The 41,031-nt window shown below is 59.0% G+C and carries 33 protein-coding genes and 1 tRNA gene; 8 read left to right on the top strand and 26 right to left on the bottom strand.

Going from position 1 to position 41,031, the window contains the following annotated elements:
• Positions 1 to 144 precede the first annotated feature (144 nt).
• The 13 genes from pqqB to rpsU all read right to left on the bottom strand — a co-directional run bounded on the left by pqqB (position 145) and on the right by rpsU (position 17,245).
• Positions 145 to 1,056 carry a pyrroloquinoline quinone biosynthesis protein PqqB gene (gene pqqB, locus IAI51_RS24695; protein WP_187680851.1) on the bottom strand — a complete coding sequence of 304 codons (912 nt, stop codon included), beginning with the start codon at positions 1,054 to 1,056 and terminating at the stop codon, positions 145 to 147.
• A gap of 81 nt (positions 1,057 to 1,137) precedes the next feature.
• Positions 1,138 to 1,212 (bottom strand): pyrroloquinoline quinone precursor peptide PqqA, encoded by a 75-nt coding sequence (pqqA, locus tag IAI51_RS24690; protein ID WP_003422658.1) that lies wholly within the window; start codon positions 1,210 to 1,212, stop codon positions 1,138 to 1,140.
• 155 nt (positions 1,213 to 1,367) lie between these two features.
• Positions 1,368 to 3,782, bottom strand: a complete 2,415-nt coding sequence (gene pqqF, locus IAI51_RS24685; protein WP_187680850.1) for a pyrroloquinoline quinone biosynthesis protein PqqF — start codon at positions 3,780 to 3,782, stop codon at positions 1,368 to 1,370.
• Positions 3,783 to 3,820: 38 nt separating this feature from the next.
• Positions 3,821 to 4,615 carry a carbon-nitrogen hydrolase family protein gene (locus tag IAI51_RS24680; RefSeq protein ID WP_187680849.1) on the bottom strand — a complete coding sequence of 265 codons (795 nt, stop codon included), beginning with the start codon at positions 4,613 to 4,615 and terminating at the stop codon, positions 3,821 to 3,823.
• Positions 4,616 to 4,627: 12 nt separating this feature from the next.
• On the bottom strand, positions 4,628 to 6,310 hold the full coding sequence (locus IAI51_RS24675; RefSeq protein ID WP_187680848.1) for a flavin monoamine oxidase family protein: 1,683 nt from the start codon (positions 6,308 to 6,310) through the stop codon (positions 4,628 to 4,630).
• A 206-nt stretch (positions 6,311 to 6,516) separates the two neighbouring features.
• On the bottom strand, positions 6,517 to 6,978 hold the full coding sequence (locus tag IAI51_RS24670) for an Lrp/AsnC family transcriptional regulator (RefSeq protein ID WP_187680847.1): 462 nt from the start codon (positions 6,976 to 6,978) through the stop codon (positions 6,517 to 6,519).
• Positions 6,979 to 7,305: 327 nt separating this feature from the next.
• Entirely contained in the window at positions 7,306 to 7,854 is a 549-nt protein-coding gene (locus tag IAI51_RS24665) for a PBECR2 nuclease fold domain-containing protein (protein ID WP_187680846.1), read from the bottom strand.
• A 192-nt stretch (positions 7,855 to 8,046) separates the two neighbouring features.
• Positions 8,047 to 8,343: a DUF3077 domain-containing protein gene (locus tag IAI51_RS24660; RefSeq protein ID WP_187680845.1), complete on the bottom strand. Its 297-nt coding sequence runs from the start codon at positions 8,341 to 8,343 to the stop codon at positions 8,047 to 8,049.
• A gap of 356 nt (positions 8,344 to 8,699) precedes the next feature.
• Positions 8,700 to 8,776, bottom strand: a tRNA-Ile gene (locus tag IAI51_RS24655).
• A gap of 15 nt (positions 8,777 to 8,791) precedes the next feature.
• Entirely contained in the window at positions 8,792 to 12,538 is a 3,747-nt protein-coding gene (locus IAI51_RS24650) for a bifunctional diguanylate cyclase/phosphodiesterase (RefSeq protein WP_187680844.1), read from the bottom strand.
• Positions 12,539 to 12,664: 126 nt separating this feature from the next.
• Positions 12,665 to 14,512, bottom strand: coding sequence for an RNA polymerase sigma factor RpoD (gene rpoD, locus IAI51_RS24645; protein ID WP_187680843.1), 1,848 nt, complete (start codon positions 14,510 to 14,512; stop codon positions 12,665 to 12,667).
• Positions 14,513 to 14,579: 67 nt separating this feature from the next.
• The gene (gene dnaG, locus IAI51_RS24640) at positions 14,580 to 16,544 is read right to left on the bottom strand and encodes a DNA primase (RefSeq protein ID WP_187680842.1); all 1,965 of its coding nucleotides are present in this window, start codon (positions 16,542 to 16,544) and stop codon (positions 14,580 to 14,582) included.
• Positions 16,545 to 17,029: 485 nt separating this feature from the next.
• Positions 17,030 to 17,245 (bottom strand): 30S ribosomal protein S21, encoded by a 216-nt coding sequence (rpsU, locus tag IAI51_RS24635; protein WP_002551877.1) that lies wholly within the window; start codon positions 17,243 to 17,245, stop codon positions 17,030 to 17,032.
• A gap of 199 nt (positions 17,246 to 17,444) precedes the next feature.
• On the opposite strand from rpsU, the gene tsaD reads away from it, so the two are divergent.
• Positions 17,445 to 18,470: a tRNA (adenosine(37)-N6)-threonylcarbamoyltransferase complex transferase subunit TsaD gene (gene tsaD / locus IAI51_RS24630; protein ID WP_187680841.1), complete on the top strand. Its 1,026-nt coding sequence runs from the start codon at positions 17,445 to 17,447 to the stop codon at positions 18,468 to 18,470.
• A gap of 23 nt (positions 18,471 to 18,493) precedes the next feature.
• Here the strand turns inward: tsaD and plsY are convergent, their stop codons facing one another.
• Entirely contained in the window at positions 18,494 to 19,063 is a 570-nt protein-coding gene (gene plsY / locus IAI51_RS24625; protein WP_187680840.1) for a glycerol-3-phosphate 1-O-acyltransferase PlsY, read from the bottom strand.
• Between the two features lie 74 nt (positions 19,064 to 19,137).
• Between plsY and folB the strand changes: the two genes are divergently transcribed.
• Both folB and folK read left to right on the top strand, forming a co-directional pair.
• Positions 19,138 to 19,494: a dihydroneopterin aldolase gene (folB, locus tag IAI51_RS24620; protein WP_126366941.1), complete on the top strand. Its 357-nt coding sequence runs from the start codon at positions 19,138 to 19,140 to the stop codon at positions 19,492 to 19,494.
• On the top strand, positions 19,485 to 20,000 hold the full coding sequence (folK, locus tag IAI51_RS24615; protein ID WP_187680839.1) for a 2-amino-4-hydroxy-6-hydroxymethyldihydropteridine diphosphokinase: 516 nt from the start codon (positions 19,485 to 19,487) through the stop codon (positions 19,998 to 20,000). Before folB ends, folK begins: the two co-directional genes overlap by 10 nt.
• 91 nt (positions 20,001 to 20,091) lie before the next feature.
• Here folK and IAI51_RS24610 read toward each other — a convergent pair whose 3' ends face one another.
• The 11 genes from IAI51_RS24610 to IAI51_RS24560 form a co-directional block, all read right to left on the bottom strand.
• Positions 20,092 to 21,315 (bottom strand): multifunctional CCA addition/repair protein, encoded by a 1,224-nt coding sequence (locus tag IAI51_RS24610; RefSeq protein WP_187680838.1) that lies wholly within the window; start codon positions 21,313 to 21,315, stop codon positions 20,092 to 20,094.
• 63 nt (positions 21,316 to 21,378) lie between these two features.
• Positions 21,379 to 22,941 carry a SpoVR family protein gene (locus IAI51_RS24605; RefSeq protein WP_187680837.1) on the bottom strand — a complete coding sequence of 521 codons (1,563 nt, stop codon included), beginning with the start codon at positions 22,939 to 22,941 and terminating at the stop codon, positions 21,379 to 21,381.
• Complete coding sequence (locus IAI51_RS24600) at positions 22,938 to 24,209, bottom strand: YeaH/YhbH family protein (protein ID WP_187680836.1); 1,272 nt, start codon at positions 24,207 to 24,209, stop codon at positions 22,938 to 22,940. The genes IAI51_RS24605 and IAI51_RS24600 overlap by 4 nt, the downstream gene beginning before the upstream one ends.
• A gap of 119 nt (positions 24,210 to 24,328) precedes the next feature.
• Positions 24,329 to 26,251: a PrkA family serine protein kinase gene (locus IAI51_RS24595; RefSeq protein ID WP_007910115.1), complete on the bottom strand. Its 1,923-nt coding sequence runs from the start codon at positions 26,249 to 26,251 to the stop codon at positions 24,329 to 24,331.
• 294 nt (positions 26,252 to 26,545) lie between these two features.
• Complete coding sequence (gene glpE / locus IAI51_RS24590) at positions 26,546 to 26,875, bottom strand: thiosulfate sulfurtransferase GlpE (protein WP_187680835.1); 330 nt, start codon at positions 26,873 to 26,875, stop codon at positions 26,546 to 26,548.
• A 33-nt stretch (positions 26,876 to 26,908) separates the two neighbouring features.
• Entirely contained in the window at positions 26,909 to 27,790 is an 882-nt protein-coding gene (locus IAI51_RS24585; protein WP_187680834.1) for a symmetrical bis(5'-nucleosyl)-tetraphosphatase, read from the bottom strand.
• The gene (gene apaG / locus IAI51_RS24580) at positions 27,790 to 28,170 is read right to left on the bottom strand and encodes a Co2+/Mg2+ efflux protein ApaG (protein ID WP_187680833.1); all 381 of its coding nucleotides are present in this window, start codon (positions 28,168 to 28,170) and stop codon (positions 27,790 to 27,792) included. The genes IAI51_RS24585 and apaG overlap by 1 nt, the downstream gene beginning before the upstream one ends.
• A gap of 113 nt (positions 28,171 to 28,283) precedes the next feature.
• A complete protein-coding gene (gene rsmA, locus IAI51_RS24575) occupies positions 28,284 to 29,102 on the bottom strand; it encodes a 16S rRNA (adenine(1518)-N(6)/adenine(1519)-N(6))-dimethyltransferase RsmA (RefSeq protein ID WP_187680832.1) in 819 nt (272 codons plus the stop codon).
• The gene (gene pdxA / locus IAI51_RS24570; protein ID WP_187680831.1) at positions 29,099 to 30,088 is read right to left on the bottom strand and encodes a 4-hydroxythreonine-4-phosphate dehydrogenase PdxA; all 990 of its coding nucleotides are present in this window, start codon (positions 30,086 to 30,088) and stop codon (positions 29,099 to 29,101) included. Before pdxA ends, rsmA begins: the two co-directional genes overlap by 4 nt.
• On the bottom strand, positions 30,085 to 31,401 hold the full coding sequence (surA, locus tag IAI51_RS24565; protein ID WP_410458020.1) for a peptidylprolyl isomerase SurA: 1,317 nt from the start codon (positions 31,399 to 31,401) through the stop codon (positions 30,085 to 30,087). Before surA ends, pdxA begins: the two co-directional genes overlap by 4 nt.
• Positions 31,382 to 34,195, bottom strand: coding sequence for an LPS-assembly protein LptD (locus IAI51_RS24560; protein WP_187680829.1), 2,814 nt, complete (start codon positions 34,193 to 34,195; stop codon positions 31,382 to 31,384). Before IAI51_RS24560 ends, surA begins: the two co-directional genes overlap by 20 nt.
• Positions 34,196 to 34,326: 131 nt before the next feature.
• Between IAI51_RS24560 and IAI51_RS24555 the strand changes: the two genes are divergently transcribed.
• From IAI51_RS24555 to IAI51_RS24545, 3 genes are read left to right on the top strand one after another with little or no spacing between them, the layout of a single operon-like run.
• The gene (locus IAI51_RS24555; RefSeq protein WP_187680828.1) at positions 34,327 to 35,346 is read left to right on the top strand and encodes an aminoglycoside phosphotransferase family protein; all 1,020 of its coding nucleotides are present in this window, start codon (positions 34,327 to 34,329) and stop codon (positions 35,344 to 35,346) included.
• Positions 35,343 to 36,014: an N-acetylmuramate alpha-1-phosphate uridylyltransferase MurU gene (gene murU, locus IAI51_RS24550; protein WP_187680827.1), complete on the top strand. Its 672-nt coding sequence runs from the start codon at positions 35,343 to 35,345 to the stop codon at positions 36,012 to 36,014. Before IAI51_RS24555 ends, murU begins: the two co-directional genes overlap by 4 nt.
• Position 36,015: 1 nt before the next feature.
• Positions 36,016 to 36,783 carry a TerB family tellurite resistance protein gene (locus tag IAI51_RS24545; protein ID WP_187680826.1) on the top strand — a complete coding sequence of 256 codons (768 nt, stop codon included), beginning with the start codon at positions 36,016 to 36,018 and terminating at the stop codon, positions 36,781 to 36,783.
• A gap of 66 nt (positions 36,784 to 36,849) precedes the next feature.
• Here IAI51_RS24545 and IAI51_RS24540 read toward each other — a convergent pair whose 3' ends face one another.
• On the bottom strand, positions 36,850 to 37,839 hold the full coding sequence (locus IAI51_RS24540; protein WP_187680825.1) for an alpha/beta hydrolase family protein: 990 nt from the start codon (positions 37,837 to 37,839) through the stop codon (positions 36,850 to 36,852).
• 73 nt (positions 37,840 to 37,912) lie between these two features.
• Between IAI51_RS24540 and IAI51_RS24535 the strand changes: the two genes are divergently transcribed.
• Together IAI51_RS24535 and IAI51_RS24530 are read left to right on the top strand one after the other, a co-directional pair.
• The gene (locus IAI51_RS24535; RefSeq protein ID WP_187680824.1) at positions 37,913 to 40,309 is read left to right on the top strand and encodes a PAS domain S-box protein; all 2,397 of its coding nucleotides are present in this window, start codon (positions 37,913 to 37,915) and stop codon (positions 40,307 to 40,309) included.
• 18 nt (positions 40,310 to 40,327) lie between these two features.
• Positions 40,328 to 40,957 carry a response regulator transcription factor gene (locus tag IAI51_RS24530; protein WP_008085218.1) on the top strand — a complete coding sequence of 210 codons (630 nt, stop codon included), beginning with the start codon at positions 40,328 to 40,330 and terminating at the stop codon, positions 40,955 to 40,957.
• Positions 40,958 to 41,031 lie beyond the last annotated feature (74 nt).

The raw sequence follows: 41,031 nt of genomic DNA, 5'->3' as shown, positions 1-41,031 counted from the left end.
TGTACATGCTTTTGGCGATGTGCGAGACGCTGGAGCAATACACGCCACAGGAGCTGGCGGGTTTCGCTAAAGAAGCCATCGGCTGGGTGGCCAGCCGAAGACTTTAGAGATGTGTAGATACCAATGCAGCGATGAGGCCATCAGCTACAGCACAATACTCATACCGTCATACGCCACTTCAACATCACGCCGCGCCAGTTCCGCGCGCTCCGGCGAATCCTCGTCGAGAATCGGGTTGGTGTTGTTGATGTGGATAAGCACCTTGCGTTGCTCGGGAAGCTGTTCCAGCACTTCGAGCATGCCGCCAGGGCCGTTCTGCGCCAGATGGCCCATCTCGCGACCGGTGCGGGTGCCGACGCCACGGCGCTGCATTTCATCGTCGTCCCACATTGTGCCGTCCACCAGCACGCAATCGCTGCCGGCCATGATTTCCAGCAGTGGCGCGTCAACCTTGCCCAGCCCCGGCGCATAGAACAGTTTGCCGCCGGTCTTCAGGTCTTCGACGATCAGGCCGATGTTGTCGCCCGGGTGCGGATCGAAGCGGTGCGGCGAATACGGCGGCGCGGCACTGCGCAATGGCAGGGGAGTGAAACGCAGGTTCGGGCACGCAGCGACGGTGAAGCTTTGATCGAGTTCGATACGGTTCCAGTCCAGCCCACCGTTCCAGTGTTTGAGCATGGTGAACAGCGGGAAACCCGTGCTCAGGTCTTCGTGAACCATGTCCGTGCACCAGACCTGATGCGGGCAGCCTTCGCGCAGGCTGAGCAGGCCGGTGGTGTGGTCGATCTGGCTGTCCATCAGGATGATCGCGCTGATACCGGTATCGCGCAGCGCACGGCCCGGTTGCATCGGAGCGAAGTTCTGCAGTTGCGCGCGGATGTCTGGCGAGGCGTTGCACAGCACCCAGTTCACGCCGTCATCGGAAATCGCGATGGACGATTGAGTGCGGGCCTTGGCATTCAGGCTGCCGTCGCGAAAACCGGCGCAATTGACGCAGTTGCAATTCCACTGCGGAAAACCGCCACCGGCGGCCGAACCCAGAATCTGGACGAACATGAACGCTCCATCATTTCAACGCTGAAAATAAAACGCCCCGGCGAGCCGAGGCGTTGCACTGCAAGTCTGCGTGGGCAGAACTCAGCGGCTGGCGAAGTACATGGTGACTTCGAAGCCGATACGCAGGTCGGTGTAAGCCGGTTTTGTCCAGGACATAGGGTGTCTCCTTCGGTGGGTGGGATAGCGCTGTCCATAGGTATAGTCCACGGCAGCGCAGGGATGTTCCAAATAGTTAGGCGGCTATGTTACTCAAAATTTCAACATGATTGCCTGTGAATCTTTGAGAAAGCTCCTTGCAGCCTGAGTAATGATCAGTTTGCCGCTTGCCATGGTTCGCCGGGCATAGCGTCGCTGGCAAGGCAGAGCCAGCCACCTTCGGCGTTGTTTAAGCGCTGTGCGGCTGCCAGCAATGCCGGACGATCCAGTTGGCCAATCGCGGCGAACAATTGCGGCAGATAATCCGACGAATGGCCCGCGAGTCTGGCCTGCCACAGCAGTTCGGCGGAGTCTTTGGTCGACAGATTTGTGTCATTGAACTGATCGATGAGCGATTGGTGTTGTTGGCTGAGACTGGCGTCATCCAGGGTTTCAATCAGCGCCGGAATGCCTTGGAGGAATTGCTGAATTTGCCCGAGCAATGCTTCCGGTGTGGCTGTTGGCGATTGCACGCCGAACAGCAACCCGGTCTGCCCGTGCATTTGCCGCACACCGCTGAACACCGCGTAACCCAACTGCAATTCGACGCGCAGGCGCTGATAGAACGGCGTCTGGCACAGCTGCGCCAGCAGGCGCCATGCAGCTTCGTCGGCGATTTCGCGGCTGGCGGTCGGGCAGAACAGCAGCAGCGAGTGTTCGCTGGACGCGGTGTCGATGTGGCTCCACAGGTGTTGGCCGTTGATGGTCGACGGAGCAGGCAATTGATTATCAGGGATGCCAGGAATACGGCTCAGGGCCAGCCCCATGGCAGATTGGGTTTGCGCGCTGAGGCCTAGCGCCAGGCCATCCCAGCGGGAAGTTGTCCACAGATGTTTGGCATCGGCGCAAGTTGGCGTTGAGGCCAAACAATGTACAGGCAGCGCCTTGAGCAACTGGCGGATCGGCATCAACGGCGTTTCTGGCTCGCCTCGCACAGCATCGGCGTCAATTCGCGTAAGACATTTCAGCGCATGCTCCAGGACGATGGGCATCGGCTCTTGCAGGCCGGTGAGTTTCAGCAGCCATTGGTTGCCGGTTGTGCCGAGCGACAATTCGACCCCGGCCTGACGTGCGTCGTCCTGAGTTTCCCGAAAGCTGCGATGCAGTTGCGCTTGCAGGTCAGCATTGGCTGCTGTCTCCAATTGCCAGCGCAGATAAATCGCGCCTTCATCACCGTTGTCCGGCAATGCCTGACTGAACTGCATGGGCGAGCGTTCGCGACGCCCGCGCGAACGATCCTGAGCGAACGTGCGCAACCCACGGTGGGCGCTGGTCTGGCCGCGGATCAATCCGGCGTTGGCCAGTGGTTCATTCGCACGCAAGAACGGATTGGCTTCAGGCAGGCGCCAGTGGCTGCTGAAGTTATCCACAGTGCCGATTTCACGAAGGATCTGTTGGAGGGCCGACACGCCGGCGTCGGTCAGGCCACTTTCGAGCCGTTCGATATCGATACGCGCCAGCTGCAACGCGCCGCTGACTTGCTGCTGACGCTGAAGCAGGGCTGCGTATTCCTTACGCAGCGGTGCCCAATCCTGCCGTGCAAAGAAACTCAGCCAATCGCAGACTTGTTCGCCAATCGCGCTCAACGATCCGGCAGGCGCGCTGAACTGCAGATGCAACAAGGCTTGCCGGGAGAAGTGATACAGCGGCGCTGCTTTCAAGCTGTCGGCCAGATTTCTGGCCTGTAAGTACGCGAGCAAACCACCCGGTTTGGCGCTGTTGAGCCAATGACAGAGAAACGCCATTGCCTCGGCAGAGGCGTCGGGCAGCGCGTCGAAGGCAAACAACAGATTGCAGTACTGCTCGCCGACCTGTTGATAACTTTTCAGCGCCAATGGCGAGGTGGCTGCCTGCGGTGTTTTATCCCCAACCGGCAGCATCGCAGCAAATTGCTCTGCCAAGCTGCGCAACTCGTCAACACGCTGCGGCCCCACCAGGCTCAGGGTCATTTGCGCGGTGCGATAGAAGCGCTGATGGAAATCTGTCAGCGCCAGCTGAAACGACGGTTGCTCGACTTGCAGCGTGTCGCGGTTCCCAGCATGAAAACCGCGCAACGGATGTTCCGCCGACAATCCCTCGTACAACGCAAACTGCCGCTGAGCCGTCGGATCCTGCGACCAGGCGACAAATTCCGCCTGCAACACTTCCCGTTCCCGCAACTGATCGTCCGGATTCATACGGGGGTTGGCGAGCATGTCCGACAGACGTTCAAGCCCTGCACCGAAAGACTGCGTCGGCAACTCAAAGAAAAAGTCAGTGGTGCGCTCCCGAGTGCTGGCATTCACCTGCCCGCCATGACGCTGCACGTAGGCCATCAGCCCTTCATTCGCAGGAAAACGCTCAGTACCGAGAAACAGCAAATGCTCGAGGAAGTGCGCCAGCCCCGGCCACACCAACGGCACGTCATGGCTGCCAGCGGCCACCCGTAAGGCGGCGGCGCTGCGCTTGAGCTCCGGTACATGACGCAGGGTCACGCGCAAGCCATTGGCCAGGGTTTCAGAGTGGGGACGAGGGTGGGTCGGCGCGGGCATGGGCACTTCCAGAACAGTGAAGTGCCAATGCTAGCGGATTAGCGCTTGTTCAGCGCGCCGTAAAGCTCGGGGCGACGGTCGCTGAGGTAGCGATTGGCTGCGCGGGAGGCGGTCATCAACTGCCGATCCAGCTCGCCGACAATCAAGGCCTCGTCCAGTCCGGCCTGGGCGATACGGCTGCCGTCCGGCGCAGCGATACTGCTTTGCCCGCAATAGTGGATGTCACCTTCATGGCCGCAGTAGTTGGCGTAGGCCACGTAGCATTGGTTTTCGAAGGCGCGGGAGCGGACGGTCACGTCTGCGACGAAATCGAACGGGATCATGTTCGCCGTCGGCACCAGAATCAGCTCGGCGCCTGCCAGGGCCAGACGTCGGGTGTTTTCCGGGAATTCCAGGTCGTAGCAGATCAGGAATCCGAGCTTCCAGCCATTGAGTTCAACCACGGGAAATGCGTCTTCGCCGGGGCTGAACATCGACCGATCCAGATCGCCGAACAGATGCGTCTTGCGGTAATTGCACAGGCGTTCGCCGTGGGCGTCGATCAACTGCACGGCGTTGTAGATCTGCCCGTCAGCAGTACGCTCGGGGTATCCGTAAACAATCGCCAGGCCGGCAGCCTTGGCGATCCGGCCGATCTGCTGTGCCCATTCACCGTTGTAAACCTCGGCCAAAGTGCTGATCGCCTCGGCGCCGATGTTGTAGCCGGTCATGAACATTTCCGGCAGCACCAGCAGGTCGGCGCCCTTGGCCTCCATCGCCAACTGATGCAGGCGTTGCAGGTTGGCGGCGGGGTCCAGTGGCAGCGGCGGACATTGGTAAAGGGCTACACGCATCAGGGATTCCTCTTACTCGGGCAGGGCGATAGGGCCGATGTCTTTGAACACATCACCCGGGCCCGGGTTCTCTTTATGTGTAGAACCGCCGAAATGTTTCATGATCCCCCACACCGCGTTGAGCGACGTCTGCACCGCGCCCTCAACCCACGCCGGCGTCCACGACACGTCGTCGCCGGCGATGAAAATCCCGCGTTGCTCAGCGGGCATGTCGTCCTGCATGAAGTGCGCGTACATCCGCTGGTTGTAGCGATAGTGGCCGGGCAAGGCGCCCTTGAACGCACCGAGGAAGTGCGGATCGGCTTCCCACGAGACGGTGATCGGATCGCCGATGATCCGCGCGGCGATGTCGACTTTCGGGTAGATCTTCTTCAACGCGTTCAACGCCAGTTCCACGCGTTTTTCCACCGGGTGCGGGAGCATCTTCAACGCATCGCTCATCCACGAGTACGACAGGCAGATCACCCCCGGCTTGTCGTCGCCGTTGTCGAACAGATAGGTGCCACGGGTCAGGCGATCGGTGAGGGTCATGCTCATCAGGTCGCGGCCGGTTTCCGGGTCCTTGTCCTTCCAGAACGGCCGGTCGACCATCACGAAAGTTTTCGACGATTGCATGTAGCGAGTACGGTCCAGCGCCATCCACATCTTTTGCGAGAACAGGGTTTCGTCGCATTCGATCTGCGTGGTCAGCAGCCAGCTCTGGCAAGTGGTCAGCACGGCGGCGTATTCGCGGGTGTCACCGTTGTTGTCGGTGACGGCGAAGCGGCCATCGGGGGCGTGGGCGATTTTCTTCACCCCGGAGCGCGGCGCGCCACGGTGCAGGGATTTCAGGCTGGTGCCTTCTGGCCAGTGCACGCAGCGTTCCGGCACATGACGCCAAATGCCTTGTGGCACTTGTTCCACGCCGCCGACCACCAGGTGCTGATGATCGTCGCAGTTGGTCATCACTACGCGGAAGATTTCCAGCATTGAGTTGGGGAAGTCAGAGTCCCAGCCGCCGGTGCCGAAACCCACCTGACCGAACACTTCGCGGTGATGGAACGACAGTTTGGCGAAGGCTTTGGAAGTGGCGACGAAATCGTAGAACGTGCGGTCGTCCCACAGCGGCACGAGGGTGTTCCACAGCTCTTTCAGGCGCGGTACATCGCGATCGCGGATGGCTTGCTGGATATCAGCGAACTGCGAGCCAGCTTCCAGTGCGTCTGCCCAGGCGTCAGCCACTTCCTGAAACAGTGCAGGAAGATCCGCCAGTTTCTGTGCGTAATGGGTTTTGCCTTCCAGATCGATCACGGTGCTGCCGGAGGCCGGCGTCAGCGGGTTGGGGAAGGGCTTGGTTTCGAGTCCGAGTTTGTCGACGTAGTGATAGAACGCGGTGGACGATACCGGGAAACGCATGCCGCCGAGTTCAGCGACGATACCGTCTGTGCCGTTGAATGCCTGGGAACGCAGACGACCACCGAGTTTGGAAGCCTCGTACACCACCGGTTTCAAGCCAAGCTTCATCAGTTCGTAGGCGGCGACAAGTCCGGCAATGCCTGCGCCGACAATCGCCACTTCGGCACCATGATTATGTTCAGGAATGCTGCCGAGACCGGCCGGGTGTTCTATCCAGTCGTCAAAGCCGAACGGGAAGTCCGGGCCAAAAATGGTGATTGGCTTCTTACCGTCTGCAGGATGGCGATTGTTCTTGTTCATGGCTGACCTTGCTGGCGACCCGACGCTGAATAGGCGTCTGAGTATAGGAAAAGATGCCAGCCATTCTAGGGAGCGTAGAACACGTTAATAAGACGCAAAGTGTCGTCGTTTTGCCATTATTTTGATCAAAGTGACGATTCAGGGCTTCATTTCGAACACTGTAGGAGCCAGCCTGCTGGCGATGAGGCCCTCTCCGTCACGTGTGATCAAACCGGCTGCCCCCGATCAATCTTGCTGCTCAGGATGATCGAAGTCGTCGTCTTCTCCACCCCATCCACACTCCCGATCTGATCCAGCAACTGATCCAGTTGCTCCGGCGAATCGGTGCGCAACCACGCCACATAGTCAAACTCGCCACTCACCGCACACAACTGCTGCACCTGCGCCATCGCACTCAAGCGGCGCAACACCTCTTTGCCAGAACGCGGCTGCACCTTGATCCCGACATACGCCTGCAACCCGCCATCAACCACGCGTTGCCCCAAACGCACGCCATAACCGGTGATCACTTTGGCCTTTTCCAGCCGCGCAAGCCGAGACGTCACGGTGGTGCGGGCGATGCCCAACTGCCGGGCGAGCATCGCTACGCTTTCGCGGGCGTTGATTTGCAGGGCGGCGATCAACTGGCGGTCGATTTCGTCAAGCGCGGGTGGGCGGATGTCTGGCAAGGGCGGCTCCATGGGGCGCGGGTCTCAGACTTGGCATGTTACAGGCTCAACCAGTGAATCGCTTGCGAGCGGATAATCGAATGGTTTTGTAACCCTCAAGAATTTTTTCGCCCGCTCCAAATGCCTTGAATACATGCAATCCAAAAATGGGTTGACTTGCCAGGTGTCTTTATCAAAAATACCGACAAGAGCGCGAAATCTGCTGCCTTGCAGGGCTTTAGCAGACGTAGGTACCTCAGCGATGCTGCAACATCGGTGTAAGGTGAGACCTCTTCATCCCATTTCCTGAGGATGCCAATATCAGGATTCAAATACTCAAGGGCAGCCTCATAGCTGCCCTTTTTCTTTGTCTTCAAGAACGTATCGCTTGTATAAAAGTTTGCCTTGGCGATGCTTGTTCATTGCTCTGGCCGGCGCATGCATGAAGTTCCAGAGAACATGTCCGTTTCTGACATCGACCACGACGAGCATGTCATTTTTTGCCTCGTAGGCGTTGATGAATGCCAACCGATATTCGCCGTTATCGTAAAGAATTCGCCAAACTTCGAAAGGTCCAGTTAGCGTATCGATAGCATGTCGGACATACCGCTCTCGAGAGTCTGGGCGTTTTTCGACAATATGAGCGAGCTTGTCTCTCCTGACCGCAATGTTTCCGATGGGTGTGAGGATGGTGATAGCCAGTAATGCCTCGTCGACGAAACCAAAGTAAGCCAAGAGAATTTTCAGGGCTCCGTCTGCGTCTTCAGCTCTTTTTATCTCATCGATTGCGGCTGAGCGAAGCTCCCTGGCCAGCGTTCGCAGATCGGGTAAAGCAAGGTCGATCCATGTCTGCTGGCCAGCCGCTTCCTTTATCAGTGGCGCTGCAGTCACAATCATGAAAGTAATCCCGGGCGAATAACGGCGTCCGGAGGTTACTTCTTCGGATTAAAAACCAACAAGGTAGAAAACTGAATGAAAACATAGCTTCGGAAAACTCCTACAGAACCCGGGGTTATCTTCCGAAAATATACCCACAGGGAGAGTGAATCGACGACGAGCAAACTCGAAAAAGCTACGCGGATACTCTGCTTATTTCGATGAAGTTTGTTTTGGATAGCTAATGACCTTCACCACATCATCAATTACCGCTTTGCTCATCGCCGTGAGGAAATAAGCGCCCCAGGCATGACGGTCGGTTTTTTTGTCGTAGGCGGCGTCTTCAGCGAAGGCTTTGACCAGAAACAGCAGGTCGGAGGCTTGGGATAAAGCATCGCCAATCGGGACGCCGGCGCTGACGTGGAAGAGGGGTTGGTTGGAGCAGTAGATGAAGGGGGTGAGGCCGATGGTTTTCAGGTCTGAAGGGTGGGGCAGTTTTGTGTCAGGCATGGTGATACTCCTTGGTTCGAGGAGCCGTCCTACACGTTTCCAAGCGAATAGGTGGCGGCTGTGCGCAGGTTGGAAAACCGGGAACCAAGGAACCGGCACGTCCGAAGACGTCCCACGCACAGCTGCCATAAAAGAGGGCTGTTGCGTTTTGATTCGACGGGTTTCCAATCCCGACCGCTGATCAGCAGCGATGTCCGGAGAGTATCCCGTCGAAGAAATGCCCAACAGGCACCAAGTCGCCATAAAACACAGCTTCAGAATTTGCCTACAGCCTTCGCGGAAGTCGTCCTGCGAAGTCGAACCGTATCAAACCATCACCCAAGAAAAAGCCGCGCATTAAGCGCGGCTTTCAAATTTGGTGGGCCCACACGGACTTGAACCGTGGACCAAAGGATTATGAGTCCTCTGCTCTAACCAACTGAGCTATAGGCCCTCAGTAGGCCGCGGATTATAGCGACGGTTTCTCGGCTGTGCTATCCGAAAAATCCGATACGGCAATACGCAGAAACGTTGCGGCAAATTCTTCCGGCGGAAGCGGCAGGCTGACGATGTAGCCCTGGATCTGTTCGCAGCCTTCGGCGGCAAGGAATTGTTGTTGCGCCTGGGTCTCCACGCCTTCGGCGATCACGGTGAATTGCATGCTCCGGCCCAGGGCGATGATGGCGCGGACAATCGCCGCGTCGTGGGGGTCGTCGGGCAGTCCGCGGACGAAAGACTGGTCGATTTTGAGGATGTCCAGCGGCAGGCGTTTGAGGTAACTGAGTGAGGAATAGCCGGTGCCGAAGTCGTCGATGGCCAGTTGCACACCGAGGTGTTTGAGCTGGTGCAACACCGCCAGGGCCTCTTCGGCCTGACTCATGATGAAATTCTCGGTAATTTCCAGTTGCAGTAAATCCGGCCTGAGGCGGTTTTCCTTGAGCAGTTGCTCGATGCGCCCGAGCAGATTCGGCTGGCGCAGTTGGGCGCCGGCGAGGTTGACCGACAGCGGCCCGAGGCTTTCGTAGATCTGGTTCCATTCGAACATCTGTCGGCAGGCGGTCTCCAGCACCCAATCGCCGATCTGCAAAATCATCCCGTTTTCTTCGGCCAGAGGGATGAAGTGCTCCGGCGGCACATCGCCAAATGTCGGATGACGCCAGCGGATCAGCGCTTCGGCGCCGACCAGGCTGTGGTCGTCGAGGCTTATTTTCGGTTGGTAGTAGAGGCGCAATTCGTCACGTTCGATGGCCCGGCGGAGCTCGTGCTCCAGTGCCACGCGTTCGCTGGCCTGGGCGGTGAGGTCGCGGGTGTAACTCTCGACGCGGTTGCGGCCCTTGGCTTTGGAGCGATACATCGCCGCATCGGCGTTTTTCACCAAGGTGGCCACGTCACAACCGTCGCGCGGGTACAGGCTGGTGCCGATGCTCGCGCTGATGAAAAACTCGTGCTCGCCAGCCTGGAACGGTGCGCCGAAACAGTTGAGCAGTTTTAGTGCGATGTTGTCGGCATCGCTGGCTTGCTGCAGGCCGGGCAGCAGAATAATGAATTCGTCGCCGCCCAGTCGGGCGACGGTGTCGATGTCACGCAACTGTTCTTTCAGGCGCACGGCGATGCCTTTGAGCAGCAGGTCGCCAACCGGATGGCCGAGGCTGTCGTTGATGTGCTTGAAGCGATCGAGGTCGAGAAACAGCACTGCGCCCTGACCGCCATTCTCCTGCTGACCGTTCAGTGCCATCAGCAAGCGGCTTTCGAACAGCGTGCGGTTCGGCAGGCCGGTGAGCGGGTCGTGGTGAGCCTGATAGTCGAGTTTGGCCTGCGCGTGTTTGAGGCTGGAGATGTCGGCGAACACCGCGACAAAGTGTGTGATGAATTTGTCGCGGTTGCGCACGGCACTGATGGTCAGCCAACTCGGGTACAGCTCGCCGTTCTTGCGCCGGTTGGAAATTTCGCCTTGCCAGTGGCCTTCGTCGGTCAGTTGGTGCCACATCGCGGCATAAAATGCGCTGTCGTGCAGCCCCGAGGCGAGCAGGCGCGGGGTGTGGCCGAGGGCTTCGCTTTCGCTGTAACCGGTGATTTCAGTGAAGGCCCGATTGACCGCGCTGATGTGCTGCTGGGTATCGGTGATCAACACGCCTTCGGCGGTGCTCTCGAATACGGTCGCGGCCTGTTGCAGCTTTTCCTGCATCAGGTGGCGTTCGGTGATGTCGCGGGCGATGGTCAGCATGCAGTCTTCTTCGCCGATCGGCAGCGGGCGGCTGGATACTTCGCAGAGCCGAATCTGCCCGTCGCTGCGGCGGATATGGCAGGTGAAATCGCGGACGAAACCATCGCGGTGCAACAGGTCGAGCATCTGTTTGCGTTCGTTGAGGTTGACCCAGATCCCCAGATCGAGCGTCGAACGATCCACCGACATGGCGCTATTGAACCCGGTGATGCGGCTGAAACCTTCGTTGACCTCCAGCAATAAGCCGTCGTTCTGGCGCGACAGCAGCAAGCCGTCCGGCGAGGCATGAAATGCCTTGGCGAATTTCTCTTCCGAGGTTTGCAGTTGCTGTTGGGTTTCTTTGAGCTGGGTGATGTCGCGCACGACTACGACCAACGCTGGCGTGGTGTCGAGGTCAAACGGTTCGGCGGAAATCAGGCCGGTGAACACTTGGCCATTATTGCGACGAAAGGGCATCTCCAGGTTGCGGATGCTGCCGGCCTGCAAACGCTGCAACAGCCCCGGACCCACGCCGGGTATGCCCCAGATATTCAGGTCGGTGGCGGTCTGGCCGATGACGTCTTCGGCTTTGAGGCCGATCTGTTCTTCAAAGGCTTTGTTGACCTCCAGCAGGCAGCCGTCGGACAAGCGCGCGATCACCAGGATGTCCGGACATTGCTGGAATACCGACGCGAACTTCTGCTCCGACAGTCGCAGCGCTTCTTCGGTGCGCTTGGTTTCGCTGATGTCGATCATCAACCCGCGCATCACCGGTTCATGACCGTGTTCGATCAGGCTGACGATGTCTCGCACCCACAGGCAGCGACCATCTGCGGTGATCACCCGGTAATCGAGGCTGTGATCGCGCCCGGCCAGTACTTCGTGATCGCAGAAGCTCTGGGCGCGGGTCAGGTCCGCCGGGTGAATGATGTTGCGCCAGAAGCCCGGAATCAGCCAATGCGACAGTGGATAACCGAGCAGGTCTTCTGCGTGCGGCGACACATAGCTGTAAGTGAAGTCACTCATCCGCGCTTCCCACGCGATGGCGGACAGGCTCTCCACGAGGCCCCGATAGTGGTACTCGCTGCTGCGCAGTTCCTGTTCGAGGTCGATGCGTCGCGCAATCTCTGAGCTCAGGCGCCGGTTGATGCGGATCACCACGGCCAGCACGATCATCAGTAACAGCAGGCCGGGCAGGCCATAAACAAGCAGATCATTCCAGAATGTCCGATAGTCGAGGACGTTGCCGACCCAGTGTTCTTGAATACTGCTGATTTCAGCAGGGGTCATGTCTGCCAGAATTTTGTCCAGAATGCCCACCAGCATCTTGTTATCGCGCGGTACGGCCATCGCCAGTTGATAGCGATACGGGGTTTCGCCGCTGACGTAGAGGCCGTCGAGCTTGAGTTGGCGAAGGCTCCAGACGCTAGAGGCGAGGTCGCCGACCACGGCGTCCACTTCGTCGGTCGCCAGTGCCTGCAAGGCTGAACTGACGTTGGGCATGGCGACCAGATTCAGGTCAGGGTGGTGGGTACGCAGGAGTTCATGGGGCGCGTAGTTTTCGACCACGGCGATCTTCAGGCCGTACAGATCGTCGAGTTTGCGCGGTTGCGCGCCACCGATGTGCGCGAGGATGACGATCGGGAAGTCGAGGTAGGGCCGGGTAAACGACAGATAGGTCTGGCGCTCGGGTGTGGACATGATCCCCGGCAGCAAGTCGATCTTGCCCTGTTTGACCTGCTCCAGTACCACCGTCCAGCTCACTGGCTCGATGGGCGTAAGTTTGATCGCCAGTCGCTGGCGTATCACGTCGATATAGTCAGCCGCCAGGCCCTGATAGCGTGCCTGGTCGTCGCGAAACTCGAAGGGCGGCCACGACGCATCTACACCCAGTTTCAAGTCCGGGTGAGCCGCCAGCCAGCTACGTTCTTCATCGGTCAGAGTCAGCGCGTCAGCCGTTGCGGTCCAGATCATCAGTGACAGCAAAAAAAGCACGGACGCCAGTCTGGGCATAACGCTCTCGTTATGGCACGGGGGTGATTGTTTCGAGTGTAGACGGGGTATGCGGGGGAGGGGTGGTGCGAGGAATTTAATCTGCCATATAAACAAAACCCCCGGCCTGGGCCGGGGGTTCTGGTATCACTCGTCGAGGAAGGAGCGCAGATGCTCGCTTCGCGTCGGATGGCGCAGCTTGCGCAGCGCCTTGGCTTCGATCTGACGGATCCGCTCACGCGTTACGTCAAACTGTTTGCCCACTTCTTCGAGCGTATGGTCGGTGTTCATGTCGATACCGAAACGCATGCGCAGTACCTTGGCTTCACGGGCAGTGAGGCCGGACAGGACTTCGCGAGTCGCTTCTTTCAGACTCTCGACAGTGGCGACATCGATTGGCGACTGCATGGTCGAGTCTTCGATGAAGTCACCCAGATGGGAGTCTTCGTCATCACCGATCGGGGTTTCCATGGAGATCGGCTCTTTAGCGATCTTCAATACTTTACGGATCTTGTCCTCAGGCATTTCCATGCGTTCGCCCAGCTCTTCCGGGGTCGGTTCGCGACCCATTTCCTGCAACATCTGCCGGGAAATGCGGTTGAGCTTGTTGATCGTCTCGATCATGTGCACCGGAATACGGATGGTGCGGGCCTGGTCGGCGATCGAGCGAGTGATCGCCTGACGGATCCACCAGGTGGCATAAGTCGAGAACTTGTAACCACGACGGTATTCGAACTTGTCCACCGCTTTCATCAGACCGATGTTGCCTTCCTGGATCAGATCGAGGAATTGCAGGCCGCGGTTGGTGTACTTCTTGGCGATCGAGATCACCAGACGCAAGTTCGCTTCAACCATCTCTTTCTTCGCGCGGCGGGCCTTGGCCTCACCGATCGACATGCGACGGTTGATGTCCTTGATCTCAGCGATGGTCAAACCGGTTTCGGTTTCCAGCGCCGTCAGCTTCTGCTGGCAACGGATGATATCCGGCTGAACACGGCCAATGGCTTCGGCGTACTTGCTCTTGCCTTTGGCCAGAGCGTCGGACCAGCTTTCGTCGACTTCGTTGCCCGGGAACTGACGCAGGAAATCGGCGCGTGGCATACGTGCATCACGTACACACAGCTGCATGATCGCGCGCTCTTGCTGACGCAGACGATCCAGGGCACTGCGAACACGCTCGACCAGGCCTTCGAATTGCTTCGGTACCAGTTTGATCGGCATGAACAGCTCGGCCAGTGCCAGCAACTCGGCAATCGCTGCCTTGTTGCTGCGGCCGTGCTTTTTCAGCGCCTTGCGGGTGATTTCCATCTGATCGGACACAGCGCCGAAACGCTGGGCAGCGATGACCGGATCCGGACCGCTTTCGGCTTCTTCTTCGTCATCGGAAGATTCGGCTTCGTCGTCGTCCTCGGCGTCGTCAGCCTTGACGGCTTTCGGATCGACCGGCGGCGGCACTTCCGCCGCAGGCGGCGCAATGCCGTCGTCCGGGTCGATATAACCGCTCAGGACGTCGGACAGGCGACCACCTTCGGTGGTGACGCGAGTGTACTCGGAGAGAATGTGGTCAACCGTGCCAGGGAAGTGCGCGATTGCGCTCATCACTTCACGGATGCCCTCTTCGATACGCTTGGCGATTTCGATTTCGCCTTCACGAGTCAGAAGCTCGACCGTACCCATTTCACGCATGTACATGCGCACAGGGTCAGTGGTGCGACCGATATCGGTCTCTACCGCTGCCAGCGCGGCTGCTGCTTCTTCCGCAGCGGCCTCGTCGGTATCGGCGTCGGCCAACATAAGGGCGTCCGCATCCGGAGCACTCTCGTGTACGGGGATCCCCATGTCGTTAATCATGCGGATGATGTCTTCCACCTGCTCAGGATCTGAAATATCCTCGGGCAGGTGGTCGTTGACCTCGGCGTAAGTCAGATACTTCTGCTCACGACCCAGTTTGATCAACTCAATAATACGAGACTGCTGTTGCGCTTTTCCGGACATAACACCCTATCCACTGAAGGTCTTGGCGGGCAAAAAACAAGCCGAGGATTATACCTGAGCTATGACCTCACGCGCCAGTTGAGGTCGGGTTTGATGCGGAAACATTGCGACTTAGAAGGTCGCGCAGTTGATTTTTCTCTTCAATACTCAGTTCGCTTTGACGCGCTTTCCTGAGCAACTGTTCCAGATTTCGCTCGCGTTGGCGGGCTGACAAGCTAGTAATGGTGTCGAAAAACTGTTGTTCAAGGTTATCTCCATCAATCAGCCATTCCTTTTCTGCCAGCGCCTTGAGCAATCGGCCCTGTTCAGTGCCGTGCCATCGCGCGATCAGTTGAAATGAGTTTAGCTTGGGATTCTTCTGTACGGCTTCGAGCAGCGCTACCAGCAGCTGCGCGTTGGTCTGATTTTCGTCCGCTATGTGCCCGGCGTCTTCGACGCGCTCGGCCAATTGCGGGTGATGAAGCAGTGTGCGCAGTGCCGTCAGGGTTGGTGACTCGACACCAATCGGCGTCCGTGGACGCTGCTGATCGCGATCGCCGCCACGCTTGCCGTTCTTGTCCCAAGGCTTCTTGTCCCATTTCTTGCCGCCGGCGCCGGGTTTCTTCGGCGTCCATTCCTGCTGCGGCACGTACAAATCCTGTGCCTGCGGCTGATGGTAGTCGCTGTAGTCCGGCATTGCGTCGTAATCGATGCTCGGATCATAGGCGGGCGGTGCTTCCTGCGGCGCGCTTTGAGCGAGCTGGCTGACGGTTTCACTACTCAGGCCGGTGATTTCGGTCAGGCGCTGACGCATCAGGATGCGCAGATTGGCCCCTGGCACTTTGTCGATCAACGGTGCGGCAAGGGTGGCCATGTGGGCCTTGCCTTCGAGCGAGCGCGGGTCGGCTTCTTCGGTCAGTTGCTGGAAGAAATAATCTGCCAGCGGCTGCGCATGCTGATTGATTCGGGCCTTGAACGCATCGGTGCCTTCGGCGCGAACCAGGGTGTCCGGGTCTTCGCCTTCAGGCAGAAACAGGAATCGCGCACGGCGCCCGTCTTGCAGGCATGGAAGTGTTGCCTCCAGCGCGCGCCATGCGGCGTTGCGGCCAGCCTGGTCGCCGTCGAAGCAGAACAATACGTTCGGAACGACGCGGAAAAGACGTTTCAAATGTTCTTCGCTGGTCGCGGTACCCAGCGTCGCGACGGCATTGCGCAAGCCCTGTTGGGCGAGGGCGATGACGTCCATGTAACCCTCGACGACGATGATTTCGTCGAGGTTTCGGTTGTTCTTGCGCGCTTCATAGAGGCCGTAAAGTTCCTGGCCTTTATGGAAAACCGGAGTTTCCGGCGAGTTCAGGTACTTCGGCTTGTCATCGCCCAGCACGCGGCCACCGAAAGCGATGATGCGCCCGCGCGTGTCGCGGATCGGGAACATCACGCGATCGCGGAAGCGGTCATAGCGTTTGCCGGTTTCGGCGTTCTCGATCAGCAAGCCGGCGTCGACCATGGCCTTCTGTTGCAAAGTGTCGCTGCTTAAGTGTTTGAACAGGTTGTCCCAGCCGGGTGGCGCAAAGCCGAGGCCGAAATCCCGAGCGATCTCGCCAGTCAGGCCGCGGCCCTTGAGGTAATCCACCGCAGCTTTGCGCGATGGGTGGCTCTTGAGTGCCTGCCGATAAAAGTCGGCGGCTGCAGTGAGCAAAGGGTATAGCGGCGAATCGGTCGGTTGTCGCGGTTTGTGCGCGCGGCCGCTTTCTTCGCGGGGGATTTCCATGCCGGCGGCTTTCGCCAGATCTTCGACTGCCTGGGGGAAGTCCAGGTTGTCGTGGTCCATGAGGAAGCCGAGGGCATTACCGCCAGCGCCGCAACCGAAGCAGTAATAGAACTGCTTGTCGGGGCTGACGCTGAAAGACGGGGTTTTCTCTTTGTGAAACGGGCAGCAGGCGGTGTAGTTTTTGCCTGCTTTTTTTAGCTGCACACGCGAGCTGACCACGTCGACGATGTCGGTGCGGTTCAGGAGGTCGTCAATAAAGCTCTGGGGAATCAGCCCGGCCATCGCGTTCTCGTCGTCTGCGCTGTAATGAGTCCGATGCGAAGGGCGGCCGGACGCGGGTCGTTGTTTGAAGCACGCAAAATGTGCGGCTCGACCGGTGTCGTCTGCGTAATCGCTGTCGGGAAGTGTATCTGCCGAAAATCCACTGACGTTAGTACCAATCAGCCTTCGACTATTTGAAAGTGTTGCGCTGAATCCGCTGACGGCCGGTTAATGGCCTCGGATAGCTCAATAAAGCGGGCACGCATGCAGGTGCCTTGGGCTGATCGTCGTGAGAGGAATCAGTGGGTGTGCTCGTCAGTAGCCTTTAAAGGCTCGTCAGAAAAGACGTGCACCGCTGGCAAAAGAGCCAGGTCTGACGCGTGAAGCAGATTTGTCTTGGTCGCATGTGCGGCTTTGACGGTGAAGCATCAAGCGTTTTACGCAAATGCCATTAGCCCGGCTGAGAGCCGGGCTTAGGCAAGAAGCTTGCTACGAACGTCTGTGTATTAGTACAGACGAACGGCGCGGCGCTGTTCGCGCTGAACTTTCTTGGCGTGACGCTTAACAGCGGCTGCTGCTTTACGCTTACGCTCAGAAGTTGGCTTCTCGTAAAATTCGCGGCTACGAACTTCAGCCAGTACACCGGCTTTTTCGCAGGAGCGCTTGAAACGACGCAGAGCTACGTCGAAGGGTTCGTTCTCTTTAACTTTGACGGCTGGCATCCAGAGCTACCTTCATTCATTACCGGGGTCAACATCCTCGCGGCAAAAGAGCACTTGAAGACGTCGGTTTTTAAGGGTTGCGGATGTTAACCCCTCATCGCTCGGAATGCAAAGCCTCTGATCGAAAACCGCTGGCCGGGGCATCACGCGGCGACTATTATGCGCGCCTTCGAAGTCAGCCTAAACAAGGCGAAAACCCATGCTAGTACTGGGATTAGAAACCTCCTGCGACGAAACCGGCGTCGCATTATATGACAGTGAACGCGGGCTGCTGGCCGACGCACTGTTCAGTCAGATCGACCTGCATCGCGTGTATGGCGGTGTGGTGCCTGAGCTGGCCTCGCGTGATCACGTCAAGCGCATGCTGCCCTTGATTCGTCAGGTGTTGGCCGAGGCTGACCGTGTGCCGACCGAGATCGATGCGATCGCTTATACCGCGGGTCCTGGCCTGGTTGGCGCTCTGCTGGTTGGTGCTTCCTGTGCTCAAGCGCTGGCGTTTGCCTGGGGCATTCCGGCACTCGGCGTGCATCATATGGAAGGTCATTTGTTGGCACCTATGCTGGAGCCAAAACCACCGGAATTTCCGTTCGTCGCTTTGTTGGTCTCCGGCGGTCATACGCAGCTTGTTCAGGTCGATGGCATCGGCCAATACACCTTGCTTGGCGAGACGCTCGACGATGCTGCCGGTGAAGCGTTCGACAAAACCGCGAAGATGATGGGCCTCAATTACCCAGGCGGACCGGAAATTGCCAAGCTGGCGGAGAAGGGCGCTGCAGGACGTTTTACTTTTCCGCGTCCGATGTGTGATCGCCCGGGGCTGGATTTCAGCTTCAGCGGTCTGAAAACCTTCGCCCTCAATACTTGGCAGCAATGCGTCAGCGCCGGTGACGACAGCGAGCAAGCCCGTTGCGACATCGCGCTGGCGTTCCAGCAGGCCGTGGTGGAGACTTTGACTATCAAGTGCAAGCGTGCCCTGAAACAGGCGGGCATGAAGCGTCTGGTCATCGCGGGTGGCGTCAGCGCAAACAAGGCTTTGCGTGTTTCGCTGGAGAAAATGCTCGGCGACATGAAGGGCGATGTGTTTTACGCCCGTCCCGAGTTCTGCACCGACAATGGCGCGATGATCGCGTTTGCCGGTTGCCAGCGTTTGCAGGCCGGTCAGCAGGAAAGTCTGGCGATCAGCGTGCAGGCGCGCTGGCCGATGGAGCAGTTGTCGGCGTTGTAATGGGCAGTGCGGGAGGCCGGCATTTAAAAATGCCGTTCGCGCCCGGCAAACAGGTCGCGTAGATTGCCGCGGTGGCGCCAGACGATCAGTAGCGTCAAGGCGCTCATCGGCAGCAAAGCCTTTGGCTCTTGCCAGGCGAGCAGCGGCAGGGTCAGTGGCGTGGCGATCAGCGCCGCCAGTGAGCTGGTACGGGTCAGGTAAAACGTTAGCAGCCATGCGCACACCGCTAACAGCGCAGCCGGCGGATACAGGCCCAGCAGCATGCCGGCGGCAGTGGCGACGCCTTTGCCGCCGCGAAAGCGGAAGTACAGCGGGAACAGGTGACCGATCACGGCGCATACGCCTATCCAGGCCTGATCCTGCAGCGAGAGGCCGACAGCCGATGCGATCAGCACCGGCAGCAAGCCTTTGCACAGATCACCCAGCAGGGTCAGGATCGCGAGTTTGCGGCCGGCCAAGCGCAGCATGTTGGTGGCGCCGGCATTGCCCGAGCCACTCATTCGCGGATCCGGGTTTCCGGTCAGGCGGCTGAGCAAAATGGCGAAGGACAGCGAGCCGAGCAGGTAGGCGAGAGTCGCCAGTAACCAAAACATGCTAACTATTCCGGGCGAGGACGCCCTGATTCTAACGGCGCATTGCGCCCTTGTCGTGCAGCGGAGAAAAGTGCTTGGACAGAGTGTTTATCGAGGGCCTGGAAGTTGACACCGTTATCGGTGCCTACGACTGGGAGCGCGGCATCCGACAGTGCTTGCGTCTTGATCTGAGCTTCGCCTGGGACAATCGCCCGGCCGCCGCCGGTGACGACCTGACCCTTGCGCTCGATTACGCCAGCGTTTCCACGCGCATCCAGGCCTTTGCCGAGCAGGCACAGTTCCAGTTGGTCGAGACTTTCGCCGAGCGCCTGGTCGAAGTGCTGATGACTGAATTCAACATCACCTGGGTGCGTTTGAAGCTGACCAAGCCCGGCGCCGTGCCGGCTGCCAAGGGTGGAGTGGGCGTGGAGATCGAGCGCGGATGTCGCTGACTCAGGTGTATCTCGGGCTTGGTAGCAATATCGAGCGTGAAACCCATTTGTGCGCCGGTCTTGATGCGCTGGCGACGTTTCTGGTGGATATCCGCTGTTCGGCGGTGTTCGAAAGCCAGCCGGTGGGGATCAAGAGTGGGCCGTTCTTCAACTTTGTGGTGTCGGCGTATACCGACCTGCCGTTGATGGAGCTGGATCGGCGCTTGAAATTTATCGAGGCGGATAACGGTCGCTATGCGCCGGATCGCAAGGGGTTGCCGCTGGACATCGACGTGCTGCTGTACGGCGATCTTGTGGGAAACTTCGACGGATTGGTCCTGCCGCGAGCCGAAATTCTGAAAAATGCTTTTGTGTTGTGGCCGCTGTCGCTGATTGCGCCGGATCGGGTGCATCCCGGTGTGGGAAAAAGCTTCGCCACGCTGTGGGCGGAGGCGCAGATTGATCAGGTGTTGGCGCCGGTGGGGTTTGAGTGGCGGGGCGAGCAGCTCACACCTCTGAATCTTTAAAAGCAAAAGATCGCAGCCTTCGGCAGCTCCTACACAGGGATTCCCGTTTACATGTAGGTGCTGCCAAAGGCTGCGATTTTTAGATCTTGCTTCAAGCGTTTTCTTTGTAAGCCTTCAACGCCTTGAGCCGTTCACGTTTGAGTGCTTCGCCCAGATCCGGGCCTTTGAATCCCTTCTCCAGCAATGGCTGCACCGGTACGCCGCGCGCAGCATTCGCCGCGCCGCGCAAATAATCCGCCTGTGGATAACTTCTCTGCTCCAGACCTTTGCGCCCGCGTGCATCCATCTCGCACGCGGCAATAAATTCCTCAAAGCGCTGGGGCCGACGATACACATCAAAGCTCTGCAACAATTCCAGCAGCGTTGAAGCCTTCAACTCCAGGGCGCGGTGGCCATGGGTATGATATTGGCAAACCAGTAGCGCCAATTCCTGACAGTCCTTCGGCGCCTTGAAACGCTCGTTGACCGCTTTGATCAGCTTCAGTCCCTTATGCTCATGGGCAATGTGTCGCGGCCATTCCTCTTCTGGCGTCAGCCCCTTGCCGAGATCATGCAGCAGGCACGCCCAGCGAACGGTCAGCGGTTGTTTGTACAGCGCTGATTGCTCCAGCACGCTGAGGGTGTGGATGCCGCTGTCGATTTCTGGATGATGGATTTCCGGTTGAGGCACGCCGAACAGAGCGTCGACTTCCGGCATCAGTACTTTCAGCGCGCCGCAATCACGCAGTACCTGAATGAACACCTGAGGCTGATCTTCCATCAGTGCACGGGAGATTTCTTTCCAGCTGCGCTCAGCCGTCAAAGCTTCCAGTTCGCCGGACTCACTGAGTTGGCGCATCAGTTCCAGTGTCTCTGGTGCGACGGTAAAACCGAGCCCTGCATAGCGAGCGGCAAAGCGGGCAACACGCAATACTCGGAGGGGATCTTCGGCGAATGCCGGGGACACGTGACGCAGAACCCGATCCTCAAGATCGCGCTGGCCATGATAAGGATCGGTCAGATTGTGCTGATCGTCCTCGGCCATGGCGTTGATGGTCAGGTCGCGGCGGATCAGGTCTTCTTCAAGCGTAACCTCGGGGCTGGCGTGAAACGTGAAACCGCCGTAGCCGCGACCGCTTTTGCGCTCGGTGCGGGCGAGGGCGTATTCCTCGCCACTTTTCGGATGAAGAAATACCGGGAAGTCCGCACCCACCGGACGAAACCCCTTGGCAAGCATCTCGTCAGCAGTAGCGCCTACTACCACCCAGTCGATATCAGTGACCGGTTTGCCCAGCAAGCGATCACGCACCGCGCCGCCGACCTTATAAATCTGCATAAAAAACCTCCGTTGGCCCGACAGGATAACCCTTGCGTCGGACTTTCGGAGGCCAGAACCGGATCAAAGATGAATGACGGCCAGATCGAGCCGACCGTAATCCCCTTCGCTGTGTTCACTGCGTGGCGGTACGTGATGGGTTTTCATGATCTGGTCGCCTTGCAGGGTTTCCAGATGAATGTCGAAGCCCCACAAGCGATGCAAGTGTTTCAGGACTTCTTCGGTGGAGTCGCCCAATGGTTTGCGATCGTGTTGCTGGTGACGCAGGGTCAGTGAGCGGTCGCCGCGACGATCGATGCTGTAGATCTGCACGTTGGGTTCGCGATTGCCGAGGTTGTACTGCGCTGCCAGGGTTTCGCGGATGATTCGGTAGCCGGTTTCGTCATGGATCGCCGGTACCAGCAGATCATCCTTTTGATCGTCATCGAGGATGCTGAACAGTTTCAGGTCGCGGATCACCTTTGGTGACAGGTACTGCAGGATGAAGCTCTCGTCCTTGAAGCTGCTCATGGCGAACTTGATGCTCGACAGCCAGTCAGTCCCGGCGATTTCCGGGAACCAGTGACGGTCTTCCTCGGTGGGCTCTTCGCACATGCGCCGGATGTCGCGGTACATGGCAAAGCCGAGCGCGTAGGGGTTGATGCCGCTGTAGTAGGGGCTGTCGAAACCAGGCTGGAACACCACGCTGGTATGGGATGTCAGGAATTCCATCATGAAACCGTCGGTGACCAGGCCTTCGTCGTACAGGTCGTTCATCAGCGTGTAGTGCCAGAACGTCGCCCAGCCTTCGTTCATCACCTGGGTCTGGCGCTGTGGATAAAAATACTGGGCGATCTTGCGCACAATCCGCACGATTTCCCGCTGCCACGGCTCGAGCAATGGCGCGTGCTTCTCGATGAAGTACAGGATGTTTTCCTGCGGCTCGGCCGGGAAGCGCGCATTGTCCTTGTCGCTGTATTTGTCTGCGCCTTTTGGAATGGTGCGCCACAGGTCGTTGATCTGCTTCTGCAGATGTTCTTCGCGATCTTTCTGCCGCCGCCGTTCCTCCTCGGCGGAAATCGGGTAGGGGCGTTTATAGCGGTCGACACCGTAGTTCATCAACGCATGGCAGGAGTCGAGCAAATCCTCGACTGCATCGATGCCGTGGCGCTCCTCGCATTGCATGATGTACTGCTTGGCGAACACCAGATAATCGATGATCGAACTGGCGTCGGTCCAGGTGCGAAACAGGTAATTGCCCTTGAAGAAGCTGTTGTGACCGTAGCACGCGTGGGCCACCACCAGCGCCTGCATGCAGATGGTGTTCTCTTCCATCAGATAGGCGATGCAGGGGTCCGAGTTGATCACGATCTCGTACGCCAGCCCCATTTGTCCGCGGCTGTAGGATTTCTCGGTGCTGAGGAAGTGTTTGCCGTAGGACCAGTGGTGGTAGCCCAGCGGCATGCCCACCGAGGCGTAAGCGTCCATCATTTGCTCGGCGGTGATGACTTCAATCTGGTTGGGGTAGGTATCCAGCGCATAGCCGGCCGCGATACGGGCGATTTCGCGGTCGTAAGTCTGGATCAGCTCGAACGTCCATTCGGAGCCGGTGGAAATGGGTTGGCGTTTCTGCTCTTTGGCGGTCATGTCACTAACCTGCGCTGGAAGAGTTCACGGAAGACCGGATAGATATCCCCGGCCGAGACCAGTTGCTGCTGGGCAAACGTGTCGGAAAAGGCTTCGGCGATGCGTTCGTATTCGTACCAGAGGGCTTGGTGTTCGCGCGGGGTGATCTCCACGTAAGTGTAGTACTGCACAAACGGCATGATCTGGTTGATGAGGATGTCGCGGCAGATTGGCGAGTCGTCGTTCCAGTTGTCGCCGTCGGAAGCCTGAGCCGCATAGATGTTCCACTCGTTGCTGGGATAACGCTCGGCCATGATCTCCTGCATCAGTTTCAGGGCGCTGGAAACGATGGTCCCGCCGGTTTCCCGTGAATAGAAAAACTCCTCTTCGTCCACTTCCCGGGCGCTGGTGTGGTGACGGATGAACACCACGTCGATCTTGTCGTAGTTCCGCTTCAGGAACAGGTACAGCAGGATGAAAAAGCGCTTGGCAATGTCCTTGGTCGCCTGGGTCATGGAGCCTGAGACGTCCATCAGGCAGAACATCACTGCTTTGGAACTGGGATTGGGCTGCTTGATCAGGAGGTTATATTTCAAGTCGAAGGTATCGAGGAACGGTACGCGATGAATGCGCGCGCTGAGTTTTTCGATCTCTGCCTCGAGTTCCTGAATATCGCCGAAGTTGTCAGGCTCTTCACGCTTGATGCGCGCCAGTTCTTCTTTGGCTTCACGCAGTTTCGCGCGGCTGCTGCCCGACAGGGCGATACGCCGTGCGTGGGCTGAGCGCAGGGTGCGGATGATGTTGATGCGCGAAGGGTTGCCTTCGTTGCTGATCCCCGCGCGCACGGTTTTGAAGGTATCGGTGCCGCTCAGGTTGCGTTTCACCAGGTTCGGCAGTTCGAGGTCTTCGAACATGAATTCCAGAAATTCTTCCTGGGTGATCTGGAAGACAAACTCATCCATGCCTTCGCCGGAGTTGCCGGCCTTGCCCGGTCCGCGTCCGCCGCCGCCTCCCGGTGGGCGGGCGATGTGTTCGCCGGCAGTGAATTCCTTGTTGCCAGGATGAACCACGGTCTGCTTGCCGCCACGGCCGTGGTGAAGCACCGGTTCGTCGATGTCGCGACCAGGAATGCTGATCTGTTCCCCGTGTTCCATATCCGTGATGGAGCGCCGGCTGACCGCCTCTTCGACAGCCTTCTTGATGTGGTCACGGTAACGCCGCAGGAACCGCTGGCGGTTCACCGTGCTCTTGTTCTTGCCATTGAGACGTCGGTCGATCACATAGCTCATACGTGGCCCTCCGGGCAGCTTCAAGTTGTGAGCTGCAAGCTGCAAGTAGACGCCATTGCCCGAACGTCAGGCTCATGCGCTTTTTTCTTGCAGCTCGTAGCTGTTAGCTTGCAGCTGCTTCACTGCGATTTCCGGACCCGTAGGTACCATTCGGACAGAAGCCTTACCTGTTTGTCGGTATAGCCGCGTTCGACCATTCGTGTAACGAAGTCGTTGTGCTTCTGCTGATCCTCTTTGCTCGCCTTGGCGTTGAAGCTGATGACCGGCAGCAGATCTTCGGTGTTCGAGAACATTTTCTTCTCGATGACCACCCGCAGTTTTTCGTAGCTGAGCCAGGTCGGGTTCTTGCCATTGTTGTTAGCCCGGGCGCGCAGTACGAAGTTGACGATCTCGTTGCGGAAGTCCTTCGGATTGCTGATGCCGGCCGGTTTTTCGATTTTCTCCAGTTCTTCGTTCAGCGCGACGCGGTTGAGGATTTCGCCAGTTTCCGGATCGCGGTACTCCTGATCCTGAATCCAGAAATCCGCATACAGCACGTAGCGGTCGAAGATGTTCTGGCCGTATTCGCTGTAAGACTCCAGGTACGCGGTCTGGATCTCCTTACCAATGAATTCGATATAACGCGGTGCCAGGTATTCCTTCAGGTAGCGCAGATAACGTTCGCGGGTTTCAGCCTGGAACTGTTCCTGCTCGATCTGCTGCTCCAGGACATAGAGCAAGTGCACCGGGTTGGCGGCGATTTCATGTGGATCAAAGTTGAATACCTTGGAGAGGATCTTGAACGCGAAGCGGGTCGACAGGCCGTTCATGCCTTCATCCACGCCTGCCGAGTCGCGGTATTCCTGAATCGACTTGGCTTTAGGGTCGGTGTCCTTGAGGTTCTCACCGTCGTACACGCGCATCTTCGAATAGATATTGGAGTTTTCCGGCTCCTTGAGGCGCGACAACACGGTGAACTGCGCGAGCATCTTCAAGGTATCTGGCGCGCAGTGGGCCTTGGCCAGGGAGCTGTTGAACAGCAGTTTGTCGTAGATCTTCACTTCATCGCTGACTCGCAGGCAGTACGGCACCTTGACGATGTAGATTCGGTCGATGAAGGCCTCGTTGTTCTTGTTGTTACGGAAGGTGTGCCATTCCGATTCGTTGGAGTGGGCCAGCAGAATACCGGTGAACGGAATCGCGCCTAGACCTTCGGTACTGTTGTAGTTGCCTTCCTGGGTTGCGGTCAGCAATGGGTGCAGCACCTTGATCGGTGCCTTGAACATTTCGACGAATTCCATCAGGCCCTGGTTGGCCCGGCACAGCGCACCGGAATAGCTGTAGGCATCGGCGTCGTTCTGTGGGTATTCCTCGAGTTTGCGGATGTCGACCTTACCGACCAGTGCGGAGATGTCCTGGTTGTTCTCGTCACCTGGCTCAGTCTTGGCCACGGCGATCTGATTGAGGATCGACGGATACAGTTTGACCACGCGAAACTGACTGATGTCGCCACCGAACTCGGCCAGGCGCTTGGTCGCCCATGGCGACATGATGGTGTTCAGGTAGCGCCGTGGAATGCCGAAGTCTTCCTCAAGGATCGCGCCATCTTCGGTGGCATTGAACAGACCCAATGGCGACTCGAACACCGGCGAACCTTTGATCGCGTAGAAAGGGACTTTCTCGATCAGTTGTTTCAGCTTCTCGGCCAGGGACGATTTACCACCGCCGACGGGGCCGAGCAGATAGAGGATTTGTTTCTTCTCTTCCAGGCCTTGGGCTGCGTGGCGGAAATACGAGACGATCTGGTCGATGCATTCTTCCATCCCGTGGAAGTCTTCAAAGGCCGGATAGCGACGGATCACCTTGTTGGAGAAGATGCGCGACAGCCTGGAGTTGGTCGAGGTGTCGAGCAGTTCCGGTTCGCCGATGGCCAGCAATAGACGCTCGGCGGCGGAAACATAAGCGCTGCGGTCTTTCTTGCACAGCTCCAGGTACTCTTGCAGCGAGAGTTCTTCCTGGCGTGTAGATTCGAAGCGTTGTTGGAAGTGGCTAAAGATACTCATGACGTCACCTCGCTCGATACGTGGAGCCGACGCCGGATCACTCAGTCGATGCTGGCAAGCAGCCGCTGTGGCCACTTGTTTACCCCCCAGAACACTTTCGCGGTCGACAACCTTGAAAGTCACTCCCGATGACCCGTGCGCCGGTGTACCGGCTCTCCCCTGATTTGGATGGCCTGGGCTTAAGGATAGTTGGGAATTCGGGAGGTAAAGGCGAGATACGTAATTAGTTGTGGCAGACCGTTCGTCTGCCGTGCGCAGGCCCACGGAAGCCGGGGCCTGCGCATGACAAAAAAATTATTCGGAGGTGCCTTGCGCAGTTTCCGAAGGGTAAGTCGTACGCCAGAGCTCGAAGCCGCCATCCATGCTGTAGACGTCGGAGAAGCCCTGACTGATCAGGTAGGCTGCGGCACTTTGGCTGGAGTTGCCGTGATAGCAGACTACGACAGTCGGTGCGTCGAGGTCAGCGGCACGGATGAAATCCGAGATGGAAACGTTATCCAGATGCCTGGAGCCGGCGATATGCAGTGCGGCGTAGGTTTGCGGGTCACGTACATCGACCACCACGGCGCCTTGCTCGCGCAGGGCCTGGGCCTGTTCCGGGGGGATTCGTTTGAATTCGCTCATGGCGGGTTCCTGTAGCTCGGCTGAAAGCACAGTCTAACGCAGGGCGTTGACCGGCAAAGTTTCGGGGGTAGGTGGTGCGACTGTCGGTGCTAAGCCACCGTGCTCATCGCATTTGCACGACACGCGTTCGCCGCTGTCGACGTTCATCAGGGTCAGGCTGCCGCCCCAGACACAACCGGTGTCCAGCGCCGAAATGCCAGGCTCATGGATATTGCCTTCCAGGGCAGCCCAATGGCCAAAGATGATCCGCAGGCCCCGGGTCTTGCGCTCCTTGTGCTGGAACCACGGTTTGTAGCCGGGCGGCGCAGTATCGAGGCCTTCTTTGCTTTTGAGGTCGAGCTTGCCCTCGGCGGTGCAGAAACGCATGCGCGTGAAATAGTTGGTGATGACTCGCAGACGGGAGACGCCTTTAAGGTCGTTGTCCCATTTCGACGGCTCATTGCCATACATCCCGTCAAGGAAGGCGGGAAGCAGGTTTTCATCGCGCAAAGCAGTTTCAACTTCAGCGGCGCATTTCAAGGCGCGGCGCAGTGACCATTGTGGCGGGATGCCGGCGTGGACCATGGCGACATCGCGCTGCTCGTCGTAATGCATCAGCTTTTGTTGGCGCAGCCACTCCATCAGTACGGGGCCGTCAGGGGCTTCGATGATTTCGCGCAGGGTGTCGGACTTCTTCAAACGCTCGATATGTTTACTGGCCGCCAGCAGATGCAGATCATGGTTGCCGAGCACGCAGATCAGCGACTCACGCATGCCATAGAGCAAACGCAGGGTTTCCAGAGACTGCGGGCCGCGGTTGACCAGGTCGCCTACCAGCCAGAGCTTGTCGAGCTTCGGATCGAAAGCGACTTGCTTGAGCAGGCACTTGAGCGGCTCGAGGCAACCTTGCAGGTCACCGACGGCATACGTCGCCATCAGTGCAAGGCTCCGGGGACGGCGAGGCGGAAGGGTTTGATGATGGCATCGAAATGCTTACCGTCGTCGGCGACCATTTCGTAGGTGCCCTGCATGGTGCCGACCTTGGTAGTCATCACCGTGCCGCTGCTGTAGGTGTGCTCACCGCCAGATTTGATCAGCGGCTGCTGACCCACGACACCGGCGCCGCGCACTTCTTCGACATGCCCATCACCATCGGTGATCACCCAGTGCCGCGACATCAGCCGGGCAGGGAGCTCGCCATTGTTTTGCACGGTGATGGTGTAGGCGAACGCGAAGCGGTTGTGCTCGGGTTGCGATTGGTCTGCCAGATAGTGGGTAACGACGCGGACATCGACGTGGTAACGGGAATCGGACATGCAAAGGGCCTTAAACGAAGCGGAACGCGGGGCGTAGCTGATGGGGAATCAGTCTAGGCAAGTATCGGGCAGTAAACCAGAGTGGCGTCCTGCCCGATAGCGTTCATCGCCGGTCAGTCGGCGGCGGGAGTTTCCGGGACTTGTTCGCTGAGCTTGTCGGCCAGGCGCACGAAGGCAGCCAGATCCAGTTGCTCCGGGCGCAGACTGCCATCGACGCCGGCAGCTTCGATCTCGGCGTTGCTCATCAATTGCTTGAGCGTGTTGCGCAGGGTCTTGCGGCGCTGGTTGAACGCTTCACGCACAACGCGCTCGAGCAGGCGATGATCCTTGGCCGGGTGCGGCAGCACCGCGTGTGGCACCAGGCGGACGATGGCCGAATCCACTTTCGGCGGTGGATTGAACGCGCCCGGGCCAACGTTGAACAGGTGCTCTACGCGGCAATGGTACTGAACCATGATCGATAGGCGACCCCAGTCACCACCACCGGGGCCTGCGGCCAGGCGCTCGACCACTTCCTTCTGCAACATGAAGTGCATGTCGCGAATGATGCCGGCGTTGTTCAGCAGGTGAAAAATCAGCGGTGTGGAGATGTTGTACGGCAGGTTGCCGACGACGCGCAGGCTGTTCGGCGCGGCGTTGAGTGTGTTGAAGTCGAACTTCAGCGCATCGCCCTGATGCAGGTTGAAGTTGCTCTTGCCGGCAAATTGCTGGTTGAGGATCGGGATCAGGTCCTTGTCCAGTTCCACCACGTCGAGTTGCGCACCCGAGTTGAGCAGACCGGCGGTCAGTGCGCCCTGGCCCGGGCCGATTTCCAGCAGGCGGTCTTCGGACTTGGCGCTGATGGAACGCAGGATGCGGTCGATAACGCCGGCATCGTGCAGGAAGTTCTGGCCAAAGCGTTTGCGCGCCTTGTGTTGGTATTGCTCGGTCATAAACGGGTCTCGGCCATCTGATAGGCGGTTTCCAGGGCGACTTGCAGGCTGCCGGTATCGATCTTGCCGCTGCCGGCCAGATCCAGGGCGGTGCCGTGGTCGACCGAAGTGCGGATGATCGGCAGGCCAAGGGTCACGTTGACGGCGGCGCCGAAGCCTTTGTACTTCAGCACGGGCAGGCCCTGGTCGTGGTACATCGCCAGCACTGCGTCGCAGTGCTCCAGATATTTGGGGGTAAACAGAGTGTCGGCAGGCAGCGGGCCACGAAGGTCCATGCCCTCGCCGCGCAGGCGCTCTAAGGTGGGTTCGATGATGTCGATTTCTTCATGACCCAGGTGTCCGCCTTCACCGGCGTGCGGGTTGAGTCCGCACACCAGGATGCGTGGCCGGGCAATGCCGAATTTTTCTTGCAGGTCGGCGTGCAGAATGCGCGTGACCCGCTCCAGCCGCTCCGGTGTGATTGCATCGGCAATCTCGCGCAACGGCAGGTGGGTGGTGACCAGTGCAACGCGCAAGCCGCGAGTGGCGAGCATCATCACCACTTGTGCGGTGTGGGTCAGATCAGCCAGGAATTCCGTGTGCCCGGAGAACGCGATGCCCGACTCGTTGATCACGCCCTTGTGCACTGGAGCGGTGATCATCCCGGCGAAGTCGCCGTTCAGACAACCGTTACCGGCGCGGGTCAGGGTTTCGAGGACGAACGCGGCATTGGCCTTGTCCAGTTGCCCGGCGACCACAGGGGCGCTGAGCGGGGTGTCCCAGACGTAAAGACTGTTCGCGGGCGCCGGAGCGACCGGCCAGTGATCGGGCCCGACGTCGAGCAGATTGACAGCCAGCCCCAGCTGCGCGGCCCGCTCAAGGAGCAGGTCGCGGCTGGTGATGGCAATCAGGGGATGAGGCTGGGCTTGCGAGGCGAGCAGCAGGCATAGGTCGGGACCGATGCCGGCTGGTTCGCCGGGTGTCAGCGCGAAACGCTTGGGTTTCACTGCGCTGCCTGGTCTGCACCAGGGAGTTTGATCTCTACGTACGCTTCGTCACGGATCTGACGCAGCCAGGTTTGCAGCTCTTCGTCGTATTTGCGGTTACGCAGTACGGTCATGGCCTGCTGTTCGCGAGCCTGTTCGGTGCTGTCGGTGGCGCGACGGCCAAGGACTTCCAGAACATGCCAGCCGTATTGAGTCTGGAACGGCTTGGACAGCTGACCTTGTGGGGTCTTGGCCATCACTTCGCGGAATTCCGGCACCAATACGTTCGGGTCGATCCAGTTCAGGTCGCCGCCGTTGAGGGCAGAACCCGGGTCTTCGGAGTAGCTTTTCGCCAGGGTGGCGAAATCTTCGCCTGCCACGATGCGCTCATACAACGACTGAACCAGGGCTTTGGTCTTGGCTTCGTCGCGGATCGGGCTCGGCTTGACCAGGATGTGGCGCACATGCACTTCATCACGGGTCTGGGCTTCGCCACCGCGCTTGGCCAACAGCTTCAGGATGATGAAACCGCCTGGAGTGCGTGCCGGCTGAGTCACGTCTCCGACTGCCATGCTGCTCAACTCGCGATCGAACGGCGGTGGCAGTTGAGCAGCTTTACGCCAGCCCATGTCGCCGCCTTCCAGTGCGTTGTCGCTGGCGGATTTGGCCACGGCCAATTGACCGAAGTCGGCACCTTGCTTGAGCTGCTGGTAAACCTCCATGGCCTGACGGGCAGCATTCTGAATCGCTTCAGAGTTGGCGCTTTCCGGGGTCGGGATCAGGATGTTGGCCAGGTGCAGTTCTTCGGACAGTTGCATCTTGCCCAGGTCGGAAGCGAGGAAGTTCTTCACTTCCTGCTCGGACACCTGAATGCGTTCGGCTACGCGGCGCTGACGCACACGGCTGATGATCATCTCGCGACGGATCTGGTCACGGGCGTCGTCGTAAGACAGGCCATCGCGAGCCAGGGCGGCGCGGAACTGGTCAATAGTCATGTTGTTGCGCTGTGCGATGGTGCCGACAGCCTGGTTCAGTTCTTCATCGGTGATACGAATGCCGGAACGTTCGCCGATCTGCAATTGCAGGTTTTCGACGATCAAGCGTTCGAGCACCTGCTGATCCAGTACGCCTGGAGGTGGCGAGCCGCCGCCACGCTTGGCGATGGTCTGCTGAACTTCCTGGACGCGCTGGTCCAGTTGGCTCTGCATGACCACGTCGTTGTCGACGATCGCTACCACTTTATCGATGGACTGTACTGCGGCGTTGGCCGCAGTACCCAGGAACAACGCGCCCAGCATCAGCGGGCGCAGACAATCAGAAAGCTTGGTCTTCACGTTCACGATAACCTTGAATGCCTTTGTCGAGGAAGCTCTCTACCTTGGCGCCAGTGAGGCCACCGAGTCCCTTCAGAACAATTTGGAGGAAGACGCCATGGTCGCCTTTTTCGTTTTGCGGAGCTTCCTGACTGAACTCGTCATAGGAAACCCAGTAACGGTTGATCAGGCGCAGTTTCCAGCAGCAGTTGTCGTACTCGAAACCACCGAAGGCTTCCAGCGTACGGTTACGGTTGTAGTCGTACTGCCAGCGGCTGATGGCGTTCCACTGTGGAACGATCGGCCAGATGACCGAGAAGTCATGCTGCTGGATCTTGTAGTAGTCCTTCACGTAGCCAGGCGTGCCCGGCGTGCCGTAGTCACCACCACCCACCGACCATTTACCGGTGTTCTGGTCGTAACGAACCTGGTCATTGCGATAGCGATAGCCGGCGTTGATGACCTTGTTCGGGTTGTCTTCAGGCTGGTAGTGGAACATCGCACTGCCGGAACGTGGGCTGCGGCTGTCCGGATCCCAGTTGTAGTCGGCCGTGGTGCGCCAATCGCGGTTCCAGCGGTATTCGTATTCCAGTGCGTAAGGCGAGACGTTGGATTTCGCGTCGTCACGGGTTTTTGCATCGATACCTGGCAGTTGAACTTCGCGATCCTTGAAGTACAGGGCCTGACCGACGCTGATGCGTTGACGCTCGAAGCCATCGTCTTCAATCCAGCGGCTGGTTACGCCCAGCGACAGTTTGTTCTCGTCGCCGACACGGTCGGCGCCGGAGAAGCGGTTGTCGCGGAACAGCGATGCATAGTTGAAGGTGTATTCGCTGGTGTCGAATACTGGAATGTCTTCCTGATTCTCCTCAGGTACATAGAGGTAGAACAGGCGCGGTTCCAAAGTCTGACGGTAGTTTTTGCCAAAGAACGACGTGTTGCGGTCGAAGTACAGACCGCTGTCGATGCTGGCGATTGGTACGCCGCGGTTTTGATTGCTGCCAAACTCGCCGCCGACGTAGTCAGTACCTGCCGCAGTTGCTGCGTTCTGCTGGGCGACGATCTGCGACTTGCCGGTACCGTCCAGATCCAGTTGATACTGGGTGTACTGATACTTGAGCGATGGCTTTAAGAAGCCATAGGTCCAGTTCATTGGCAGACTTACACCGGGCTTCAGATTCAATCGGTCGCCGTTAGCGCGTGCCAGGCCTGTAACGTTTGTATCCAGGCGCGGTGACGCAGTGCCATTTTCGTCGATGAAGTTGCCGGTTTTCAAATCACGATCAAACCGCACAAGCTCGGTCTCGTAATCGAAATTCAACCCTTCCGGATGATACGGCAGCTGACCATTGAAGGTGATCTGCGGCAGACGGCCATACGGTGTGATGTTCGAAACGGTCGCCAACTGGTACTGCTGAGCATTCAAGCGAGCGGTGTAGCTGTCACCACGATAGGTAACCGCGCCCTGCTGATTCACGAAGTCGCTGGACTTCACACCAATCTGATCGGTCTGCAGATCCTGGAAGTAGTACGGATCGCTGATCTTGGTGTAGTCAACTTCGGTGAGCACGCGGGAGTCGAGACCACCCTTGTGCTGCCAGTTGTACATGTAACGGGTTTTTTCGTAGTCGGTCTGCTTACTGCGTTCGGTGTCGTCATCGTTCAGGTACGCAGCGCCGAACTGGCCTTCGCTGGACTTGGTCAGGTAACGGAACTCGCCTTCCACCAACATGCCACGCTTGCTCATGTAACGCGGGTACAACGTGGCATCGTAGTTAGGCGCCAGGTTGAAGTAGTACGGCGTGACCAGCATGAAGCCGGTGTCGCTGCCGCTGCCGATGGTCGGCGGCAGGAAGCCCGACTGGCGACGGTCATCGATCGGGAAGTAGATGTATGGCGTGTAAAGGATCGGAATGTCTTTTACGCGCAGCGTCACGTTGGTCGCGGTACCGAAGCCGGTGGCCGGGTTCAAGGTGATGTTGTTGCCCTTGAGCTGCCAGGCGTTGCTGTTCGGTTCGCACGTGGTGTACGTACCGTCCTTGAGACGGATGATCGCGTTTTCCGCACGCTTGGCGTACAGCGCGTTACCGCGAATGCGCGACTTGTGCATCACGTACTCGGCGTTGTCGACCTTGGCTTCACCGGTGTCGAGTTGCACATCGGCGTGGTCGCCGACGATCAGTGCGCCGTTGTCACGGATGCGTACATCGCCATTGAGTTCGGCGCGGCTCTCGGCTTGGTACAGGCTGGCCTCGTCGGACTCGACCTGCATGCTGCCCTGACGCAGGACGACATCACCGGCCAGCGTACCGACTTGATCATCGGTGTTATAGCGCGAAGCTTTTGCGCCGATAAAGGTCGGAGCATCGCTTTTATTCGTCTTGTCATTCATGCCAGGACGAATCGGTTCGATATAAGCACCAGAGCAGTAAGGACCCGTCTCGGCCAATTGGGCGGCGGTGAGCTTCTCGCGCGGAACCCAGTCGAGGTGACTGAAGTCTTCGCTACGGGATTTCAAACCACGGCCTTTGGCTTCGGTGACCAGCGCTGGCTTGGCGCCAGTGTCGGCAACCGAACCATTGTCGCTCGGGGCTTCGCCGGTGGCGCTGACGGCACTGCCGTCATGCACTGGACGCGGTGGCAATGCAGCCGCCGGCGTCTTGGGCGCACAGTCCCAACCACCCGAAGCCGAGACGGAGCAGTCATACTGCTCGGCGGCAACAACGAATTGACTGGCCAGAGGTTGCATAGCCAGCAGACTGCCGGTTACCAACAACGGAAATTTTTTACGAAACGCGGGGGATTTCAATGCCATCTTATTAGTCCGGGCTTCCTGCGTGCCATCTGCCCGCGGTGGTGGGCCGCACGCCTCTCGATGGTCTGAAAAAGATGCTGGATAATAAAGCATGACCCGCTTGACGGCTAGCGCCGTCGGAGACCCTTGCAATGCCTGACCAAGATGTACGCTTGCAACACCTGAAAGTTTGGCTCGATGAACAGTTGGCAATCCTGTTTGCAGATCAGGGCTGGGGCGCCGTGCCCCCGGCCACGTTGACCGCGGCCAGTAGCGACGCGAGTTTCCGCCGTTACTTCCGTTGGGAAGGCGCGGGTCGCAGTTTCGTCGTAATGGACGCGCCGCCGCCCCAGGAAAACTGCAAACCGTTCGTGGATATCGCCTTTTTGCTGGCGAAATCCGGAATAAATGTGCCGAAAATTTATGCCGAAGACCTCGAACGCGGATTTCTTTTGCTCAATGACCTGGGCAACAAGACCTATCTGGACGTGATCGATGGCGAAAATGCCGACGCATTGTTCAGCGATGCCCTGCAAGCGCTGCTGGCTTTTCAGCAGTTGCCGATGGTCGCACCGTTACCGAGTTACGACGTTGCATTACTGCGTCGTGAGCTGGAACTGTTTCCCGAGTGGTACGTGAAGCGTGAATTGGGTATCGAATTCGATTCGACCCAACAGCAACAGTGGCAACACGTCAGCGACCTGCTGATCGACAGTGCCCTGGCCCAGCCGAAAGTGCTGGTGCACCGCGACTACATGCCGCGCAACCTGATGCTCAGCGAGCCGAATCCTGGTGTTCTGGATTTTCAGGATGCGGTCTACGGCCCGGTGACCTACGACGTGACCTGCCTGTTTAAGGACGCCTTCCTCAGTTGGCCAGAAGAGCGCGTCCGTGGCTGGCTGGAAACTTACTGGCAGCAAGCCTCGGCAATGAACATTCCCGTGCAGCCGGACTTCGAAGACTTCCTGCGCGCCAGCGACCTGATGGGCGTGCAGCGTCACCTGAAAGTCATCGGCATTTTCGCTCGCATCTGCCATCGCGATGGCAAACCGCGTTACCTCGCCGACGTACCGCGCTTCTTCTCCTATATAGAAGCAGTGATCACCCGTCGTCCTGAGCTGGCCGAACTGCAAGTGCTGTTCACCAGCCTGCGTGGTGGAGCGACGGCATGAAAGCAATGATTCTGGCGGCAGGCAAAGGCGAGCGCATGCGCCCGCTGACCCTGACCACGCCGAAACCGCTGGTACGTGCCGGCGGCGTCCCGTTGATCGAATATCACCTGCATGCCCTCGCGTCGGCGGGTTTCAGCGAGATCGTAATCAACCATGCCTGGCTCGGTCAGCAGATCGAGGATTACCTGGGCGACGGTTCGCAGTTTGGTCTGAGCATCCAGTACTCGCCGGAAGGCGAGCCGCTGGAAACCGGCGGCGGGATTTTCCGTGCGCTGCCGTTGCTCGGCGATGATGCGTTCCTGGTGGTGAACGGTGATATCTGGACCGATTACGATTTCAGCGTGCTGCACCAGCCGATCACCGGTCTGGCGCATCTGGTGCTGGCGGATAATCCGGCGCATCACCCGACAGGTGATTTTTCTTTGGTAGACGGTCAGGTCATCGACGGCCAGCCGACTGCAGCCACCCTGACCTACAGCGGCATCGCCGTCATCCATCCGCAACTGTTCGACGGCTGCGCCGACGGCGCTTTCAAACTGGCACCGCTGCTGCGCAAGGCCATAGCGGATGGGCAGGTGACGGGCGAGCGCCTGAAAGGTCATTGGGTGGATGTCGGCACGCATGAGCGTCTGGCCGAAGCTGAAACCTTGATAGAAGCGAGTCGCTGATATGTTGTGGCCAGGGACTCTGATTGGAGCCGGAGCGGGTTTTGCGATTGCCAGCATTCCGGGGGCCATGCTTGGGGCTTTGTTGGGGCAGGCGCTGGATCGGCGTCTGCATTTGCAGAGCTGGGGGCATCTGCGGGAGAAACTCGGTGGTCGGCCGATGCTGCGCAACGACGAATTGTTGTTCGTGTTGCTCGGGCGTCTGGCCAAGAGTGACGGACGTGTGACCGATGGGCATATCCAGCAGGCGCGCAATGAGATGCGCGCGCTGGAGATGAGCGAGCCGGCGACGCGCCGGGCGATTGCGGCGTTCAATCGCGGCAAGTCCGGGGACGATAATCTTCGCGGTTATCTACGGCGCCTGAGTGCGCAGCCGCATGCGGCCGAAGGCGTGTTGCGCGCGTGTTGGCGGATGGTCTGGGCCGATGGTCGTGCCGGCGTCAGCGAGCGGGAATTGTTGGCGCAGTGGGGTAAATGGCTGGGCTGGACGACGCATCAGGTGCAGGCGTTGGCCAGTGATTACGAGCCCGGCAAACGGCCCATCGTCAGTGCGGCGGTAAGCTATCAGGAAGCGATGCGATTGCTCGGTGTGTCGGCGAGCAGCGAACCGGCGCAAATCAAACGAGCTTATCGACGTCTGCTCAGCCGTCATCATCCGGACAAGATTGCCGGCAGCGGTGCAACGCCGATGCAGGTGCGAGAGGCGACCGATAAGACCCGCGAGTTGCACAATGCCTACACGTTGATTCGTGAACGGCGGGATTTTCGTTAGGCGGTTTTAAGATCAAAAGATCGTCCGATCGCGGCCTTAGCCTTCGGACGATCTTTTGCTTTTGGGTCAGTCTGTGTTCTGTGGGCTCAACCAGCCACGCACCCGACGGAACAACTGTTCCTGCTCAGCCTTGTTATCCGGTAACGCCTTGAGCGCCACTTGGCTGAACGCCGACGTCTTCAAGCGCTTGCTCGCCTGCATGCGCTCCAGCGCCGCGTTGCGATCCAGCGCTTTGTCCATGTAGAAAATATCAGCCGTTGGCAGTTTCAGCGTCGGGGTCAGTTCCGCCAGCGGCGGCTTGGCTTTGGCCGGTGCTTGCGCGTCGACCATGACGAATTTCTCCACCTGCGCCGTTTGCCTCTCGCTCAAGAAACGCGCCGCCCAATACGCGCCCGTTCCATGACCCAGCACGACAATGCGCCGCGCACTTTGCTGTTCGGCGTACGCAATGGCGGCGTCGATGCGCGCGAAGATGCGTTCGGCATCGGCTTTGGACTGTTCTTCAGTCGTTTCGGCGATCACCTGGTCGGCGACTTCGGCCTCACCGCCTGCTGCTTGTTCGATCGGCTGCGCGGTGGTGGCGTCCTTGCTGCCTGTTTCGGGGGCTTTCGGCGCAGCAACGGCTTCAATTACGCGCGGAGCGATGGCATCGCTTTGCAGATCGGGCAGGGTGATACTCAGACTGCTCCATTCGGCGTCCGGCAATTTGCTCCGCAACGGGCCGATTGCTTGTGGCCAGTCAGCGGTTTCGCCGGCACCGGGGACGATAATCACCGCGCCTTTCGGTTCAGCGGTGTTGGCCGGTTTCCACAAGGCGAGGAAAGTGTCGCTGCCGGCTTGAAGCTGTTGCTGTTCTTGCGCCGGGACTTTACGTTCCAGTGCCGCGGCCTCTTCCTGACTACGCTCAAGCAGTGGTTGGCGCTCGGCCGGTTTTTCTTCGGCGGATTTTTCCGCAGGGGCGGCAGGGGCCGGGTCGGCCGCGTGGACAGAAAACGCACAAGGCAGGATCAGCGACAGGCACAATGCTGGCATTGCCAGGCGGTAGACAGAGGGCATCGGTTATTCCAGGCCAGAAAGTATCCCGGCAGCCTAATGGGTTGGTCAGAATTTGTCAGTGTATGAGACTTCAATGAAGCGATTTTGCTGCCTGTGGGTTATCGGCTGTTTGTGGCTTCCCTTGATGGGCTGGGCGGCGCCTGCGCCACCGGCACACGTTGCGCAGTTGTCAGCGAGCGAGCAGCAATGGCTCGCGCAACACAACGAATTGCGGGTCGGATTGGTGCTGCAGGCGCCGTATGCGCAATACGATCGGCGTTTGCAGCGGCTGTCCGGAGCCAACGTCGAGCTGATGAAATTGCTGGCCAAAGCCCTTAATGTCGAATTGAGCTGGCGCAATTTTCAGGATCTGGCGCAACTGGAAGCGGCTGCACGCGATGGCGAGATCGACATCGCCCCTGGTCTGACCCAGACACCGAGCGCCCTTCGTTTGTGGCAGTTTTCCGATCCGTACATGCGTGTGCCGCAACTGGTGGTCAGCGACCAGAAGGCCGGGGGTGTGGTGGATCTGGAAAAACTCGATGGCCAGACCCGCGTCGCCGTGCGCATGCCGAGCACCACCGCCGACTATCTGCGCGGCAACTATCCACACCTGAACCTGCAAGGCGTGCCGCTGGAGCGTCAAGCGCTGCAATTGTTGTTGAGTCAGCAGGCGTCTTACGCGGTGGTCGATGAAGCGCAACTCGGGCGGTTGTCGGCAGAACCGGAGTTCGCTGAACTGGTTGTGGTCGGCGATATCGGCCTGCCGCAATTGTTGCGAGTCGCTTCACGCCGGGACTGGCCTGAGCTGGCCGGCATCGTCCAGAGCGCGCTGCGCTCGATCCCGGCCAAGGATCTGGAGCGCCTGCACAATCAATGGCTGCAACCCAAATATCCACGGTTGTCGGAATCGCCGGGGTTCTGGCAGAACCTCAGTCTGTTGTTCGCGGTCATGCTGCTCAGTTGCGTGGCGATCGTGTTCTGGCAGCGGCGCCAGCAGCACAGCCTCGAACAACGCCTGCTCGCGGCGCGGGAAGACATCGCCCTGCGCGCCGCCAGCGAAGAAGCGCTGCGCCTGACGCAGTTTTCCATCGATCAAAGCACCGTCGGCATTCTTTGGGTCAACTGGGACAGCCATGTGCGCTACGCCAACCGGGCGGCGGAAAACATGCTCGGCTACCCCTCGGGCGGGCTGATCGAGCGACCGCTGATCGATTTCGAACCGGGTCTGCACATGGACCGCTGGCTCAATCTGTGGAAACGCGCGCGTGCCAGTGAAGAAGGGCCGCTGAGTTTTGAGACAAGCTGTGTGCGCGCCGATGGCAGTGTTTTGCCGGCGGATGTATCGCTGAGTTTCCTGCGTTTTCGCGACAGCGAGTATTTGGTGGTCTATCTCAACGACGTCACCGAGCGCCGTCGCGCACTCGCGGCGTTGCAGGAAAGTGAAGCGCGCCTTCAAGGCATCGCCGCCAATGTGCCGGGCCTGGTGTTCCGCCTGGAGCGGGCGCCGGTGACCGGGCAGATCGACTTTGCCTACATCAGTGAGGGCAGCGAAAGTCTGGTCGGCTACGCGCCGGCCGCTATTGCCCACCGCGACATGGGTCTGCGCAGTCTGGTGCACCCGGACGACAAGGCCAGTTATCACCGCACCCAGGATCAGGCGCTGGACACCGACAGCGACTGGTCGTGGCAGGGGCGAATTCTCACACGACAGGGCAAGCAGCGCTGGGCCGAGATCAAGGCGATCACCCGGCAGCTTGAAGATGGCGCTTATGTCTGGGACGGCATCGTCTGGGACATTACCGAGAGCAAGCGCATCGAGCTGGAGCTGGCGGCATCGCGTGAGCAACTGCGCGAGCTGTCGGCACACCTTGAGAGCGTGCGCGAAGAAGAGAAGGCGCGGATTGCCCGGGAAGTACACGATGAGCTGGGGCAGATGCTGACGGTGCTGAAACTGGAGACATCGATGTGCGAACTGGCCTACGCGCAACTCGACCCCGGTCTGCACGACAGGTTGAATAGCATGAAGCGCCTGATCGCCCAGTTGTTCCAGTTGGTGCGTGATGTAGCGACCGCATTGCGCCCGCCGATTCTCGATGCGGGGATTGCGTCAGCGATTGAGTGGCAGGCGCGCCGGTTCGAGGCGCGCACGCAGATTCCGTGTCTGGTGCAGGTGCCGGACAATCTGCCGCCGCTCAGCGATGCCAAGGCGATTGGGCTGTTCCGCATCCTGCAGGAGGCGCTGACCAACGTCATGCGTCATGCCCAGGCGCATACTGTAGAACTGACGCTGGTGCTGGAAGGCGATGAATTGTGTCTGACGGTCAGCGATGATGGCGTAGGATTTGTCGCCGCTGCCGGTCGGCCGACTTCGTTTGGCTTGGTGGGCATGCGTGAACGGGTGCTGATCATGGGGGGGCGCCTGGTGCTTGAGAGTGAGCCGGGGGAGGGCACCAGTCTGAATGTCTGGGTGCCGGTGGATGAGGTTTGACTGAATCTGGAGAACAACGTGATCCGTGTACTGGTAGCCGAAGACCACACCATCGTCCGTGAAGGCATCAAGCAATTGATCGGCCTGGCCAAGGACCTGCAAGTCGTGGGAGAGGCGAGCAATGGTGAGCAGTTGCTCGAAACCCTGCGCCATGTGCCCTGCGAAGTGGTGCTGTTGGACATCTCCATGCCAGGCGTCAACGGCCTGGAAGCGATCCCGCGAATCCGTGCGCTGAACAATCCGCCGGCCATTCTGGTGTTGTCGATGCACGACGAGGCGCAAATGGCTGCTCGCGCCTTGAAGGTTGGCGCTGCGGGTTATGCGACCAAGGACAGCGATCCGGCGCTGTTGCTGACGGCCATCCGCAAAGTCGCGGCGGGTGGGCGCTACATCGACCCGGATCTGGCCGACCGCATGGTCTTCGAGGTCGGCCTGACCGATGCGCGGCCGTTGCATTCATTGTTGTCCGAGCGCGAGTTCTCGGTGTTCGAGCGCTTGGCCCAGGGTGCCAACGTCAACGACATCGCCCAGCAATTGGCCCTGAGCAGCAAGACCATCAGCACCCACAAGGCGCGGCTGATGCAGAAGCTCAACATCACCTCGCTGGCGGAACTGGTGAAGTACGCGATGGAACACAAGCTCCTCTGAACAATGCCGCGCTCTGTGTAGGAGCTGCCGAAGGCTGCGATCTTTTGATCTTGCTGTTTACAAGGTCAAAAGAT

This window comes from Pseudomonas sp. N40(2020) (assembly GCF_014472415.1).
Classification (GTDB): domain Bacteria; phylum Pseudomonadota; class Gammaproteobacteria; order Pseudomonadales; family Pseudomonadaceae; genus Aquipseudomonas.
Note: the sequence above shows the minus strand (reverse complement) of the source record. Positions and strands in the feature narration are given on the sequence as shown.

Coding starts and splice junctions, on each gene's coding strand:
- pqqB (WP_187680851.1), bottom strand. CDS start 1,056: ATGTTCGTCCAGATTCTGGGTTCGGCCGCCGGTGGCGGTTTTCCGCAG.
- pqqF (WP_187680850.1), bottom strand. CDS start 3,782: ATGCCCGCGCCGACCCACCCTCGTCCCCACTCTGAAACCCTGGCCAAT.
- IAI51_RS24680 (WP_187680849.1), bottom strand. CDS start 4,615: ATGCGTGTAGCCCTTTACCAATGTCCGCCGCTGCCACTGGACCCCGCC.
- IAI51_RS24675 (WP_187680848.1), bottom strand. CDS start 6,310: ATGAACAAGAACAATCGCCATCCTGCAGACGGTAAGAAGCCAATCACC.
- IAI51_RS24665 (WP_187680846.1), bottom strand. CDS start 7,854: ATGATTGTGACTGCAGCGCCACTGATAAAGGAAGCGGCTGGCCAGCAG.
- IAI51_RS24660 (WP_187680845.1), bottom strand. CDS start 8,343: ATGCCTGACACAAAACTGCCCCACCCTTCAGACCTGAAAACCATCGGC.
- IAI51_RS24650 (WP_187680844.1), bottom strand. CDS start 12,538: ATGCCCAGACTGGCGTCCGTGCTTTTTTTGCTGTCACTGATGATCTGG.
- rpoD (WP_187680843.1), bottom strand. CDS start 14,512: ATGTCCGGAAAAGCGCAACAGCAGTCTCGTATTATTGAGTTGATCAAA.
- dnaG (WP_187680842.1), bottom strand. CDS start 16,544: ATGGCCGGGCTGATTCCCCAGAGCTTTATTGACGACCTCCTGAACCGC.
- rpsU (WP_002551877.1), bottom strand. CDS start 17,245: ATGCCAGCCGTCAAAGTTAAAGAGAACGAACCCTTCGACGTAGCTCTG.
- tsaD (WP_187680841.1), top strand. CDS start 17,445: ATGCTAGTACTGGGATTAGAAACCTCCTGCGACGAAACCGGCGTCGCA.
- plsY (WP_187680840.1), bottom strand. CDS start 19,063: ATGTTTTGGTTACTGGCGACTCTCGCCTACCTGCTCGGCTCGCTGTCC.
- folK (WP_187680839.1), top strand. CDS start 19,485: ATGTCGCTGACTCAGGTGTATCTCGGGCTTGGTAGCAATATCGAGCGT.
- IAI51_RS24610 (WP_187680838.1), bottom strand. CDS start 21,315: ATGCAGATTTATAAGGTCGGCGGCGCGGTGCGTGATCGCTTGCTGGGC.
- IAI51_RS24605 (WP_187680837.1), bottom strand. CDS start 22,941: ATGACCGCCAAAGAGCAGAAACGCCAACCCATTTCCACCGGCTCCGAA.
- IAI51_RS24600 (WP_187680836.1), bottom strand. CDS start 24,209: ATGAGCTATGTGATCGACCGACGTCTCAATGGCAAGAACAAGAGCACG.
- IAI51_RS24595 (WP_007910115.1), bottom strand. CDS start 26,251: ATGAGTATCTTTAGCCACTTCCAACAACGCTTCGAATCTACACGCCAG.
- glpE (WP_187680835.1), bottom strand. CDS start 26,875: ATGAGCGAATTCAAACGAATCCCCCCGGAACAGGCCCAGGCCCTGCGC.
- IAI51_RS24585 (WP_187680834.1), bottom strand. CDS start 27,790: ATGGCGACGTATGCCGTCGGTGACCTGCAAGGTTGCCTCGAGCCGCTC.
- apaG (WP_187680833.1), bottom strand. CDS start 28,170: ATGTCCGATTCCCGTTACCACGTCGATGTCCGCGTCGTTACCCACTAT.
- rsmA (WP_187680832.1), bottom strand. CDS start 29,102: ATGACCGAGCAATACCAACACAAGGCGCGCAAACGCTTTGGCCAGAAC.
- IAI51_RS24560 (WP_187680829.1), bottom strand. CDS start 34,195: ATGGCATTGAAATCCCCCGCGTTTCGTAAAAAATTTCCGTTGTTGGTA.
- IAI51_RS24555 (WP_187680828.1), top strand. CDS start 34,327: ATGCCTGACCAAGATGTACGCTTGCAACACCTGAAAGTTTGGCTCGAT.
- murU (WP_187680827.1), top strand. CDS start 35,343: ATGAAAGCAATGATTCTGGCGGCAGGCAAAGGCGAGCGCATGCGCCCG.
- IAI51_RS24545 (WP_187680826.1), top strand. CDS start 36,016: ATGTTGTGGCCAGGGACTCTGATTGGAGCCGGAGCGGGTTTTGCGATT.
- IAI51_RS24540 (WP_187680825.1), bottom strand. CDS start 37,839: ATGCCCTCTGTCTACCGCCTGGCAATGCCAGCATTGTGCCTGTCGCTG.
- IAI51_RS24535 (WP_187680824.1), top strand. CDS start 37,913: ATGAAGCGATTTTGCTGCCTGTGGGTTATCGGCTGTTTGTGGCTTCCC.